Genomic DNA, 41146 nt, shown 5'->3' on the forward strand with positions numbered 1-41146 from the left:
ATAAACACGAATCTGTCGCGCTTGAGCCAGTCATCGACGATGTCGAACCATCCTCGCTCCTGGCGTACGCGCCCTACCGCGATGGTCATCTCAACTTCTCCCAAAAAAGATCTAAATGAATGAGAACGCTAATGAAACTACAAAGTTTGCTTCCTTGAAGCAAGAGAAGAGCCTAGGTATAAAGACTCAACTCGCGGGTCTTTTGCCTCACCTTCTTTTAACGGCTCTTTGGCCAGAGCTACTCAGGAGCTCTTACAAGTAGGACTCCCAGTGCTCCAAGACCCTGTCCAGAACCGTTTCCAGTACTCAACAACGGCCCAATGAGCCATCTGAGAGCTACCGGACAAGCTTTACGGCTGTAGGCATTACAATCTAGCCTATGCCGGTAAAGACTTGTAAATTGCTTTCATTATAGAGGCGGGTGACGCGCCTCCATCAAGTCCGAGGTGGCCGGGATCTTCACAGACTGTAATCTTTGCGGTTTTTCTCTCCTGAGATATTGAGCGTGAGGGGCCGCCTCACCTCAGGGAAGGCCGAAGGCCCAAGATCCGATATCCTTAAAGGGCGAGGCAATCCACCTGAGAGGAATCTATGGCTAGTGAGATCTTCACCATTGCTGGGCTCTCCATTGTCCTGACCCTAGTGGGCGTGGCGCTCGGATACGGGATCCTGCGCGTCACCCAGGGCGGGGCCGAGTAGGGATTTCCTCGCTTGGTGAAACATGAAAATCGGCATCGTTGGCGCCGGGGCAGTCGGGGGGCATTTGGCCGTCCGCCTGGCCCGAGCCGGTTTTCCAGTGAGTGTGGTGGCACGGGGATCCCACTTGCAGGCCATCCGCAGCCGAGGGTTGAAGCTGATCCGGCAGGGGGATCCTTCCCAGGCTTGGGTGGAGCGGCTGACAGCCAGCGACGACTTGGCTGAGCTGGGGCGGCAAGATGTGGTGATCGTTGCTGTCAAGGCCTACAGCTTGCCCCTGCTTGCCCCACAGTTGGGATCCCTGTGTGGCCCGGACACCCCCGTTGTGGTTGTTCAGAATGGCGTTCCCTGGTGGTACTTTTACCGGCATGGCGGCGAGTTTGAGGGGCGCTCCTTGACTTCGGTGGATCCGGGCGGGGTGATCGCCGCCCATCTGCCGATCGAACGGGTGATCGGCTGTGTCGTGTACATCGCTGTGCAGTTGGCAGAGCCGGGGGTAGTTTTGCACACCGGCGGCGGGCGCTATATTCTGGGGGAGCCAGATGGATCGTTGTCGGAGCGGCTGCGCTCTCTGGCGGCCATCTTTGAGCAGGCGCAGCTTGCTGTAACCCTCACCTCACAAATTCGGGTCGAGATCTGGCAAAAACTGTGGGGCAACGCCGCTTTCAACCCCATCAGCGCCCTCACCCGCGCGGCCCAAGACGAAATTGCCCAGTACCCGCCCACCCATGCGTTGGTTGAGTCGGTGATGCAGGAAACCGAGGCTGTGGCCCAAGCTCTGGGGATCCGGCTGCCGGTCTCTCTGGAAGAACGGCTCAAGGATGCAGCCCGCGTGGGATCCCATCGCACCTCGATGCTGCAGGATATTGAGCGGGGGCGACCGACGGAGATCGAGAGCATTGTCGGCGCCATCACGGAGCTGGGGCGTTGGGCAGGGATCCCGACTCCCCATTTGGATACACTCTATGCTTGCGTTAAGCTGCTGGAGCGCTCGCTTCAAGCAGGGAAAGCGGCCCGTTCCCAGCCGCAGATCCCCTAGTAGCCCCTCAACTCTTGCGGACTATGCTGGAAAACGCCATTGTGCTCATCACCGGTGCCAGCAGCGGCATCGGGGCAGCCTGTGCCACGCTTTTTGCCCGTTCTGGGGCCAAGCTGATCCTGGTGGCCCGCCGTCAGGAGCGTCTGCAGGAGCTGGCTATGGAGTTGCAGCAGGCTTACGGCGCTTCCTCATACTTGCTGACTTTGGATGTGCGGGACAGGGCAGCCGTACAACAGGCGCTCCAGTCTTTGCCGCCGGTCTGGGCTGAGATCGACATCTTGATCAACAACGCCGGCCTCAGTCGCGGCTTGGACAAGCTCCACACCGGTGCTCTGCAAGATTGGGAGGAGATGATCGATACCAACATCAAGGGCTTGCTGTATGTTACCCGCGCCGTCTTGCCCGGCATGGTGGAGCGGGGCCGCGGCCATGTGGTGAACATCGGCTCCATTGCCGGTCGGCAGACCTATCCCGGCGGCGCCGTCTATTGTGCTTCCAAAGCCGCCGTGCGGGCCATCTCCGAGGGCCTGAAGCTGGATCTGCTGGGCACCCCCATTCGCGTCACCGAGATCCAGCCCGGCTTGGTGGAAACCGAGTTCAGCCAGGTGCGCTTCCACGGCGATCGCGAGCGGGCGGCAGCGGTCTATCGGGGCCTCACCCCCCTGACGGCGATGGATGTGGCCGAGGTGGTGCTGTTTGCCGTCACCCGTCCCCCCCACGTCAACCTCAGTGAGGTCTTGCTGGTGCCCACCGACCAGGCCAGCACGACAATGGTGCATCGCCGCTAGGGATGTCCTGAGGGCGGGATTCGGTATTCACCCCCCCATCCCTGGGCGACAATGGCGGCAAAGGGGGTGGGCCCATGGGAGTGGAAAGCGGGATCCTCATTGGGTTGGGCATCGGCCTACTCGGCACGCTGATTTTGCTCTGGCAGAGTCGGCGCCGCTTCGTCCGCCAATTGCAACAGTTGGGATCCCTGCTGCACGTGCCCCTGCCTCTGAGTTCGCCAGAACAGATGCTCAGCCGGCTCAGCCGCCACCTGCGCCAACAAGAACTGGAGTGGGCCAGCCAAAAACGACACCTGCAAGACTGGCAGTATCTCAGCCACCACCTGCCCTGGGGATACCTGCGGGTGGACGAGAACAACGTGGTCCTGGAGTGTAACCCTGCCGCTCAACGCCTGCTGCACATTGGCCAGTGGCAGCCGGGCGTCAAGCTCCTGCTGGAGTGGGTGCGCTCCTATGAGTTGGATCAGCTCATCGAAGCCACCCGCCGCCAGGGGGCCAACACGCCCATCCAGAGCCGCGAATGGATCTTCTACCCTTCCGGCGGCGAGAATAAACCGGTTCCGCTGCGGGCTTGGGGGCTGCCACTGCCGCAGGGGCAGGTTGCCATCTTTTTGGAAGACCGGCTGGAAGCTACCCTGCTAGCCCAACAACGGGATCGCTGGGCCTCGGATGTGGCCCACGAGCTGAAAACCCCCCTCACCTCGATTCGTCTGCTGGCCGAAACTTTACAAAGCCGGGTCGACACCGCGCAAGCGGTTTGGGTGGAACGATTGCTGAACGAGACGCTGCGCCTCAGCCAGTTGGTACAAGACTTGTTGGAACTGAGCGCCCTTAACTTGGGGGCCGGATCCCGCTCCCAATGGCGCTGGGTGGATCTGGCAGCCTTGGTGCGCGAAGCCTGGCAGAGCTTAGAACCGCTGGCCAAGCCCCGTCACCAGGAACTGCACCTGAGCAGCCCCTCCCAGCTCTATCTCTGGGGAGATGAACAGCGCCTCTACCGCCTCATCCTCAACCTCTTGGACAACGCCGTCAAATATGGCGCGCCCGACTCCCCTGTCCACGTGCTGCTCTTGGAACAGGGATCCCAGGTGCGGCTGGAGGTGTACGACCACGGCCCTGGCCTGCCGGAGGATCAATTTGAGCTGGTCTTTCAACCCTTTTACCGCACCGATGCGGCGCGGGCCCGCAGCAAAGGCGGCACCGGCCTGGGGCTGGCGATCGTGCGGCAAATTGTGGAACTTCACGGCGGCACAATCCGCCTGCGCAATCACCCACAAGCAGGTGGGCTGTGGGTGCAGGTGGAACTGCCCCGGAAACGCGCCGATGCCCTGTGAAAGCTGCCCAGAAGCGCTCCCGTCAACATCGCCAAACCCTTCGGCCTGAGAATTGCCGCAGATTTTCCTGCGGCGGGACTATCCATCTTGGAGGGGATCCCCTACAATTGGGGTAGGTAATCTTTACAGTTCATCCTACAGGCATTCGGAATGGGCGCCGACTATCATTCCGCTGATTTGTTGTCGGAGCGGGAACTGCAGGTCATCGAGTTGATTGCTGCAGGGCTGACCAATCAGGACATTGCGGAGCGCTTAGAGATTAGCAAACGTACCGTTGACAATCACATCAGCAACATTTTGAGTAAAACCCGAACTGCAAATCGGGTGGCTTTGGTACGCTGGGCTCTGCAATGGGGAAAGATTTGCCTGGACCAGGTCAATTGCTGCACCCTAGTGGATGACAAAATTGCCTAGCCCCATCTTGCTTTACCAGTAGCCAGATGCCCAACGTAGAGTCTTAATCAGGGGATTTTTTTGCGTTTTGCACCGCGATTGCTTCTGGGAGCGGGGGTGAGGGGAAGAAAGAGGCTGCCGAGAGCCCTTGGGAAGTCTTCCAGTTGGCTAGAGGTAGCTACATTTTGAGTTGCGTAGGTTGAGTTGTCATCCGTGAGCATCCCTGAGCTGAAACGTTACGCTGTTCGCTACGATTCCATGCCCCTGATGGTTTATCGGGAAGTGGCTGCCCATTTGGCCTGTGTTTCAGGGGTAGAAACGGAGCTGGAGTGGAAAAAAGACTCCAGCTTTCGCTACCAAGACAGCCAAGTAGAGGCGTTGCATATTTGTCAAAAACCCGGTGCCGACCCAGAGCAAATTAAGCGCATTCTCGACCACTACGGAACGTGGCAGTATAGCCCCTTAGAAGAATAGCCCTTTCTGCAATTAAATAAAAAAGGGAGCCCCAGGGGTGGGGATCCCTTGACGATTCCTCTGCAAGTTCTGGGACAGAAGCCGTTCAGCCAGTAGCCTGGCTTTGGTCAGACAGATGCAATCTACGGGCCAAACCCAGTCTTGCCAGCACCCAAATGGCCCAGTAGGTCATGTCGATCTCCCACCAACGCAAGCCTGCTTTCACGCGCTTCGGGTCGGCGTGATGGTTGTTGTGCCAGCCTTCACCATAGGTTAAGATGGCCGCCCACCAAAGGTTACGGGCATTGTCGTCGCTCTCGAAAGTTCGGTAACCCCAGAGGTGGCTGGCAGAGTTGATCAACCAGGTGCAGTGCAGCAGCAACACCGTCCGCACAAAGATGCCATAGATGACGAACGACCAACCCCCCAGCAAGTAGAGCACGGCAGCCAGCGGCAATTGCAGCAGCAGCCCATACTTGTCCAGCCAACGATAAAAAGGATCCCGAGCCAAATCCGGCGCAAAAGCAGAATACTTCTCACGGTTAAAAAACTCTTCCCGTTGGTAAATGAGCCAGAGCATGTGGCTCCACCAAAAGCCTTTGCGAGCAGAGTAGGGATCCCGCTCTTCGTCTTCAGTAAAAGCGTGATGCTGACGATGGCCGCCCACCCAGAAAATCGGCCCCCCTTGGATGGCGAGAGCGCCGAAGGTAGCAAAGACATATTCCAGCCACTTGGGCACTTGGAAACTGCGATGGCTAAGAAGACGATGATACCCTAGGCAGATGCCCAAGCTGCCGAAGCACCAGTGAAGCAATAGAGCCACTCCCAGGGCCGGCCAGGAAAAGTAAAAAATGCCGCCCACCAAAGCGAGGGCGTGAAAAACAATGAAAAAGAGAACAAATTCCCAGGCAAACCGGAAAGACTTTTGGGGCTCAGGCTGAGTGAGCGAAGCAGAACGGTCAGGATTATCCAGCGATTGGGAAGGAAGGGAAACGGCCATGAACCAGCAAAACCTCAGAAAAAGAGAAAGGGCAGCGCAGAATCAAATACCTCCTCACAAAGTTGCTTCTCATGCAAAGGCCACCGAATCCCTGACTCAGCTCACAAGGAGCTCACAACCCTGAAAGGCAAACCGGGATCCCTGAAGGCCCGCCCAAGCAAGCCCCAGCAGTGAAAGCGGCTACAAGAGAGCAGAAAAGCAGCAGGTTTGATCTCGCCTGAGGCTAAGCTTAACGATATTTCACCTCGAATGCAAGCGCTACTTGCAGGCTGCTGCCGTTCTCTAGGGTTTTCTCCTAACTCCTTACCCCATCACCCACCATGGCACGTTCTTCCTCTCGGCAAAGGCTGCTAGACGCGGCTCGGGAGCTGTTTGTTCGTCAGGGCATTACCCAGACCACCACCCGTCAAATCGCAGACCTAGCCGGCGTTAATGAAGTCACCCTATTTCGGCACTTTGGCAGCAAGCAGGGGCTGCTCTTGGCCGTGTTTGGTGAGCTGGGGGTCTTTTCCGGCATTGCCGATCTTCCTCTCCAGGGGGATCCCGCCTCATTCCAAGGCTCTGGGCTGCAGGCCATTCTGCTGCGCTATGTCCACACCTGTTTTCGGGCGCTGGCCGATAATCCTGAGCTGGTGCGCTCTTTGGTTGGAGAAGCAGGCTTTTATTCCGAGGAGCATCGCCGCGCTCTGAGGCTCGGCTTTTCTCAGGCGCAGGAACAGCTAACACAATACTTGCAACAGTTCCCCGGCTCTGAGTTCCAATCGGTCGAGCCCGAGCGCCTTCACCGAGCCGCTGGGGTTTTACACCTGATGATTTTGGGGGCAGCCGTGTTGGCCGTCACCGCCGGCCTGCCCTCGAGCGGCGAGGAGAAGTTGTCCCATGGCCGCTCATCAAACGCTGAAAGCGAACCAATCCCAGACCTACTCCAAGCCTGCGTAGAGCTGTGGATGGCAGGCTTGACCGACGTGAAAAAGGCAGAGAGCTAGCCTCCTCTCATGCGGCTTTAGGACTCTGTCCCGCTATCGCGAGTGGCGGGACGAAAACAGGCGATGGGCACCCAAAAGAGGGGAAAAGAGAGGAGGTTGTAAGCCGGGTTCTGTAGTGGGGCGTTCTTTCAAAACTTTCAAGAACTAACCCGCACTGGCGATCATCCATCTGGGAGTGATGTTGCCATCACCCTCTAGCGGCTCACCACCATCGAGAGCACCCTTCCCCAGCGTCTACTGGGTACCGTGATCTCGATGCAGCCGACAGGGGCGAAGAACAGCCATGATCCTGCGGCTGCGGCCTTGCTTTCCACCGGGGTTTACCGAGCCAACGCCTCTCGACGTTGCTGGTGGGCTCTTACCCCACCTTTGCACCCTTACCTGTGCTGGGATCCCAGCCATCGGCGGTATGTTTCTGTGGCACTGTCCTCGCGGTTACCCGCACTGGGAGTTTCCCCAGCGGTGTGTTCTTCTGAAAGCCCGGACTTTCCTCATCCCGCTGTCTGGTGGCGACAGCAAAGACGCGATCGCCTGCCCCTCCTCTCTCTTCACCTCGATCCTACTGCATTTCCCAAACCCGGAGATCACCTCCATCACCACAGCCGCCGCGCTTTCGGTGCCATGCCAAACAAGCGGCAGAGCGAGCAAGCTCTGTAAAAGAACTCCCCTCTCCCTTGGGGAGAGGGGCTGGGGGTGAGGGGGGTGGAGAGCCTTAGTAGCGATGCACCAGCCTGTTGAGGGGCTTGAAGATATCCGCTTCAAACCCTTTGCCCTTGAGCATGCGGTTCCAGTACAGCCAGGGCAACAGGTGCACCTTGGCCAGGTACATGGAGTAGCGCTCCCGCGTTGGATCCAGGGGGAAAGAAGGGGCGAGCTTCCCATCGTAGGCAAACTCCGCCATGATCAGGGAGTTATAGCCGGTGATCAGGGGGCAGCAGGTGTAGCCGTCGTAGCGGGCTGGCAGCGGCTTGGACTGCATGGCCGCCAAGAGGTTTTCCGCCAGCACCGGCGCCTGCTTGCGGGCTGCGGCTGCCGTCTTGGAAGTCGGCAGGGAAGAGGCATCCCCCAAAGAGAATACGTTGGGGTAGCGGGGGTGTTGCAGCGTCCACTTGTCCACCTCCACCCAGCCGCCGGACCCTGCCAGAGGGCTGCGCTTGACAAAGTCCGGGGCGCTCATGGGCGGAGCCACGTGGATCATGTCGTAGTGCAGGCTTACCTCTTCCTTGCCCTTGTCGGTGGTTACCTCAAAGATGGCCTCTTGCGTCTCGGGCCGGATGGCCTTGAGGTTGTGCCTGAACTTTACCTGGATCCCGCGGCGCTCCACCACTTTCTCCAGGGCGGCGCTGTATTCCGGCACCGCGAAGAGGGTGGGAGTGGCAGTACAAAAGATAACTTTGGTGTTGACCCCAACGCCGCTTTTGCTCTTAAAGACGTCGTCGGCCATGTACATGATTTTTTGGGGCGCGCCGCCGCACTTGATGGGAGTGGCGGGGTAGGTGAAGATGGCCGTGCCCCCCTGGAAGTTGCGGATGGTCTCCCAGGTGTAGGGGGCGTAGTCTTTGGAGTAATTGCTGGTCACGCCGCCCTTGCCCAATGCTTCCGGCAGGCCTTCGATCAGGTGCCAGTCAATTTGGATCCCGGGGGCCATGATGAGGTAGTCGTATTCGATAACTTGGCCGGCCTCGGTGATGACGCGGTTGTGATCCGGATCCAGCTCGGCCACCCGCGCCTGGATCCACTTGGCTCCCCTGGGGATGACGGTTTTTTCATCGCGAACAAACTTGGCCAGCGGTGCAATGCCCCCGCCCACCAGCGTCCAGCCGGGCTGGTAGTAGTGCTTGTCGGAGGGCTCGATGATGGCAATGTCGAGGTTGCGCTGGCGCTCCAGCAACTGGGCGGCTGCACTGATGCCGGCTGCCCCTCCCCCGACGACAACAATCTGATGGTGAATAACTGCAGGAGAACTCCCAGAAGCAGCCCCCTGCACCTCGGAGCGCGCGCCGTTTTGCGGCACTGCTGCTGACTGCGCCTGTAATTCCCTTGGCTTTGTAGTCGGTACTACCATAACTCCCTCAAAACAGAAACAAAAAAAGAAACCGCTAGGCTCAATTGGCCATATTAAAAAACAGCAAAAGAACCAACTCACCTGTCCAGGAGCCCGGACAGGTCAGCCGAAGCCCTTTGGCTTCCTACAGGCTCTAGCTAATCATACTACCTAATAAGAATATGCTCATCCTTTCTATCTATCGAGAACTTTAAGCAAATCTTAGCCGGCTGCCTAAACGTTGTTGACGCTTGTCTTGGTAAAGAGCCCCCCGAAGGACACCTTGCCGGGAAGGGCCCATGGCATTGGTTAGGCTATCAGAGATAAGGAGGGCGGGCAGCCCATCCAACCCTCGCGGTGTTGTAACTCAAGATTCCGAACATGGCCGAATCTTCATCCCCTGAGCTGCTCCCGGCCCTTGCCTGGCATGCCCTGCCGGAGGAGCAAGCCATCCAGGAACTCCTCGGAGAGGAGATGTCTTTGGCGGGGCTGTTGGAAAAGGGCCTCTCTCAAGCTGAAGTGGAGAAGAGGCAGCGGCAATGCGGCCCCAATGAGCTGAAAGCCAAAGCTGCAACGCCGGCCTGGGTCAAGTTTCTGCAGCAGTTTAACCAGTCGCTGCTCTATATCCTGATGGTGGCTGGGGCGGTCAAGGCGTTCCTGGGATCCTGGCGCAACGCCATCGTGATCTGGGCGGTGGTGGTGATCAACGCCCTCATCAGCTACATCCAAGAGGCCAAGGCGGAGGAGGCAATCGCTGCCCTGGCCAAGTCGGTGGTGACTGAAGTCACGGTGCTGCGGGAGGGGAAGAAAGTGCGGCTGCCCTCGCGGGAGCTGGTGCCGGGGGATGTGGTGCTCTTGAGCTCGGGAGACAGGGTGCCCGCCGACCTGCGCCTGCTGAGTGCGCGCAACTTGCAGGTGGACGAATCGGCCCTCACGGGAGAATCGGTGCCGGTGGAAAAACGGCTGGGATCCCTCCCTGAAGACACGCCTTTGGCCGACCGCCAGAACATGGCCTACGCCGGCAGCTTCGTTACTTTTGGCCAAGGGGCGGGGGTGGTGGTGGCCATCGGCAACCAGACCCAAACAGGCCGCATTTCCAAGTTGATCGAAGAGGGGGGATCCCTGCAAACTCCCCTGACGCGCAAGTTTGAGGCGTTCAGCCTGACCTTGCTGAAAATTATCCTCACCTTGGCTGCGCTCACCTTTTTGGTGGGCCTGGTGCAGGGCCAAGCGGCAGTGAGTGTCTTTGAGGCGGCAGTGGCGCTGGCGGTGAGCGCCATCCCCGAAGGCTTGCCGGCGGTAGTTACCGTAACCTTGGCCATTGGGGTCTCCCGCATGGCCCGACGCCATGCCATCATCCGCAAGTTGCCGGCGGTAGAAACCCTGGGCAGCGCCACGGTGATTTGCTCGGACAAAACCGGCACTCTCACGGAAAACCAGATGACGGTGCAGGCCATCTACGCCGGATCCCAGCTCTACCGGGTCGCCGGCAGTGGCTACAGCCCCCAGGGCCAGATCCTATCCCAGGAAGCCAATTCCCCCGTCGAAGTGCGCCAATGGCCCTCGCTGGAGGCCTGTCTACTGGCCGGCTGCCTCTGCAACGACACCCGCCTCCAACCCAAGGACAACGGCCAGTGGGAAGTGGTAGGGGATCCCACCGAGGCGGCTCTGCTCGTAGCCGCCCAGAAAGGGGGTCTGGATCGAGAAGATCTGCAGTGCCGCCGCCCTCGCCTGGACAGCATCCCCTTTGAATCCGAGTTTCAGTACATGGCCACCCTGCACCGGTTGGGGCCGGAGGAGCACTGTATCTACGTCAAGGGATCCGTAGAAGCTCTCTTGCCCCGCTGCCGCAGCCAGATGGGATCCCAGGGGGAGATCCAGCCCTTGGAAGCAGAGCGGATTCGCCAGCAGGTGGAGGCCTTGGCGCGGCAGGGGCTGCGGGTTCTGGCCTTTGCCCAAAAAGCCGTACCCCCTAGCCAAACGCAGGTGGATCACTCAGATCTGCAGGAAGGGCTGATTTTCTTGGGCTTGCAGGGGATGATCGACCCGCCGCGGCCGGAGGCCATTGCCGCCGTACGCTCCTGCCAGACTGCCGGGATCCAAGTCAAGATGATCACCGGCGACCATGTGCTCACGGCCCAAGCCATTGCTGAGCAGATGGGCCTGGGCGGCGGCAAACCGGTAAAAGCCTACAGCGGTCGGGATCTGGAGCAGCTTGGCCCAGAGGAGTTTGTAACCGCCGCCAACCAGGGATCCGTCTTTGCGCGGGTGGTGCCGGAGCAAAAGCTGCGCCTGGTGGAAGCTCTGCAGTCGCGGGGTCAGATCGTAGCCATGACCGGCGATGGGGTCAACGACGCCCCGGCCTTGAAGCAGGCAGATGTGGGCATTGCCATGGGGAGGGGCGGCACGGAAGTGGCCAAAGCCGCCGCCGACATGATCTTGACCGACGACAATTTCGCCTCCATCGAGGCCGCCGTCGAAGAGGGGCGCACCGTTTACAACAACCTGCTCAAGGCCATTGCCTTCATCCTGCCGGTGAACGGGGGGGAGTCGATGACCATTCTCCTCAGCGTCCTCCTCAACCGGGAGCTGCCCATTTTGGCCGTTCAAGTGCTGTGGCTGAACATGATCAACTCCATCACCATGACGGTGCCCCTCTCCTTCGAGCCCAGCACGGGGCGGGAGATGACCCAGCCGCCGCGGGATCCCGATGCCAACTTGCTTTCTCCTCGGCTGCTGCAGCGCATCCTGCTGGTGTCGGTCTTCAACTGGATCTTGATCTTCGGGGTTTTTGAGTACATTGAACAAACCACCGGCAATATCGACCTGGCCCGCAGCATGGCCATTCAGGCGCTGGTGATCGGGCGTATTTTCTACTTGCTCAGCCTCAGCCAAGCCATTCCCACCCTGTTGGGCCGCGGACGGGCCAGCCAGTTGGACCACCACGAACGCCTGATGGATACGGCGGCTATTGCCATCGGCATTGGGGCGGCCATCCTGCTGCAGATCCTCTTCAGCCAGTGGGGCGTGATGAACATCATTTTCGACACGGCACCTTTGTCTTGGGATCAGTGGGGCTTCTGTCTGCTGGTCAGCCTGCCGATGATCGTGGTCTCAGCGGTAGCCAATCGAGTGGATCCCGAGTGAGCCGCATTGGCAACTCGCACCCCCATCTGAAAGGGCGCGTCGGCGGCGTGGAGCGCCTGAGGAGTATCTGAGTTGGGTTTGAAATAACCCTTTGCCTGGATGTTGCCGACCTTCCCCAGGAGCTGAAAAGGCCCACCAAGCTAGGTCTGATGGCATGCTGCTCTTGGCCATCTTTCCGACCCATTTTTGCAAGACAATAAGAGCCGCCGCGCCGATCTCTGCAGTGGGAAATCGTGCTCATTTTCTACCGGAAGTCACAGAAGCTGTGCTCAGAGATTGGGGCGCTCGACGAATGAGAAAGAAAAGCCTCAAACTTTTGGTTGCAGGAGTACATCATAAGGCTATGATCTTAGGGGAAGGATGTAGGACATTAAAAAATGTCAGATATACCACCACAACCTTTAACCGGGAAGGCTCTCCTTCAGAAGGTCGAAGCGCTGGGGCATCTTCCGCGCCGGGAAACGGCAAAGCGCTGCGGCTACGTGACCGTGACCAAGAACAACAAGCTCCGCGTCAACTTAAATGAGTTTTATGACGCGGTGCTGGAGGCAAAAGGTCTGAGCCTCAGCCCAGGTTCCAGCCGCGACAAGCGCGGTCGCGAGCCCACCTTTCGCGTCAGCGTTCACAAAAATGGGCAGCTCATCATCGGGTCCGCCTACACCGAAAAGATGAATCTCAAGCCCGGCGATGAGTTTGAGATTCAGTTGGGCTACAAGCACATTCACCTCAAGCAAGTGTTAAACGGCCAGGTGATGGAGGACTCAACCTCAAAAGAAGAAGCTGCCCCCAAAAAGACACGGGGCCGCAGGAAAAAAACGGCAGGAGCCTGAACTTCTTCTGGAGTTGGGCGGAGGGAGTCCAGTTGAGAAACTGTCACTGCGGGGCTTTCTTCCCTCTTCACCCTCCTTAAGATGGGATCCAAAGCCTGGGTTTACCGACGGCGACAACCCTAGATTTGAGGATCCCTATGCAGCAGACCGTTCAACCTCCTCTCAAATTTCTGCCGCCGCGATTGACACCGTGGGTGGTTCGTTTTGCCCAAACGGGTTTGCCCTTGTGGTTGCGATGGGCCAAAGGGATCCCGCGCATTGAGGTAGAAGGGGGCGAGCGTTTGGCTCAGCTTTATCAGCAATTTGAGGCAGGCAAGATTCGCCTGTTGGTTGCCTTTCGTCACCCCACCCTCGACGATCCTCCCTGCTTGATGTACCTGTTTTCCCACCTTTTGCCTCGGGTGGCCCGGCAAGAGGGGATCCGCCTGCGGCAGCGGCCCCACGTCTTGTTTGTCTACGACCGTGGCCTGCCGCTGTGGCTGGGCTCGATTGCCCGTTGGGGATTGCCCCGGCTGGGCGGGATCCCGATTTTACGGGGCCGTCTGGATCGGGCAGGACTGAAGAGCTCTCGCGAGCAGTTTGTGTCGGGCCAGTACCCCCTGGCAGTCGCTCCCGAAGGAACGATCAACGGCATGAGTGGGCTGCTCAACCCGCTGGAGCCGGGAGTGGCCCAGATGGGTTTTTGGGCGGTAGAGGATCTGCACAAGGCGGGACGGCCAGAGGAGGTGCTGATCTTGCCGGTGGGCCTTCGCTACTCCTACTTGAGGGATCCCAGCCCGGTGCTGGACAGGTTGCTCCACCGCATGGAGGCCGATTGCAAGCTCCCGGCCACCCGCTCGGCCCATGTCGGCAAGGGGTTTCTGATGGCCCGCCTGCTCCGCTTGGCCGAACATCTGATTCAGGTGATGGAGCGTTTTTACGAGCGCTTCTACGCCCCAGCTTTGCCCGACGCGGCGCGGGTTAACCTGAGAGGGGGAGGGGATCTGTTGGCACGTCTGCAAAGCCTATCGGATCTGGCCCTGCGCGTGGCCGAGCAGCACTTTGGCCTGCAGCCCCAGGGAGACTTGATCGAGCGGCGGCATCGCATCGAACAGGCAGGCTGGGCTTGGATCTACCGGGAAGATATTGCCGACATTGCTGCCCTTTCGGCTTTGGAGAAGGGGTTGGCCAATCGCGTCGCCTCGGAGGCCGGCTTCTACCTCTGGCACATGCGCCTGGTGGAGACCCTGATGGTGTTTGCTGTGCGTCCCCTGCCGGAGCAACCCAGTTTGGAGGAACTGGCCGAAACCGCCCTGCGGCTGTGGAACCTCTTGGCCTGGATCAAGGGGAAAAACCCCGTCGGTGCTGACCCCCCCAGGTTGGGGCCGCGGCTGGCCCGTTTCAGCATCGGGGATCCCCTCTCGGTTTCGGAGCGCTGGCCCGCCTACCAGGCCAACCGCCGGCAAGCCGTACAAGCCCTGACCCAGGATTTGCAAGCAGAGATGGAGCGGCTGCTGCACGGGATCCCGCGCTCCCCAGCGGCCATGGCTGCCCGCTGATCTCTCGGCTGGTTGACTTGAGGTGGGTTGAGCGGACTGGGAAGCCTTGGGCCAAAACGGATCCCAGCTCCCTCTTGAGAAGTGCACAGCTTCCTTCTCCAACAATTTCTCCGATGTTCTTTAAGAAGTTTTAGGGAAGCCAGACGAATTTTTGCGTTATCTGACAAGAAGGTGAGGAAGAAGGGGAAATTTTGGCTCCTGCGGTAGAAAGGTAGTGAGGCGAGTTGGCCTTGTCTATGTCCGATGAGCTGCTCCGCGCAATTCGTAGGCGCGACCTAGAGGCCGCCACCTCAGCCGTGCAGCACTTGCGCTCCCGACATCTCAGTGAGGCAGTGATTACCTCGATGGTGATGGTGGCCGTGGAGCGATTGGCCTGGGACGAGGGCGATCGGGCCGCCGCCAGTTGGCTGCTGCGCCGCTGCTCCAGAAGGCGCTGAAGGAATCCAGGCCGAGCGAACGCCTAGAGCACCTGCTGCTCGCGGAGAGCCTCGACCAGCAACGCCGCCAGGGAATCGAAGGAGGAGAAGCGCTCGTTGGGGGATCCCAGATTCGCAATGTGAAAACGGCGATCCCGACCATCGAACACCAGCTCCTCTGCCTTTTTGAAGAGGACGTTGTTGATCTGAAGGCCGTTGGTGAGCCGCAGCAGCGCAACGTATTCTTTGGGAACCAGTTGGCCAAGCTCCCGTTGCGCCTCTGTTTGCACTGCTCCCTGCGCGGATAAACCCAGTGAGCGGGCATTGGCTCAGCTCTGCTGGCGTGGCTAGGGTCTCGGCCAGTTCCACCAGATTTTTTTATTCTTGTTTATTCTTGATCGGCTCGTCAGGGTTCTTGTTCGGATCGTCAGGATGCTGACGATCTTCCTCAAAGAACATCAACCTCTGAAGACGAGCTGAGCGGTAGTCGGAGATGCGCTGCGAAGTGGGTGTAGTCTTGTCTCATGGTCGCTTCCCTCCTGGAGAAAATCTAACTCTGGCTCAGGTGCAACGACCCGTTTGTAAAGGCTTATTCGCAACTAGCACATAAACGTTAAAGTTCGTATTTAATCTCTTTGCATTTTCAAGCTAAACTTCTAGGCAATGGCCCCGTAACGACTTTGGAAAAACCAGGGAGTGGCTATGTCTTTTCGCGTAGGTTTACAACCTTTTGCCTTCGCTCTGCTAACAGCGCTGCTTGTCAATGCGGGGCCAGCCCGGGCCGATCTGCCAGGAACGGCGGATCCGCCGGGGCTCAAGCGCTTTGCCGGCTCCAGCATTGTGTTTCAATCGCGGGCCGACTACGACCGCCTCAAGTTTGCCCTTGAGAAAATCGTCTTCAGTGGCGCGATGGGAGCTGTGCAGCCGTATCGGTCTCAAACTGTTGAGGGGCGCCGCATCACAACCTATTACCGATTGCCGGAGCGGGTTGCCCCCCTAGAGGCGCTGCGCAACTACGAAACCGAACTGAAAGAGTCTGGTTTTGAGATCCTCTTCTCCGGCTTAGGGGAGGAGATCGAGACCCTCGGCTACAACAACCAGATTGCCCACGAGATCCTCGATATGAAGGGCACCTACAGCACGCCGGAAGAACGGGCGCAGTGGCCGTTCCAGAACGCGAGAGAAAACACTGCTGCCTATTTAGCCGCACGTGGCAAGTCGCCCGAAGGCGATGAGCGATTCGTAAGCGCCTACTTTGTGGTCAATACCGATGACTGGGAGGTCACGCGCGGCAGTGGACGGATCCCGACCGGGATTACCCTGGGGCGGGTGGATGTCATCGATGTCAAGACTCGCCAGCAGCGCCTGGAACTGGTGACCAGCAGCGAGCTGGATCAAGCCATCAGCCGCGATGGCCGGATCGCTCTCTACGGCATTCTCTTTGCCTATGACTCGGATCAAATCGAAGCGGCTGCCGAGCCCACCCTTGCCGAGATCGCCAAGCTGATGCGCGAGCGCGCCGACCTCAGCATCCTCGTGGTCGGCCATACCGATGCAACCGGCAGCTTCGACTACAATCTTGGCCTCTCGCGGCGTCGGGCCGAAGCTGTGGTCAACCGCTTGGTTCAGCTTGGCATTGAGCAGCGCCGACTCTATCCGGTTGGTGTGGGATTCTCCGCTCCTGTTGCCAGCAACGCCACTGACGAGGGCCGGGCAAAGAATCGTCGCGTGGAGTTGGTGGATCTGGCCGGCGGCAGGCTCCCCTAGGGGGGAGTTGCCGAGGGTTGGGGCAGGACAGGCATTGTTGAAAGTCTGGACACTGCGGCTGTGGCGAACTAGCTTAGAGGCAACTCTTTACTTCAAGCTAGTTCGTGGGGTGGGATCCATGCTGAGGCCCAGTCTTTTGTTCTCCGGATCGGCGCTTCTGGGTTTGCTGTCTTGGCTGTGTTTGGGCGGCGAATGTGGCTGGTTGGTCTCGTCTCGTCAAGAGTGGGGTTCTGCCACTGAAGTGTCTCTGGAAGCTGGGGAGCTCTCTCTGCCGTCATCTCTCTCTCTATTCTCTGCCCAGGTGGATGTTCGCCATGAGCTGGCGTGGCTAACCCAATCGATTGAACAGGAGCCGGGGAACGCGCAGCTCTATCTGCAGCGGGCTCGGTACTTCTGGGATCGGTTGCAGGGCGCTCCCTTGGCCTTGGCCGAGCCAGACCAGGCGACTGCTGTTGACCACCTGCTGAGCTTGGCGCTGCGGGATCTGGACATTGCCATTGCTTTGGATCCCTATTTGTCTGAAGCTTACTTGCTCAAGGCCAGGATTCAACACGAGTATTTTGGGGAGCTGGAGCAGGCTTTGGCAACGTTGTCCCCCCTGGATCGCATTGCCTATCGCAACCCCCAACTCCACTTGTTGCGCTCTCGCATCTGGGCGGAACAAGGACATCTGGAATCGGCGTTTGATGTGTCGCACCTGGCTATTGAACTGGCCGAGCAAAACCAAAGCCCTGCCGATCTTTTCGATGCCTATGTCCATCGCGGCCTGATGTGGGCCAGCATTTGCGACTTCAACTTGGCCGTTCAGGATTTCAGCCGAGCTATCGAGGTGCAGCCGCAGCAAGCCGAGGGCTACTACCACCGCGGTATGGCGCGCGCCTATCAGGGAGAGGATAGGGCCGGTGCCGCTGCCGATCTGGGCCGTGCTTTGACACTGTGGCAGGCTGCAGGCACGGGATCCCCAGAGTTGCTGGAATATGTAGAAGCAGTGCGGATGGAACTGTTGCGGTAGCTCCTGTAGCTGGCCGAAGTCCTCACTAGCAAGCCAAGCCTCTTGTTTGATTGCTCACTTTCAACGGCGACGAGCATCGAGGACAAACAGAGCACTGCCTACGACGAACAGGAGACTGGCGCCTATCCCAAGCAGGGCTTGGACAACCTTTGGGTTGAGAAGGGTTGGAGCTGCTGGATCCCACAGAGATGGGTCACTGCCCAGGTTTATCACCTCGCCCAGCGCAAACAGGCTGCTCCCCAGCAAAAACAACCAACTGGCCAGCTCGTAGGGGTGATTGCCTCTCATGTCTCCTCCGACTGCAAGCGCCCGTAGGCCTGGGCAGCGGCAGCCATTTCTGCAGCTTTTTTTGAGCGACCTTCACCGCGGCCCCAGCACCGTCCTTGCCCCCAGACTTCCATGGTGAACTGAGGCGGATGCTCCTGAGCGGCCACCAGGCGATACTCCGGCAGACTGCCCCAAAGGCGTTGGGTGAGTTCTTGTAAGGCTGCTTTGGGGTTGCGTCGAGTGGGGTCTTGAAACCATTGCTCCACTCGCCGGCGCAAATAGGGATCCAGCCAGGGATGCAGCCTGGGCAGTGTGTAAATACCCCAACTGAGATAAAAAGCCCCCAGCAAAGCCTCGAAGGCATCCGCCAGCCGCCGACCCCGTCCGACCAGGTCGTTTTGGGAGCTGGATCCCACCTCCAGGTAACGATCTAGGCCGTGCAGGTCTGCCAGTTCCGCCAGGTGAGCATCGCTGATCAAGTCGGAGCGAATTGCGGTTAGCTCTCCCACCGACAAGTGGGGATAGGACTGAAACAAGAACTCTGTGACCAGAATCCGCAGGACAGAATCCCCCAATAACTCCAGCCGATCGTTGTTCCGCCGGCTGTCCAGAGAAGGGTGGATCAGAGCCTGATCCAGCAGATCCCAGCGCAGTTGTGCCAACACAGCAGGATCCCCAAATCCAAGACGAGCCAGTAGGTGCTCCAAGGCACGGCGACGGGACGGGATCAACTCAACCATGGCCCACAACCCTTTTGACCGGGGTCATTCTGCTCAGGCAGAAAGCTGGCTATACTACAAAAGTAGTATAGACCTTGCGAGGGAGGATCCCTACATGCCCATCCGTGCCAATTCTCCCACTGCCACGACCCAGATGGAGGTAACCAGCATTCGGCTAGAGCGTGAGCTGAAGCAGCGACTGAAGGCGCTGGCCGGAAATCAGGGCTACCAGGCTCTAATACGGGAAATTCTTTGGAGTTATGTCCTGCGTCATTCTCAGGGAGCTGCCACCCTTAGCCCTGAGGATATTCGGGCCAGCTTCCCGGCCACAGCCCATCAAGCCCAATGCTGTGCTCTCACTGGCCAGGCTATTCAACCGCAGGAACCGATGCTGCTGGGGTGGACCAGCGATGGAAAGTTGGTTGCCCTCAGCTCTTCCTGCTTCTAACCTTCTTTGGGGAGTACCTCTCAAGCTGGCAGAGGGATCTGCCCCTTCAAGTGCCACGAATTTCTCGATATTTTCTGGCCCGTTCTTCGAAGGGATCAGGGGCTTTGGCTTTGGAGACTGCCTCCTCCAGTTGGGCCATCACCGTCTCTGCGGGCTCAGCAGAGCGGACGACATAAAACATGAGGTTGATGGCTTCGTTGGCCGTTAGTTTGAGGTTTTCTTTTCCCTTGGGCACCAGCGCGATCTTGCCATCTGTGGTCGGGATAGCGGTATGGGATCCCTTGGCCAGAATTTCCCCAGCTTTTTCCAGAGTAACCAGCATATCCGTAGCTCACCGCAGCGGGACACCTACCATCCTATCGAATGTCTTGGGGCAGGGGTTCCAGAAGGGTCTAAGCCATTTGGCGGATTAGGTGTGTTCCCATGAGTTGCCCCGCTCGGCCAACCAAGCGTACAAGTGAGGAAACAACTTTTGATTGGCCCCCGGGAAGGGAAATGCCGACAGATCCGCCGGGCTGACCCAGCGCACCTCGCTGCATTGCAGGGCTTGGGCTTCTCCGCCTAAGTAGCGACAGATAAAAGCGATCAAAGTAATGGTGAAATGGGTGTAGGCATGTTCGATGGTGGCTAAGGGCGCCACCACCTCGATATCGATACCGATTTCTTCTTTCACTTCTCGGACTACACACTCGGCAGCCGTTTCTCCCGGCTCAATTTTTCCTCCGGGAAACTCCCACAGCCCGCTGAGCATGGAGCTTTCCAGCCGTCGATCGATGAGGATTTCTGTTCCCCGCAGAACAATGGCAACGGCAATTTGCTTGTGAGGACGAGGGGTACGGGGTGCAGACATAGGCAATTGCTGGTGTTGACCTCGATTGTAGGCGGCGCAATCTCCTTGCCAAGGGCATTGGCCGCAGCGAGGCTTTCGGGGACGACAGACAGTCGCTCCCAAATCCATCAGGGCCTGGTTAAAAGTCCGCGGCTGCACGGGATCCAACAATTGCTCAGAAAGCTGCCACAACAGAGGCAGACACCGGGCCGGAGGCTGCTGCAAAGCCAGCAAGCGAGCCAACACCCGCTTGACGTTGCCATCCAAAATCGGCAAAGGCTGATCGAAGGCAGCGCTGAGAATGCCGCCAGCCGTGGTGCGCCCGATCCCCGGCAGCGCCAGCACCTGCTCCAGATCCCTGGGAAACTCGCCGTTGCCTTCCTGCACCAACATTTGGGCGGCTTTGTGCAAGTTCAGCGCCCGGCGGTAATAGCCCAGGCCCTCCCATAGCTTCAACACCTGCTGCTGGGGGGCTGCCGCCAAGTCCGGGATCTTGGGCAAGGCCTGCATCCAGCGCTGAAAGTAGGGGATGACCGTCGCCACCTGGGTCTGCTGCAACATCACCTCCGCAACCCAAATGGCATAGGGATCCCGACTGCGACGCCAAGGCAGATCCCGCCCGTGGTCGCGGTACCAGTGCTGCAGAGACTGCCGCAAGCGCTGCACGACAGCCTCATCCCAACCTTCTACCTCGTCTGGAAGGCTGACAGTGCAGGAAAGACTGCCCTTGGCTTGCGGAATAAGCTGAGATCTCAAGCCACGTAAGCAAAGTGCAGAGCCCACCAGATCAAGGCCGAGACCACCCCGGCCACAATTCCTGCCGAGATCAAAACAACAATTGGGCTGTCTGCCCCCTTGAACTTCATGATGCCGCGATTGTAGTCAGCCATCTGCGCCTCCCACCAGCTTTGGCGTTCGGGTTGTTATGGATGTCGATCGGGATCCGGGTCTGCCAGCTCTATCTCCAGAATAGCCAATCTGTCTGGGATCCGATCGGCTCGCAAAATCAGGGTTATTTCAAATCGGGAGCAAACTTCAAGAATCCCCCGCCTTTTTCCCCTTCCCGACCCACCTCACACAGCCTTGAGCGGGCGATCCCTGCCTCGGAAGAAAGCCTCAGTGGGGAAGCTGGCCTACGGTCGCTCCCCTCCCTGGTTGCGGATCAAGAAGCGGATTTCTTCAAGGAGAACCTCAAAACGTTGATCCGATTCAGCCTGACGCTGCCTCAGTTCTCTCAGCTCCTGCCTCAGTTCCAAGACAACTTCGGCAAGACGCCCTGAGAGGGTTTGCAAGGCAAGCTGGGCATCGGTAACCTTGGCAACTGTGTCGGCCACTCTGGTTACAGCTTCGGCCAACTGGACAAACCGCGTCTCGATCTCTTCATTCGTCATAGCCGGATCCGTCTAGCGGTGGCTAACCGATCGTAACTTTGGATCAGAGCGGGCTGTAATCCGCAAGAACTGGTCGGCCAACGTGAGTTGTCAACCTAGGGATCCAGCCTTGCAAGCTAGCCAGTCAGCGCCAGCAACGTGGTGTAGATCCCCTGCAGCGAGGCGAGGGCTTGATCCCAGAGGGTGTGGGTCGGCGCCCACCTGTCCAGACCCATAGCCCCACACAGCAGCAGCAAATAGAGGTTGGCGAAGGTGAAAAGGGAGGCCGCCCGCTCCCGATTGTGGGGATCCTGCAGCAACTGCACCGCCTTCCAAACCAAGAGGGATCCCAGCAGCGCCGCCACACTCAAGTAAAAGGATCCCAGCACCCGCAAGGGGTAAACCAGCAACAAGCTGACCGGAAGTATCAGCAGCGCGTAGAGGAGAATCTGGGCGGCAGTCAACCCTTCTCCGGCCACCACCGGCAGCATCGGCACGCCGGCGCGGGCGTAGTCTTCCCGCTTCAGAATGGCCAAAGCCCAAAAGTGGGGCGGGGTCCACAAAAAGATGATGGCAAACATCACCCAAGCAGCCCAGCTCAGCTCGCCCGTGGCCGCCGCCCAGCCCACCAAGGGCGGGATCGCTCCTGCCGCTCCCCCGATGACGATGTTCTGGGTGCTGGAACGCTTTAGCCAGTGGGTGTAGACTCCCACGTACACCAGGATCCCCAACATGGCCAAACCGGCGGCCAGCAGGTTGGTGAAATAGGCCAGCAAACCAAAGGAAGTCACGGCTAGGATCCCGGCAAACAGGAGAGCATGTCGCGCCTGAATGCGACCGGAAGGCAAAGGACGATGGCGAGTTCGCTCCATCATGCGATCGATATCGGCGTCATACACCATGTTGATGACGTTGGCCGCTGCCGCTGCCATCCCGCCCCCCACGAGGGTGACGCCAAACTTCAGGGGATCGCTGTTGCCCGCCATCCACATCGCGCCGGCCGTGGTCATCAGCAAGAGGGCGATGATCTTCGGCTTCACCAACTGGCTATAGCTGCGCAAAACCTGGGATACCGTTCGGTGATGGCAGACTTGGGAAGGGATCCGTGTCGGTGCGGCTCGGTAACGGTCTTGGAAAACATCCTGCATGGAAATCACTCACCGGTCATTTCTGCGGTCATGGCCATCCACCGGGCTTCTTCCCGCTGAGTTCGCATTTGCCAGGCCAGAACCGTAAAGCTCAGCAAACAGGCCAGCAAAGCTGCACCGATCATCTGATGGGCCACCGTCAGCGGCTCCACCTGCAGCCGGTAGCGATAGGTCAAGATGCCGATCCCCACCTGGGCCAACAGCAGGCCGACAGACCCGTGACCCAAGAACTTGAGGAGCCGCGGGATCCGCTTGCGCCTTAGCCCGGTGGCCACCGCCACTGCCAACACCCCAAGGGTAGCCGGAGCCACGCCCAGCAAGTGGCTGTTCATCACCCCGCACAGCTCGCCAGCAGCAAAGCACTGGTGCAAAGCCCATTGAGAAGCCACCAGGGCGCCAAGAAGGCTCTGAACATAGATCAGAAGCACCGCCCCCAAGCCCAGCCAAGGCAGGTAGCCGATAGAAAATGGCCCTTCACCTGGCTGCCCCCGCAGGACAGAGCCCTCAGAACCGGATCTTGTCAAGGCCAGCAATCCCAGGGTGAGCAGCGTGGCAAAGAACAGCAGGCCCGTGCCCAAGTGGGCCGTTACAATGTCAAAGCGCAGCAGCTCCGTCACCGTCAGCCCACCCAGGATCCCTTGCACCAAGACCAGAACAAAAGCCCAGCTCAAGCCCCAGGGCAGCCAAGTAGGCAATGCCCGGCGCTTCAGCCAGGCAAACCCCATCAGAACCAGGGTAGCCAAGCCTATCGCAGAAGCCACCATGCGGTGAAACCATTCCAAAAAGACTTGTAGGTTCATCTGCTGAACAGGCACAAGCTCCCCATAGCAAAGGGGCCAATCCGGACAAGACAGCCCAGCGTTCATGACTCGGGTGGCACTGCCCAGCCCCATCAACAGCCAAGTGGCCACTGCCAGCCCCAGCAGAGCTTGCCCCATGCGCAGGGAAAGCCTGTCAGAAGGCACGGGATCCCGCCGGGAAGAAGGCTGGAATTGAGAGATCGAAGAATCCATCGCAGTTGAGGGCAGAAGATCAAGCCAACAGTTCAAGCAGGCTGTACGGCAGGGATGGGTCGAGCCGACAAAGCCTGGCCGGTTCGGTCTCAACAAGAATGCAAGTTACCCGGCATCCAACCCTAGTCACGAATCTTAAATGCGGTTTTGCGGCTGGCGAAGGCTTTTTAAGAATTTCTTTCTGGGCGCGCACGTATTTCAGGCCAACCCAGTCTTTTGCCCCTGCCGTCAAATCTCTGTGCCGGAACGGTTTTCCAGAGGGTTTGTCAAACGTGCCCATAGGTCGCCTGGTCGGCCAAGACCTCTGCTAAGGTGCAGAAAGGTTGGGTTCCTCCGCACCGGCATTCGTGAGGTTAAGCTCATGTCCTCTGTGCTGTGGCAAGCCATTGGGTACGCCGGCGGGATCTCCTTGGGGATCCTGACGCTGGTTGCCCTCATTAACTTTCTTTGGCAGCGCCTGGAGCAGCAGGCGGAGAAGGCTGCCGCCCAGCCAGCCGAGCCGACCTCGGCCCCAGAACCTGGCAGTACCTCAGAGGGATCGGCATCAACATGAGCGACAGGGTTCGCGTTCACGTTTGGGTACGCGGGCGAGTGCAAGGGGTGGGGTTTCGCGCCTACACCGAAGCGATGGCCCGCAACGCCGGTGTTGGCGGCTGGGTGCGCAACTTGCAGGATGGGCGCGTGGAGGCCGTTTTTGAGGGATCCCCGGCGGCGGTGGAGGCAATGCTGCGCTGGTGCCAGCAAGGCAGCCCCGGCTCGCAGGTGGAGGCCGTTGAACAGCGTTGCGAGCTGCCCGAGGGCCTCTCCACCTTCGAGATCCGTCCCACCGTTTGAGAGGGAAACCGGCGACATCCCACTAGAATGGGGAAACAGCATTCTCTTTCCGAAGCTATGACGGTTGCTGCCCCTGCCAAAGTGGAATACGAAGCTGTGATTGGGTTGGAGGTGCACTGCCAGCTCAGCACCCGCTCCAAGATCTTCTCCAGCAGCGCGACGGCCTTTGGCGCTCCCCCCAACACCCAAATTGATCCCATCTGCATGGGCCTGCCCGGCACGCTGCCGGTACTCAACGAGAAGGTGCTGGAATACGCGGTCAAGGCCGGCTTGGCCCTCAATTGCACCATCGCCCCCTACAGCAAGTTCGACCGCAAGCAGTACTTCTACCCCGACCTGCCCAAAAACTACCAAATTTCCCAGTACGACCTGCCCATTGCCACCCAGGGCTGGGTCGAGATCCAGCTCAGCGATGGCCGCAGCAAGCGCATCGGCATCACCCGTCTGCACATGGAAGAAGACGCGGGCAAATTGGTGCACGCTGGCAGCGATCGGCTCTCAGGATCCAGCTATTCCCTGGTGGATTTCAACCGGGCGGGAGTTCCCCTCATCGAGATCGTCAGCGAGCCGGATATCCGCACCGGGGAAGAAGCAGCCGAGTATGTGCAGGAGCTGCGCCGCATCCTGCGCTACGCCGGGCTGTGCGACGGCAACCTGCAGGAGGGATCCCTGCGCTGCGACGTCAACATCTCGGTGCGCCCGCTGGGGAGCCAGACCTTCGGCACGAAGGTGGAAATCAAAAACATGAACTCCTTCAACGCCATCCAGCGGGCCATCGAGTACGAGTTCAACCGCCAAGTCAAAGCCGTGGAAGCAGGCGAGCCCATCGTGCAGGAAACCCGCCTCTGGGAAGAAAACAGCCAGCGCACCATCAGCATGCGCAAGAAAGAAGGATCCAGCGACTACCGCTATTTCCCCGAGCCGGATCTGCCGCCCATCCGCGTCACCGAAGCGCAAAAAGCCCGCTGGCAGGCGGAGCTGCCGGAATTGCCCGGCGTGAAGCGGCGGCGCTACCAAGAGGTGTACGGACTTTCGGTGTACGACTCCCGCTACCTCAGCGACGAACGCAACACCGCCGAGTACTTTGAGGCCGTGGTTGCCGCTGGCGCCGACCCGAAGGCAGCCGCCAACTGGATGATGAGCGACATCGCCAGCTACCTCAACACCCACAAGCTGGACTACCCGGACATCGCCCTGAAGCCGGAAACCCTGGCCGAGCTAATCGGCCTCATCGAGCAGGGCGTCATTTCCAGCAAAATTGCCAAGGAGATCCTGCCGGAGCTGCTGGAAAAAGGCGGTTCGGCCCGCGCCCTGGTGGAGGCCAAGGGCCTGACCCAAATCTCCGATGGCAGCCTCTTGGAGCAGATGATCGCCGAGGTGCTGGCGGAAAACCCCGAGCAACTTGAGCAGTATCGGGGGGGCAAAACCAAGCTCTTCGGCTACTTTGTCGGGCAATTGATGAAAAAAACCGAGGGGCGGGCGGATCCCAAGTTGGCCAACGAGCTGCTCCGGCAGCACCTGGACGGCTAACTCCAGGCCTCGGTGAGGGAATAGCCCAGCTCCTGGATCATGCGCCGCAGCAGGGGCAAACTCAGCCCAATGACGTTGCCAGGACACCCCTCGATCCGCTCCACGAACAGGCTGCCCCGACCGTCGATGGCAAAGCAGCCAGCACAATTGAGCGGCTCGCCGGTGGCCACGTAGGCGCGGATCTCCTCGTCGCTGGGCTTGGCAAAAAACACCCGTGTGACCGCATAGTGGACGAGGCGGCGGCTCTGCCTCGTATCAATCAAGGCATGGCCCGTGTAGAGCTCTCCCACTTCGCCCCGCATTTGCCGCAGGCGCCGTTCCGCTTCCAGAGCATTGGCCGGCTTGCCCAGGATCTCGCCACCTAGGTAGAGCACCGAGTCGGCCCCGATAACCAAGACGGGCTGCCGTTGTTGGGCCGCCACCACTTCGGCTTTGGCCGAGGCCAGCTTCTGCACCAGCTCCACCGGATCCGAGCTTTGGATTTGGCTTTCGTCAAAATAGCTGGGTTGAACGCGAAAAGGGATCCGGGCAGCTTCTAACAATTGGCGGCGGGCAGGAGATTGCGAAGCCAGGACAATGGGAGGCAACATCGATTCAATACTCAACTCAAGCCTAGACGTTTGCAGGAGCGAAGTTCGCTCCACTTACCAGTTTCCATTACCCTAGTCAAGGTACGCCCAATAGGCGCTCAAAGGAAACTCTCTCGATCTCTCCCAACTGGATCCCGTTTGTGACCACCCTACCCTCCCAGGCCCCCCCTCAAGCCGAGCTTGTCCCTGCTGGCCTCCTCCAGCGGTATTGGGGGGATCAAGACACTCCTGAAAGCCGCTGGGTGAACTGGCTGGTGGCGGGGTTGGTTCTTTGTTCGTCTGCCTTTTTTGTGGTACAGACCTACCCCATTTCTCCCCAGGTGCGCCTTGGGCTGGAGCGGTTGGATCGCCTCATCCTCGGCCTGTTTGTGGTGGAGTATCTGCTGCGCTGGGCAGCGGCTCCGCAAAAGCTGCGCTACCTCTTTAGTCTCTATTCGCTGATTGACTTGCTGGCGATTTTGCCTTTTTTTGCCGGGCTGACGGATATTCGCTTTATCCGCCTCTTGCGCTGGTTCCGCATCTTGCGGCTGCTGCGCCTGGTGGAGGGCAAGACCCTATTTGGTCAGGTAATCTCCGCTGACACCCGCATCTTGTTGCGCATCCTTTTTACTCTCTTTGCGATTGTCTTTGTCTACTCTGGCCTCATCTACCAGGTGGAACATCCGGTCAATCCCGGCGCTTTTGCCACCTTTTTGGATGCTTTCTACTTTTCTGTTGTCACCATGACCACGGTGGGGTTTGGGGATCTCACCCCCACCTCTGAGCTGGGCCGGCTGTTGACGGTGCTGATGATCTTGACCGGTGTTGCCCTGATCCCTTGGCAGGTGGGAGAGCTGATCAAGCAACTGGTGAAAAGCAGCACCTCGGTGCAGTGGGCCTGCCCAGGCTGTGGCCTCTCCCAGCACGATGAGGATGCCCAGTTTTGTAAGCGCTGTGGCACGCCGCTCTATCCCACGGATTGAGGCCGTTGGCCAATGGGGGGCAAAGACAGGATAGGCTAGGACAGATTGGGCGGAGGATCGGCGATGTGGGCCCACCCTGAGCTAACCATCCCCGGCAAGTTAAATGTGAAGGCGGGAGTGGCGATGCTGGTCGCCGCCATCGCTCTCGGCTGGATCCTCGGCCAGGTTCAGCCGCTGCTGCCCGCTCCGCAAGATTTGCCAGGGATCCCTGCCGAGCCCCTTTCCTGGCAAGAGGTGCCCAAACAAAAGTACGCCTGGCACATCTGCTACGCCTTTTTGGGCAATATGGGGCTGATCAACATCGGCGGCGGGCTGGCCCTGGTGACGCTGGGATCCCGCTTCACAGCCGGGCACCTGTTTTCCCAGATTCTTCTTTTGGGGGGAATGCTGCACCCTGCCTCTTGGGCCTTGGTGGCCCTGACGGGGCTAGAGGAGTGGGGCTGGCTGGGCAACGTTGGGGCGGCGGCAGTGGCGATGGTGGTGCTGGCCCTGTTCGTTCACCTGATCTGGGCCACCTATCGCGCGGCGAAAGCCATCCGAAGGCTGACTCGATCCCGCACCCGCCGTTAGTCCAATTGGGGAAGGCTGCCGATAGGATCCAGGTGCTCAGAGGCATTGGGCAAGAGTTAAGAGGATTCTTGCGGCACTTCTGCGCTTTGATCCGAGCCAACAACCCCAGGCCGGCCCTTTCGGATCCCTTGCACCACGGTCACTGTGAGCAGATGGGAGAGCAAACCCACCGGCCCAGCAAACAAGCACAAAAGCAGAGAGTGAGTTGTCCAAACTCGCTTTTCCCAGCCTTCCAAGAAGATCCAGCGGCCCACAAATAGATCCATCACAATGTAGTGAACCCATCCCGTCGCCATGACCGAGGGCTGGCTGAATAGAGAAGTCAGGCTGTTCAGAGATAGCTGAGGATTGGAAAACTCCTGGAGAGCATTGGCGTTAAATCCGGTAACCAGAAGATAGAGATAAACTGTTGCCAAAAGGGCAATGGGCAAAAGCGACTCCATCACCCTACGGGTCACTTTCCAGCCCGGCAGCAGGATCATCAAAGCCCAAAAAGGCAAAGCAAACCAATTGGCCGCGTTGAAGAGGGTCTCCAGCATATCCAGCAACTCCTGACGCTTGGAAAATGTCTTCACATGTTTGCAACGATGGTGTTGTTGAGCTCCATTTTGAAAACCCAGGCTCTGGAGCGGACAAAAAGGCGGGGCACTCTTGAACCTTGCCTTGAGCCCAGACGGGTCACAGCCGGGCAGACACTGCTTTCCCCAAAGCCAGAGGGATCCCAGCTTCTATTCCGGCTGGCGCAGTCTGGCAGTTGCAATGGCACTGATCGCACGGCCACTGTCGGTGGCGGAAGCAATGCGGGAAATCCGGGATCCCGTATCGGCCATGGCCCAGAAGCTGCCGATGCTTTTGGCCGTAGAGGTGCCCAGGGGAAATTCCACTGCATTAGAGTCCGGGGATTGCTCCTGAGAAGAGATCAACACTGCTGCTTCCCCACCTTGCCCAGCTACTGCTGGAGTGGAAGGTTCCGGCGTGGGCTGAGAGGCTTCTGCTGGGCGGGGAGAAGGTGGCTGCAGCGGCATCTCGCCAGGGGGGGTTTGGGGGGCCTTGCCAGGGGGTACGGGGGGAGCTTGGCCAGCGATCTTTCCCCAGAAAGCTTGGAGGAGTTGCCACATGGCTAAGTTGGCTCCTGAGCGAAAGGGCAGTGAGGAATGGTGCTATCCTGCCATGCTCTGACCTGAGAATCCACTCCCTCTGCAAGCCTTGCTAGAGCAAAGTCATAATGAGTATGATTAAGGAGCTTACCTAGGGAGAAAATTCACCATGGCGCACATTCGCGAGATTCCCCTGGCCCAAATTCGTCGCCCCTTGCCGCGGCAGACGGATCCGGAGAAAGTGCGGGCGCTGATGGCTTCCATCGAAGCAATCGGGCTGCAGGAGCCGATCGAAGTTTTGGAAGTGGAGGGAGAATACTATGGGTTCTCCGGCTGCCACCGCTACGAGGCATTTGTCCGCTTGGGCAAGGAGCGGATCCCCTGTCGGGTGCGCAAGGCGCCGCGTTCTGTTTTGCAGCTACACCTGGCCTGAAAGAGAGTCCGGCTCCTCTTGGGCGCTGTAGCCTCGCTCATAGGCAAAGCGCACCAGTTGCGAGCGATTTTCCAGAGAAAGCTTGCTGAGGATGTTGGTCAGGTGAGTTTGCACAGTGCGCGGGCTGATGAACAGCTTCTCGCCGATTTGCTTGTTGGTGAGGCCGCGGATCACTTCCCGGAACACCCGCTCCTCAGCAGGGGTAAGGGGAAGATCTGCCAAGGTGGGACGGGGGGCAGTTTCGGCTTTGGCCTGGGTTTGCTGCTGGATCAGGCGCAGAATCTCCAACTGGGTGCGGCGGGATCGTTCGATTTGCGCCTCGATCTTGGCCACCAGCTCCAGCGGCTCGAAGGGCTTGATGATGTAGTCGTCGGCTCCCCACTCGTAGCCCTGAACGCGGTCGTCCAACTCGCTGCGAGAGGAGAGAAAGATAAAGGGGACGAGTTCGCCGCCCCGCTGTTGCCGCAGTTGCCGGCAAAACTCGAAGCCATCCATTTCCGGCATCACCACATCCGACACCACCACATCCGGCTGCTCTTGGGCAAACAGGCGCAGCCCTTCTACACCCGAAGTGCCCGTACAAACCCGATAGCCGTGCTGAGTCAAGTGGCGGCTCAGCACCTTTAAAGAGAGGGGATCGTCATCTACGACCAATACGCGCTTCATGATGACTAGCGGGAGAGGCTGTTGAGGAATGACTAAAGAGATGATCTGAGGGCGCTATTCACCTCTTGCCGCAAGTTTAAGTCCAGATAGGATGCTGGCGATCAACTAACCCCTGCCCCATAATAGTCGTTCCAGAAGCAGTCTTGCTGCCGGCTCAGGCGGACTGGGAAATAGGTTTGTTTAGGCTCCCATCCCGGAGTAGCGTTGCAAACCCTTGCGCCACAGCCAGCGGTTGACCAGCCAAAACAGCCCCAGCCAGGCCAGGCCCATGGCAAAACCGCGCGGGATATCTTGTGGGATCCCCACCCAGAGGCCGGCGGGAAAATGCACCAAGTAGGGAAAGGGCGTCCAGGCCAAGACCTGGCGCACCGCCGGTGGAAACACCTCCAGAGGGGCGATCACCCCCGACAAAAACAGGTACACCAAGAAATGAAGCTGCTCCAGAGCCGATATTCGCTCCACCCAAAAGGCCAGCAGCGCCAGGGTGTACTGCATAAGAAAGCGCAGGGCAAAAGCCAACAGAATGGCCAGGGATCCCAGTGCCACCTGTTGCCAAGACGGGATCCAAAAAGCACGGGGGTAGAGCAGAAAAAAGAAGGCAATCAAAGCTATGGTAAAGGGGAGACGGGCCAGGCGCTCCATCAGGTGGCTGGCGACGTGGTGCCAAGCGGGATCCAGAGGCTGCAACAGACGCGGCGATAACTTGCCTTCGACGACCTCCCGCTCAAAGTCCCAGATCACCCAGGTGATGCTGAACTGGCGCACCAGGAACACGGCCAGAAAATAGCGGCTGAACTCCAGGGAAGAGAGCGAGAAATCTCCTGAACGGGCGGCTTCGCTCCAGAGCCCCATCATGATCAAGGGCAGGGATCCGGCCAACACCCACAGGATCAGCTCCGCCCGGTACTCCAGCATGTAGGCGTAGTAGGCGGCAAAGAGGGCGCTCAGCTTGCGAAAAAAGGCGTTCATTGAGGCTCTGAAGGGGCAAGCGGACATAGAGTGGGCAACAGGCCGGCCAGATTGACCACCGCTCCCACCACGACAATGGCGGGCGGTGCTACAGGCGAGGGCTGACCGGCTAGAGTCTCCAAACGGAGCAGATGAATCTCTTGCTCCGGCGTGGTGCCCCAGCGGATCAGGGCAACGGGGGTGTCGGGAGCTTTGCCGCCGGCCAACAATTCGGCGGCGATGTGGCCGAGGTTGTGCATACCCATGTAGATCACCAAGGTTTCTACGGCCTCCGCTAGGGCACGCCAATTGACCTGGGGGCGGTATTTCCCTACCGCCTCATGGCCGGTTACGAAGGCAACCGAGGAGCTGAGGTCGCGATGGGTGAGTGGGATCCCAGCATAGGCGCTGGCGGCCATGCCCGCCGTAATTCCCGGCACCACTTCCACCGGGATCCCGGCCTGGACCAGGGCCAGCATCTCCTCGCCCCCCCGCCCGAAGATGAAGGGATCCCCGCCCTTGAGGCGCACCACCACGGCTGCCGTCTGGGCTTTCTCGATCAGCAAGGCGGTGATTTGCTCCTGCGGGAGGGTATGGGCGCCGCAGTGTTTGCCGGCGTAGATTCGTTCTGCTGTGGGTGGGATCAGATCCAAAATGGGGGATCCCACCAGGGCATCGTAGATGACCACGTCCGCATGGGCGAGCAGCGCTTTGCCCTTGACCGTCAGCAGTCCCGGATCCCCAGGCCCTGCCCCCACCAGATACACTTTGCCCATCTCAAATCCCAATAGCTTGTCGGAAATATCTATTCTGCTGGAACAAGACAGTTTTGACCAACCAACCCTACTTCCCGGTCAGACAGGCCGTCTGCAGGGTCTCCTGGATGGCCTGTACCACCTGGGGATCCCGCCAGAGGGGCGGCTCCACCGTAATCTGCAGCAAGGGCCATTCTCGCTGTAGCCGCTGAGCTTGTTCTTGTAAAGCGCGCAGCAGACCGCCCGGAAAAAGAAAAAACGGCAGCACCCGCAGGCGATACTGGCTCAGACGCAGGCAATGGATTACAGCCGCTTCCAGTGTCGGGGGCTGGGCGGCAAAAGCCAGGTGGATGGGAATTCCGGGCAGGCGCTGTTCCAGAGCTTGGATCCCGGCCTGGAGCTGGGCGGCAAATCCCGGCAGGCGGCTGCCATGGCCAAATAGGATCCAGCCGTGGGTCAGTTCCCCCAACCGCTGCGCCGCAACCACGCGAGCCGCCACCAAATCGAGCAGGGCCGGGTGCTGGCCGATGGGGGGCGTCAACAGCAGCTTCAGCCGCGGCCAGCGAGCTTGAACCTGCTCCACCGCAGCCGGCAAATCCTCCTCCACATGGGATCCCCCGCCCATAAACAGCGACAGCAGCACCACCGGCCCATCGACTCTATCCAGACAGGAGGCCAATTGTCTGTGAATCTGCTCTGCCAAGGTCAGGGGCTGACCTTCCAACTGGGCCAGCTCCACCGGCTGAGGAGCCAGCCGCTGCCGCACCCGGGCCAGCAAATCCGCCGCCGCCTGTTGGTATTCCGGATCCCGGCTGCCGTGACAAACCAAAAACACCAGTGGAGCTAAGGACATGGCAGAAGTCAGGGATCCAGAGGCAACTGTTCTATTTTGCTACTTAGAAAGGTTCCGACAACGTCTCGCGCCGGATCTGCGCGTATGATTTGATTAAAGTACACATCCTTTTTTCAGACTCGTCGGCCCTTTCCCAGGATTTCATGTCATTTGAGAATCGTTCCACCACCCCCGAACTGTTGATCCATGTTTTGCGGGAAGGGTTGACCGAATCTATCCATCATTGCCAAGCGGTCGTGGCCGATAGCCGCGGGCGCTCCCTGGCCATGGCCGGCAACAGCACCACCCCTGTTTTTGCCCGTTCTGCGCTCAAACCCTTCCAAGCGCTGGCCATGCTCTCCACCGGCATCCGCGAGCGCTACCGCCTCAGCGAGAAGGATATCGCCATTATGTGCGGATCCCATCAGGGCACCACGGCCCATGCGCGGCAGGTGTTCAGCATGCTCTGGCGCGCCGACCTGTCTCCCGAGCTGCTGGTCTGCCCCACCCCACCCGGCAAGCCCAGCCCCCTGTGCCACAACTGCTCCGGCAAGCATGCTGGCATGCTGCTAGCAAGCCGCGCCCAGAACTGGACCCTGCCGGACTACGCCCAGCGGCAACACCCCGTTCAGGCCCTGGTGCGGGCTAAGTTGGCGGATCTATTGCAGATGCCCTCGGAAGAGTTTTTGTTTGCCCGCGATGACTGCGGCGTGCCCACCTACCAACTGCAACTGAACCATTTGGCCTCTCTATTTGCCCAACTGACTGCCGGCGAGCGGCCCGACTTGGAGGCCATCGCCCGCGCCATGACCCACCACCCGGAAATGGTGGCCGGACAGGGATGTTTCGACACAGAATTGATGCGGGCCACCCAAGGCGAGCTGGTCAGCAAGTCCGGCGCCGAAGGGATCCAGTGCATTGGGCGCGTCGGAGAGGGGATGGGCCTGGCCATCAAGGTACAGGATGGGGCCGCGCGGGCCAAATATGCCTTGGCTTTGCATCTGCTGCAGCGCATGGGCTGGATCCAACCTGCCGCTGCCGAAATGCTAGGGGAGCGCTTCCTCGCCATCGGCCCTTACACCCGCCTGGAGGTGGAAGGGGAGCTGCGCATGCCCTGAGCCCTCAGCGCTGGAAGGGATTTTGGTAGGGGTTGGGGCCTTGGCCCTTGTTGCGGTACTTGGGATTGATGGTCAAGGTGCCGGAGCCCAGGCCCCGCTGCGCCAAAAACTCCAGGTTGCGGCGGCGCATGATGGTGTCGTAGTCATCCTTAACGCGATCTTCCAGGATAGCCACCTGCTGCAGCGCGCTCAGCAAAATGGCAGCCGCCTGTTCGGGGCTGTAGCCATTTTGGGAGGCATAGCGCACGGCAAACTCGTCGGCTGCCACCTGGGCCTTCTGGCCTTTCTCTGCTTTACGCAGCAGAAACACCGCCGATGCCGCCAAGCCGGCTGCCAGGCCCACGCCGAGGTTATCCCCCATTTGTAGCTCCACCAAAATGCCCATGCTGCCGGCCCCGATCAAGGCGGGATACAGCAACAGGGCCGACCAGTTATCCCCCAAGGCCAGCTCGGTGGCCATCACCGCTTCCCGTAGAAAATAAATCTTTTGTTGGTCAGGGTTCAGCTTTTGCCAGCGGCTGAGGTCGATGGCGAAGCGGGTGTACTTTTGCCAGGGAAAGCGCCAGAGCGGCTGCACAACCCGAGATTGGTCAGGGGTGCCGATCTCGATCTGCACCTCGGGTCGGATCTCCACCGGGAGAAACTGGATCAGGCGGTCAAAGTCGGAAATGGTGTACATGCTGGCAGGGTGCGGTTATGAGGAGCGGTTGGAGATCATTACTCATACATAGTAAGGGATCCTAGCCTTCCTTGCAGGCTAGCTCCAAGGGAAGCCTTTTGGCGGGAGGGCCGGGGCAGCTGTCGTCCTAGTTTGAGGAGGGATCCCGGCTGGGGTGTTTGAGATCCGTCAAATCGTTGAGGCGGCGCAGGATCCCCCATCCTTGCAGGGCTTCCAGCAGGGCTTCCCGCACAACGGCTACCGTCTCTTGGTCGAGGGCCAGCCGCAGATAATCCACTGCCAGACGGGTTTGCTCGGGCTCCAGGTGACCCATTAAACTCTGCAAGCGGCGAACCCCTGCCAGCCGTTTGAAGGCGTCGGGAGAGGCAATGTCGCTGAGATGGCGCTCCAGTTGAGAACGCTGCCGCTCTTGTCGGCGGCTGAGCCACTCCCCAAACAGCAACGATAACAACGCCAGCGTGGCCAATCCCTGCAAAATAGCGCCGGTGGCCAGCCAACGCTGGTTGGATTCCGCCCAGATGGAAACGAGGGTGTAGGTGCCGAAGGTGGCGGCTGCCCCCGCGCCAACCGCCAGCAAAAGCGAGCGATCCGCCTGTCGCAACCAGGCTTGCCACTCCTGCCAGCGGCGGCTGAACTCGGGGCTGCGCACCCCGTAGAGCCCCAACATGACCGAGGTGCCCACTCCCAGAGAGAGGGCCAGCCGCCCATTCCAAAAGGCCAGCCCCGCCAAGGCCAAGCCCGACAGGGCCAAAACCCGCCATTGCGGCCCCGCTAGGATCCACAGCGCCACTTGGGATCCCGTCTCCATTGCCCCACGCCCCACCCGCTGCAGATACTCTGGCCAGGATCCCTGGCCGGTAGAGGGGCGACCCGATTGATGTTTCACCGCTGGCTACTCCCAAAACTTTGTCCCATCCGGCCTTCTGTAAGGTGGCAAGATGTAGACGCTTTTTTCTAACTACTAATAAATTATGCTGGTTGCGTTTCGCCGAGACGACCGAGATAGATTTTCCACCCTTGGGTTTGCAACTGGGCATTTTTCTGCTGTACCGTCTGTTTGAGGCTTTCCCGGTAAGCGATCACCCGCCGCAGCAGGTCGGCATCCCCACTGGCCAAGATCTGCACCGCCAACAGACCCGCATTGTGGCCGTTGCCAATGGCCACCGTGGCCACCGGGATCCCTTTGGGCATTTGCACAATTGAGTACAGCGAGTCTATCCCCTGCAGAGGTTGGCTGAGCACCGGCACCCCGATCACCGGCAGGGGGGTGAGGGAGGCCACCATTCCCGGCAGATGGGCTGCCCCGCCTGCCCCGGCGATGATGACGCGGATCCCTTGGGTATGGGCGCGGCGGGCAAACTCCACCATCGCCTCCGGGGTACGGTGGGCACTGAGGATCTGCATCTGGTAAGGGATCCCAAACTCCTCGCACACCTGGGCGGCGGGTGCAAGGGTGGGCAGATCGGAGTCGCTGCCCATTAGGATGGCCACGAGAGGGGAGGGTTCCATAGGCTGCTGGCCCGGCGTAGCCGATCCATCATCGCATAGCCCAACCCCGTCGAGAGGGGTGGGGGTTCTGCCAACAGGAGCGTGGCATCCCCTTCATCCAGACGGCGCAAACTGGCAAAGAGGGCGCGGGCGGCTGTGTTGGGATCCGAGCCCAAGCATTCCACACTGAAAAGAACTCCTGGCCAGTGGCGGGAGAGGTGGTTTAGCAAAGCCTGGGGATCCGCGGCAAAACTGAGGATGCCCAGGTGGGAATGACCGGTCGCCAGGTGCTGTATCTGTTGCCAATCGCCGGGCTGAAGCTGGGCAAAGGCGGTGGGCAAAAGCCAGAGGGGCTTGCCAGGGGCATAGTGGCTGCTCAGCCGTCCCGGCGCCTCCGGCACTCCAGGGGCCTGTTCCGGGGCCAAGTGGATGGGTAGGCCCAGGTGGGCCTCCAGGGCTTCCAGCGGGATCCCCCCTGGGCGCAGCAGCGTCGGGATCCCTTCCGGGCTGAGCTTAAGCACGGTGGATTCCAGGCCCACGGCACACGCTCCCCCATCCAAGATGTAGGGGATCCGCCCGCCCAGCTCTGCAGCAACCGCTTGGGCTGAGGTGGGGCTGATGCGACCAAAGCGGTTGGCACTGGGAGCGGCCAGAGGGGTTTGTACTGCCTGCAGCAAGGCTTGAGCCACCGGGTGAGCGGGCACCCGCAGGGCAACGGTGGGCAACCCACTGCTCACCAGATCCGGCACAGTGGGGCACTTGGGCAGCACCAGGGTCAGAGGCCCCGGCCAAAAGGTGTCGATCAGGGATCCCAGCCAGGCGCGGGCGGTGGGAGTAAAAGCCGATACATCCACCAGCCATCCCTGCAATTCTTCTAGGGTCACCCCAGCCGGTAGATGTAGGATCAGGGGATCGAAGCGGGGACGCTCCTTGGCGGCAAAAATACTCGCCACCGCCTGCTCATCCAAGCCATTGCCTGCCAAGCCATAGACCGTCTCCGTGGGCATGGCCACCAACTGGCCCTGTCGCAAGGCGGCAGCCGCTACGGCAATGTGTTCAGAGGTGGGAGAGAGAATTTCCGTTTCCATCCATGAGTTGGATTGGGGGCAAGGGCTAGGACAGATCCATTTTGTTGCTACTTTCAACGCTCACACGAGCCCGATCCAAAGCTGCCATCACTGCCCCCATGGCTCCAGAGCCCAAGAAGCCGGCAGTAGCCGCAGGGTTAGCCAGACCAGCTCTTGCCGAGAGCTCCGGCGGGGGGAACGGGATCCTCAGCGCCTGCAGCCGCTCAACCAGTCGCTCCAACAGCTTTATGGTTCAGCTCCTCAGCCCACTGCGGCAGGTACCCGGAAAAATCCTGTTTTTTGACAAACCGAAAAGGCCCCGACAGGGATCCCCAGATCACTTGATCGGTCTGGGGATCCCGCCCTTGGTCTAAGCTGTGAAAGTAGTCGGCCCCGATCTCAAATTCGCTGTACAGGTAGGTGGTTCTGCCTTTGCGTTCGACAATACAGCCTTTGCCGGGCACGCTGCGGCCCCGATAGCAGGATCCCGTCCATTCCACCTGAGTAATGCAGCCGGGCAAGAGTTCCAACTCGGCTGCTGTCAGGCTGGCCAATTTCTGCAACTCTCGACCGGCACACTTGTAGGAGTCAGGAGCCGTCAGCGCATAATTTTGAATCCGGATCCCTTCTGAGGTCTCGAAGAGGTGGATCACCCGCTGCCGGTAGGGCTGTTCAGGGTAAATATCGTACAGTTGCTCCACATAAAACCCCACCCCCTGCAACACCGACCAAGGCAAGGGGCATTGGTACACATGAATATTGGCGAACCAGACGGGCTCGGCGATCGCCTGTTGTAGGTTATTGAAGTGGCCTGCCATCCAGGTGGCCAGTCGAGCCAGTTGCGGGGAGACAGACATAGGTTTAGATGGGTTTAATGGGTTCAAAAGATGCAGATCGAGGGCTCTCTTTCGCGTCAGCGGGACGTAGTCCTTACTGTTTCGGATCCTCTACAACACCCTCTACAGAAATCCACTCTAGTACTTTTGGGCAAGAGGGAACCACCTCATCGACGCGCTGGTGGGAAGGGGGTTGGGTCACGGGAACAGGCTAGAGTGGAGGAGCCAGACCACCTTTTGAGAGCTCGTTTGAGATGGACTGATGTCGGCCCTACCCACTCCTCTGCTGGGGCAATCCTTATCTGCCCTGAAAGACTGGGCAGTTGCCCAAGGACAGCCGGCCTATCGCGGGCAACAACTGCACACTTGGATCTACCAAAAAGGGATCCGCTCCCTGGAACAGGTGACGGTGTTTCCCAAAGCTTGGCGGGAGGCGGTGCAAAACTACCCGGTGGGGCGCTCGCGCATCGTGCAACGGACAGAGGCCCGCGATGGCACTGTGAAGTTTCTGCTGGGGCTGGCGGATGGGCAGTTGATCGAAACGGTCGGGATCCCAACGGCCAAGCGTCTGACGGTCTGTGTCTCTTCTCAGGTGGGCTGCCCCATGGCTTGCGATTTCTGTGCCACCGGCAAGATGGGCTACCGGCGCAACCTGGAGCTGCACGAGATTTTGGATCAGGTGCTGACGGTGCAGGAAGATTTTGGCCGTCGTGTCAGCCACGTGGTTTTTATGGGCATGGGGGAACCGCTGCTCAACCGCGATACGGTGGTGCAAGCCATCCGCAGCCTAAACCAAGATATCGGCATCGGCCAACGGCACATCACCCTCTCGACGGTGGGTGTACCTCGGCAAATTGCCTGGCTGGCGCAGCAGGATCTGCAAATTACTCTGGCGGTCAGCCTGCATGCCCCCAATCAAGAGCTGCGGCAGCGGTTGATCCCTGCGGCAACCCACTACCCTTTGGAGGCTCTGATCCAGGATTGCCGCGACTACATGCGGCGCACCGGGCGGCGAGTCAGCTTTGAATATACCCTGCTGTCTGGGGTGAACGATCTGCCCATTCATGCCCGCCAACTGGCGCACTTGTTGCAGCAGGCCAGCCGGTCAGGGGTGCAACTGCACGTGAACTTGATCCCCTACAACCCCATCTCGGAAGCCGACTATCAACGCCCCCATCCCGCACGAGTCGAGGCGTTTGTCCGCCAGCTTGAAGAGCACCAGGTGCAGGCCAGTGTGCGCCAAACCCGTGGCTTGGATGGCAATGCCGCCTGCGGCCAACTGCGGGGATCCTTTCTGCGCTCTTTGCCACGGGATTTGCCGGGCAACGCTTGCGCGAGTACATCAACTGAGTCCACAGGCGCGCTTTAACCAGGCGGCATCCTGTTCTGACAAGGTGGCGTGGTGGATGGCATAGACCTGCCGGTGATACTCATCAAGCCAAGCCCGTTGCGCCTCGTCTAAGAGATCCCAGTCGATCAGGCGCCCATCAAAAGGGATCCAAGTCAGGGAACGAAAGCCCATCCAGCCCTCCGGCTCCGGGATGGGGATCACCTCGTAGAGATTCTCCAGGCGGATCCCACCCCAGCCCGGCTGGTAGTAGCCCGGCTCAATGCTAGTGATCATACCTACCTTGAAGGGGGTGGTGGCGCGGCGGTGGATCCCGTTGGGCCCCTCGTGGACGTTCAAGAAGGCGCCAACGCCGTGGCCGGTGCCGTGGCCGTAGTCCAGCCCTGCCTGCCAGAGGCTGGAGCGGGCAATGCCATCCAAGGAGACCCCGTAGGTATCCGGGGGGAAGATCTGGCGGGCGCACTGGATGTGGGCTTTCAGCACCTCGGTGTAGCGCCGCTGGCACAAGGGATCCGCCGGTTCCGAGCCAATCCAGAGGGTGCGGGTAGCGTCGGTAGTGCCCCCCAGGTAGTGGGATCCCGAATCCAACAAAAACAACTCGCCTGGCTGCAGGAACTTCTGGGGATCCGGGGTGCCGTAGTGGACAATGGAGCTGTTGGCGCCGGCCCCGGCGATGGTGTTAAAGCTCAGGCCCACCCAATCCCCTTCCTCGCGGTAGTGGGCCTCCATAACAGCAGCCACATCGGCTTCGCTGATGGGGATCCCCGCTTGAATTTGCCGGTCAATCCAGGCCAGGGTGCGGATCTTGGCCCGGCTGGCCTTGCGGTTGGCCAGCCGCATCTGCTCCAGCTCGGTGGGGTTTTTCACCGCCTTGAGGGCCTCCACGGGGTGATCCAGCTCGCGACAGGGGATCCCTTGCAGCAGCTCTTGCGTGCCCTGAGTGGTTTGCTTGGGATCCAATCCCACCGGCCCGTAGCCCTTGGCCCACTGGGGCAGCTGTTCCGGGTAAGCCTCGTAAGGCCAGAGCTCGACCTCGGCTTCCACCAGCATTTGCCGAGCCGAGGGCGTGAGGCGCTCCAGGTCAGTAAGCAGGGCAGCCCTCTCCAGGCCGACCAGCGCGTAGGCGCAGAATACCGGGTTGTAGGGGATGTCAGAGCCGCGCAGGTTAAACAGCCAGGCCACCTGATCCAGTTTGGTTAGGGGCAACAATCCCACCCGCTTGCGGCGCATCTCCTGGCGCACCTGGGCCAGCTTTTCTGCCGCGCTGGCCCCGCAGAGGTGGACAGGGACAGGATAGATGGGCTGATCGGAAAGGGCCTGACGGGATCCCAGCTTGTCCACGGGGTTTTCCGCCACTGGAATCAGCAGCACCCCCCCGGCTTGGGCGTGGGTCTGCAACTGCCGGTAGCTGGCCACTGACACCGTGAAGGGATCCACTCCTAGGCGAAAGCCGGATCCCAGCTCTTCTACGATCTCCATCAGGCTGGGCTGATCCGGCAGGCCGCCTTTGATGACGGTAAACAGGTTGGGATCCACTTCCCGCTCCGCCTGCTCGTGGTAGCGGGGATCCACCCACAGCCAGGCCCTGTCTTGGCTGATCAGAGCATCCCCCACCGAGCCGGTAAAGCCTGTAATCCACTGCCGCCGCTTGCGATGTTCCAGCAAATACTCATTGAGGTGCTCATCAGCCGAGGGCACCCAAAAACCATCTAGATTTTGTTCCTGCAAAAGCTGGCGCAACTGCTGCAAACGGGCGGCAATCTCTGAACGGGGCAGGGTTTGGAGCATGGCAAGGACAAGAGGGAGATCTGGGCCGATGGCCCTAGAGACCAATATAGTTCTCTTTACCCTGGGAAAGCAGACGGAACATAGAGGAAGCGGCTACTGGGGCCGCTGCTCAACTCCAAAGTAGGAGCCAAGGGCTTCCGCGCCGCGTTTTTCAGCGATCGGGTGCAACCCTTGCCGCACTGCTTCTCCCAACCAGCACCGAAACGGCTGGCTACCTCGTTATTGAACGCCGTCGCGAACGCACCGCTCTAACTCCCCTCTCCCTCCGGGAGAGGGGTTGGGGGTGAGGGTCGTCCCTGAGGGAGAGGGGTTGGGGGTGAGGGTCGTCCCTCCGGGAGAGGGGTCGGTGTGTCTTATACACATCTACG

The 41146-nt window shown here is 59.7% G+C and carries 46 protein-coding genes and 1 other RNA gene; 22 read left to right on the forward strand and 25 right to left on the reverse strand.

The annotated features are described in order from the left end of the window. Window positions 1–591 precede the first annotated feature (591 nt). The 6 genes from NW858_RS07850 to NW858_RS07875 all read left to right on the forward strand — a co-directional run bounded on the left by NW858_RS07850 (window position 592) and on the right by NW858_RS07875 (window position 4724). Window positions 592–699 carry a PetM family cytochrome b6-f complex subunit 7 gene (locus NW858_RS07850; protein ID WP_414334413.1) on the forward strand — a complete coding sequence of 36 codons (108 nt, stop codon included), beginning with the start codon at window positions 592–594 and terminating at the stop codon, window positions 697–699. Between the two features lie 22 nt (window positions 700–721). Then, the gene (locus NW858_RS07855; protein WP_414520243.1) at window positions 722–1735 is read left to right on the forward strand and encodes a ketopantoate reductase family protein; all 1014 of its coding nucleotides are present in this window, start codon (window positions 722–724) and stop codon (window positions 1733–1735) included. Window positions 1736–1758: 23 nt separating this feature from the next. Then, entirely contained in the window at window positions 1759–2523 is a 765-nt protein-coding gene (locus tag NW858_RS07860) for an SDR family oxidoreductase (RefSeq protein ID WP_414334417.1), read from the forward strand. A 74-nt stretch (window positions 2524–2597) separates the two neighbouring features. Continuing rightward, on the forward strand, window positions 2598–3857 hold the full coding sequence (locus NW858_RS07865; RefSeq protein WP_414337043.1) for a sensor histidine kinase: 1260 nt from the start codon (window positions 2598–2600) through the stop codon (window positions 3855–3857). A gap of 150 nt (window positions 3858–4007) precedes the next feature. After that, a complete protein-coding gene (locus NW858_RS07870; RefSeq protein ID WP_414334421.1) occupies window positions 4008–4271 on the forward strand; it encodes a helix-turn-helix domain-containing protein in 264 nt (87 codons plus the stop codon). A 192-nt stretch (window positions 4272–4463) separates the two neighbouring features. Continuing rightward, window positions 4464–4724 (forward strand): hypothetical protein, encoded by a 261-nt coding sequence (locus NW858_RS07875; RefSeq protein ID WP_414334448.1) that lies wholly within the window; start codon window positions 4464–4466, stop codon window positions 4722–4724. 85 nt (window positions 4725–4809) lie between these two features. Here the strand turns inward: NW858_RS07875 and NW858_RS07880 are convergent, their stop codons facing one another. Further along, on the reverse strand, window positions 4810–5703 hold the full coding sequence (locus NW858_RS07880) for an acyl-CoA desaturase (RefSeq protein ID WP_414334423.1): 894 nt from the start codon (window positions 5701–5703) through the stop codon (window positions 4810–4812). A 320-nt stretch (window positions 5704–6023) separates the two neighbouring features. Here NW858_RS07880 and NW858_RS07885 point away from each other — a divergent pair, with 320 nt between their 5' ends. After that, on the forward strand, window positions 6024–6689 hold the full coding sequence (locus tag NW858_RS07885; RefSeq protein WP_414334425.1) for a TetR/AcrR family transcriptional regulator: 666 nt from the start codon (window positions 6024–6026) through the stop codon (window positions 6687–6689). An 83-nt stretch (window positions 6690–6772) separates the two neighbouring features. Here the strand turns inward: NW858_RS07885 and rnpB are convergent. Further along, window positions 6773–7234: RNase P RNA component class A (gene rnpB, locus NW858_RS07890), an RNA gene on the reverse strand. 167 nt (window positions 7235–7401) lie between these two features. Further along, window positions 7402–8703, reverse strand: a complete 1302-nt coding sequence (locus NW858_RS07895; protein ID WP_414520244.1) for an FAD/NAD(P)-binding oxidoreductase — start codon at window positions 8701–8703, stop codon at window positions 7402–7404. A gap of 411 nt (window positions 8704–9114) precedes the next feature. On the opposite strand from NW858_RS07895, the gene NW858_RS07900 reads away from it, so the two are divergent. From NW858_RS07900 to NW858_RS07915, 4 genes are all read left to right on the forward strand, one after another. Next, a complete protein-coding gene (locus tag NW858_RS07900; RefSeq protein WP_414520245.1) occupies window positions 9115–11880 on the forward strand; it encodes an HAD-IC family P-type ATPase in 2766 nt (921 codons plus the stop codon). A 377-nt stretch (window positions 11881–12257) separates the two neighbouring features. Continuing rightward, window positions 12258–12710, forward strand: a complete 453-nt coding sequence (locus NW858_RS07905) for an AbrB family transcriptional regulator (RefSeq protein WP_414510268.1) — start codon at window positions 12258–12260, stop codon at window positions 12708–12710. A gap of 137 nt (window positions 12711–12847) precedes the next feature. Then, window positions 12848–14248 carry a 1-acyl-sn-glycerol-3-phosphate acyltransferase gene (locus NW858_RS07910; protein WP_414520246.1) on the forward strand — a complete coding sequence of 467 codons (1401 nt, stop codon included), beginning with the start codon at window positions 12848–12850 and terminating at the stop codon, window positions 14246–14248. A gap of 230 nt (window positions 14249–14478) precedes the next feature. Beyond that, window positions 14479–14685, forward strand: a complete 207-nt coding sequence (locus tag NW858_RS07915; RefSeq protein WP_414334434.1) for a hypothetical protein — start codon at window positions 14479–14481, stop codon at window positions 14683–14685. A 23-nt stretch (window positions 14686–14708) separates the two neighbouring features. Here NW858_RS07915 and NW858_RS07920 read toward each other — a convergent pair whose 3' ends face one another. Continuing rightward, window positions 14709–14954 carry a hypothetical protein gene (locus tag NW858_RS07920; RefSeq protein ID WP_414334435.1) on the reverse strand — a complete coding sequence of 82 codons (246 nt, stop codon included), beginning with the start codon at window positions 14952–14954 and terminating at the stop codon, window positions 14709–14711. Window positions 14955–15366: 412 nt separating this feature from the next. Between NW858_RS07920 and NW858_RS07925 the strand changes: the two genes are divergently transcribed. Both NW858_RS07925 and NW858_RS07930 read left to right on the forward strand, forming a co-directional pair. Next, window positions 15367–16431 carry an OmpA family protein gene (locus tag NW858_RS07925; protein ID WP_414334436.1) on the forward strand — a complete coding sequence of 355 codons (1065 nt, stop codon included), beginning with the start codon at window positions 15367–15369 and terminating at the stop codon, window positions 16429–16431. 34 nt (window positions 16432–16465) lie between these two features. Beyond that, window positions 16466–17443, forward strand: a complete 978-nt coding sequence (locus tag NW858_RS07930) for a hypothetical protein (RefSeq protein WP_414334437.1) — start codon at window positions 16466–16468, stop codon at window positions 17441–17443. Window positions 17444–17503: 60 nt separating this feature from the next. On the opposite strand, the gene NW858_RS07935 is transcribed toward NW858_RS07930, so the two are convergent. Beyond that, complete coding sequence (locus tag NW858_RS07935) at window positions 17504–17731, reverse strand: hypothetical protein (protein WP_414334439.1); 228 nt, start codon at window positions 17729–17731, stop codon at window positions 17504–17506. Beyond that, a complete protein-coding gene (gene rnc / locus NW858_RS07940; protein ID WP_414520247.1) occupies window positions 17728–18450 on the reverse strand; it encodes a ribonuclease III in 723 nt (240 codons plus the stop codon). Before rnc ends, NW858_RS07935 begins: the two co-directional genes overlap by 4 nt. 94 nt (window positions 18451–18544) lie before the next feature. On the opposite strand from rnc, the gene NW858_RS07945 reads away from it, so the two are divergent. Further along, window positions 18545–18877, forward strand: a complete 333-nt coding sequence (locus NW858_RS07945) for a hypothetical protein (protein WP_414334441.1) — start codon at window positions 18545–18547, stop codon at window positions 18875–18877. Between the two features lie 46 nt (window positions 18878–18923). On the opposite strand, the gene NW858_RS07950 is transcribed toward NW858_RS07945, so the two are convergent. From NW858_RS07950 to NW858_RS07975, 6 genes are all read right to left on the reverse strand, one after another. Beyond that, window positions 18924–19199: a hypothetical protein gene (locus tag NW858_RS07950; protein ID WP_414334442.1), complete on the reverse strand. Its 276-nt coding sequence runs from the start codon at window positions 19197–19199 to the stop codon at window positions 18924–18926. Between the two features lie 87 nt (window positions 19200–19286). Further along, window positions 19287–20372 carry an A/G-specific adenine glycosylase gene (mutY, locus tag NW858_RS07955; RefSeq protein WP_414334444.1) on the reverse strand — a complete coding sequence of 362 codons (1086 nt, stop codon included), beginning with the start codon at window positions 20370–20372 and terminating at the stop codon, window positions 19287–19289. 86 nt (window positions 20373–20458) lie between these two features. Continuing rightward, a complete protein-coding gene (locus NW858_RS07960) occupies window positions 20459–20596 on the reverse strand; it encodes a hypothetical protein (protein ID WP_414334446.1) in 138 nt (45 codons plus the stop codon). Between the two features lie 243 nt (window positions 20597–20839). Continuing rightward, complete coding sequence (locus NW858_RS07965; protein WP_414348278.1) at window positions 20840–21097, reverse strand: hypothetical protein; 258 nt, start codon at window positions 21095–21097, stop codon at window positions 20840–20842. A 116-nt stretch (window positions 21098–21213) separates the two neighbouring features. Then, complete coding sequence (locus NW858_RS07970) at window positions 21214–22224, reverse strand: heme o synthase (protein WP_414520248.1); 1011 nt, start codon at window positions 22222–22224, stop codon at window positions 21214–21216. A gap of 5 nt (window positions 22225–22229) precedes the next feature. Next, window positions 22230–23237: a COX15/CtaA family protein gene (locus NW858_RS07975; RefSeq protein ID WP_414336147.1), complete on the reverse strand. Its 1008-nt coding sequence runs from the start codon at window positions 23235–23237 to the stop codon at window positions 22230–22232. Window positions 23238–23598: 361 nt separating this feature from the next. On the opposite strand from NW858_RS07975, the gene NW858_RS07980 reads away from it, so the two are divergent. From NW858_RS07980 to gatB, 3 genes are read left to right on the forward strand one after another with little or no spacing between them, the layout of a single operon-like run. Next, window positions 23599–23790 (forward strand): hypothetical protein, encoded by a 192-nt coding sequence (locus NW858_RS07980; protein ID WP_414336008.1) that lies wholly within the window; start codon window positions 23599–23601, stop codon window positions 23788–23790. Next, window positions 23787–24071: an acylphosphatase gene (locus NW858_RS07985; protein ID WP_414520249.1), complete on the forward strand. Its 285-nt coding sequence runs from the start codon at window positions 23787–23789 to the stop codon at window positions 24069–24071. The genes NW858_RS07980 and NW858_RS07985 overlap by 4 nt, the downstream gene beginning before the upstream one ends. Window positions 24072–24128: 57 nt before the next feature. After that, window positions 24129–25601, forward strand: a complete 1473-nt coding sequence (gatB, locus tag NW858_RS07990) for an Asp-tRNA(Asn)/Glu-tRNA(Gln) amidotransferase subunit GatB (RefSeq protein ID WP_414336005.1) — start codon at window positions 24129–24131, stop codon at window positions 25599–25601. Here gatB and NW858_RS07995 read toward each other — a convergent pair. After that, a complete protein-coding gene (locus tag NW858_RS07995) occupies window positions 25598–26191 on the reverse strand; it encodes a Maf family protein (RefSeq protein WP_414336004.1) in 594 nt (197 codons plus the stop codon). The genes gatB and NW858_RS07995 overlap by 4 nt on opposite strands. Window positions 26192–26331: 140 nt before the next feature. Here NW858_RS07995 and NW858_RS08000 point away from each other — a divergent pair, with 140 nt between their 5' ends. Both NW858_RS08000 and NW858_RS08005 read left to right on the forward strand, forming a co-directional pair. Further along, the gene (locus NW858_RS08000; RefSeq protein ID WP_414336003.1) at window positions 26332–27153 is read left to right on the forward strand and encodes an ion transporter; all 822 of its coding nucleotides are present in this window, start codon (window positions 26332–26334) and stop codon (window positions 27151–27153) included. A 63-nt stretch (window positions 27154–27216) separates the two neighbouring features. Beyond that, window positions 27217–27723 (forward strand): hypothetical protein, encoded by a 507-nt coding sequence (locus NW858_RS08005; RefSeq protein ID WP_414336002.1) that lies wholly within the window; start codon window positions 27217–27219, stop codon window positions 27721–27723. Between the two features lie 56 nt (window positions 27724–27779). Here NW858_RS08005 and NW858_RS08010 read toward each other — a convergent pair whose 3' ends face one another. Then, on the reverse strand, window positions 27780–28262 hold the full coding sequence (locus tag NW858_RS08010) for an ABA4-like family protein (protein ID WP_414332457.1): 483 nt from the start codon (window positions 28260–28262) through the stop codon (window positions 27780–27782). Between the two features lie 189 nt (window positions 28263–28451). Then, entirely contained in the window at window positions 28452–28841 is a 390-nt protein-coding gene (locus tag NW858_RS08015; RefSeq protein ID WP_414369070.1) for a hypothetical protein, read from the reverse strand. A 148-nt stretch (window positions 28842–28989) separates the two neighbouring features. On the opposite strand from NW858_RS08015, the gene NW858_RS08020 reads away from it, so the two are divergent. Next, the gene (locus NW858_RS08020; protein ID WP_414332461.1) at window positions 28990–29253 is read left to right on the forward strand and encodes a ParB N-terminal domain-containing protein; all 264 of its coding nucleotides are present in this window, start codon (window positions 28990–28992) and stop codon (window positions 29251–29253) included. On the opposite strand, the gene NW858_RS08025 is transcribed toward NW858_RS08020, so the two are convergent. From NW858_RS08025 to NW858_RS08040, 4 genes are all read right to left on the reverse strand, one after another. Further along, complete coding sequence (locus NW858_RS08025) at window positions 29239–29919, reverse strand: response regulator transcription factor (RefSeq protein ID WP_414332463.1); 681 nt, start codon at window positions 29917–29919, stop codon at window positions 29239–29241. The genes NW858_RS08020 and NW858_RS08025 overlap by 15 nt on opposite strands. A gap of 180 nt (window positions 29920–30099) precedes the next feature. Next, on the reverse strand, window positions 30100–30888 hold the full coding sequence (locus tag NW858_RS08030; RefSeq protein WP_414520250.1) for an ABC transporter permease: 789 nt from the start codon (window positions 30886–30888) through the stop codon (window positions 30100–30102). Continuing rightward, window positions 30885–31643 (reverse strand): uroporphyrinogen-III C-methyltransferase, encoded by a 759-nt coding sequence (gene cobA, locus NW858_RS08035; RefSeq protein WP_414332467.1) that lies wholly within the window; start codon window positions 31641–31643, stop codon window positions 30885–30887. Before cobA ends, NW858_RS08030 begins: the two co-directional genes overlap by 4 nt. Before the next feature lie 67 nt (window positions 31644–31710). Then, window positions 31711–32475, reverse strand: a complete 765-nt coding sequence (locus NW858_RS08040; protein WP_414520251.1) for a sirohydrochlorin chelatase — start codon at window positions 32473–32475, stop codon at window positions 31711–31713. Between the two features lie 143 nt (window positions 32476–32618). On the opposite strand from NW858_RS08040, the gene NW858_RS08045 reads away from it, so the two are divergent. Continuing rightward, on the forward strand, window positions 32619–33572 hold the full coding sequence (locus NW858_RS08045) for an asparaginase (protein WP_414427078.1): 954 nt from the start codon (window positions 32619–32621) through the stop codon (window positions 33570–33572). Window positions 33573–33576: 4 nt separating this feature from the next. Here NW858_RS08045 and NW858_RS08050 read toward each other — a convergent pair whose 3' ends face one another. From NW858_RS08050 to NW858_RS08070, 5 genes are all read right to left on the reverse strand, one after another. Next, window positions 33577–34251: a DUF3318 domain-containing protein gene (locus NW858_RS08050; RefSeq protein WP_414337071.1), complete on the reverse strand. Its 675-nt coding sequence runs from the start codon at window positions 34249–34251 to the stop codon at window positions 33577–33579. Between the two features lie 127 nt (window positions 34252–34378). Then, window positions 34379–35137 carry a hypothetical protein gene (locus NW858_RS08055; RefSeq protein WP_414337072.1) on the reverse strand — a complete coding sequence of 253 codons (759 nt, stop codon included), beginning with the start codon at window positions 35135–35137 and terminating at the stop codon, window positions 34379–34381. Between the two features lie 83 nt (window positions 35138–35220). After that, window positions 35221–35760, reverse strand: a complete 540-nt coding sequence (gene purE, locus NW858_RS08060) for a 5-(carboxyamino)imidazole ribonucleotide mutase (RefSeq protein WP_414332477.1) — start codon at window positions 35758–35760, stop codon at window positions 35221–35223. Next, window positions 35730–36827, reverse strand: coding sequence for an L-threonylcarbamoyladenylate synthase (locus NW858_RS08065; protein ID WP_414520252.1), 1098 nt, complete (start codon window positions 36825–36827; stop codon window positions 35730–35732). The genes purE and NW858_RS08065 overlap by 31 nt, the downstream gene beginning before the upstream one ends. 203 nt (window positions 36828–37030) lie before the next feature. Next, window positions 37031–37663 carry a chromophore lyase CpcT/CpeT gene (locus NW858_RS08070; RefSeq protein WP_414332481.1) on the reverse strand — a complete coding sequence of 211 codons (633 nt, stop codon included), beginning with the start codon at window positions 37661–37663 and terminating at the stop codon, window positions 37031–37033. A gap of 241 nt (window positions 37664–37904) precedes the next feature. On the opposite strand from NW858_RS08070, the gene rlmN reads away from it, so the two are divergent. After that, on the forward strand, window positions 37905–39011 hold the full coding sequence (gene rlmN / locus NW858_RS08075) for a 23S rRNA (adenine(2503)-C(2))-methyltransferase RlmN (RefSeq protein WP_414332483.1): 1107 nt from the start codon (window positions 37905–37907) through the stop codon (window positions 39009–39011). On the opposite strand, the gene NW858_RS08080 is transcribed toward rlmN, so the two are convergent. Then, window positions 38985–40823, reverse strand: a complete 1839-nt coding sequence (locus tag NW858_RS08080; protein WP_414520253.1) for an aminopeptidase P family protein — start codon at window positions 40821–40823, stop codon at window positions 38985–38987. The two genes, rlmN and NW858_RS08080, sit on opposite strands and share 27 nt — an antisense overlap. Window positions 40824–41146: the final 323 nt, after the last annotated feature.

The sequence above is a fragment of the Synechococcus sp. H55.10 genome, assembly GCF_047502715.1.
Lineage (GTDB): Bacteria > Cyanobacteriota > Cyanobacteriia > Thermostichales > Thermostichaceae > Thermostichus.

Coding starts and splice junctions, on each gene's coding strand:
- NW858_RS07850 (WP_414334413.1), top strand. CDS start 592: ATGGCTAGTGAGATCTTCACCATTGCTGGGCTCTCCATTGTCCTGACC.
- NW858_RS07855 (WP_414520243.1), top strand. CDS start 722: ATGAAAATCGGCATCGTTGGCGCCGGGGCAGTCGGGGGGCATTTGGCC.
- NW858_RS07860 (WP_414334417.1), top strand. CDS start 1,759: ATGCTGGAAAACGCCATTGTGCTCATCACCGGTGCCAGCAGCGGCATC.
- NW858_RS07865 (WP_414337043.1), top strand. CDS start 2,598: ATGGGAGTGGAAAGCGGGATCCTCATTGGGTTGGGCATCGGCCTACTC.
- NW858_RS07870 (WP_414334421.1), top strand. CDS start 4,008: ATGGGCGCCGACTATCATTCCGCTGATTTGTTGTCGGAGCGGGAACTG.
- NW858_RS07880 (WP_414334423.1), bottom strand. CDS start 5,703: ATGGCCGTTTCCCTTCCTTCCCAATCGCTGGATAATCCTGACCGTTCT.
- NW858_RS07885 (WP_414334425.1), top strand. CDS start 6,024: ATGGCACGTTCTTCCTCTCGGCAAAGGCTGCTAGACGCGGCTCGGGAG.
- NW858_RS07900 (WP_414520245.1), top strand. CDS start 9,115: ATGGCCGAATCTTCATCCCCTGAGCTGCTCCCGGCCCTTGCCTGGCAT.
- NW858_RS07905 (WP_414510268.1), top strand. CDS start 12,258: ATGTCAGATATACCACCACAACCTTTAACCGGGAAGGCTCTCCTTCAG.
- NW858_RS07910 (WP_414520246.1), top strand. CDS start 12,848: ATGCAGCAGACCGTTCAACCTCCTCTCAAATTTCTGCCGCCGCGATTG.
- NW858_RS07925 (WP_414334436.1), top strand. CDS start 15,367: ATGTCTTTTCGCGTAGGTTTACAACCTTTTGCCTTCGCTCTGCTAACA.
- NW858_RS07935 (WP_414334439.1), bottom strand. CDS start 17,731: ATGAGAGGCAATCACCCCTACGAGCTGGCCAGTTGGTTGTTTTTGCTG.
- rnc (WP_414520247.1), bottom strand. CDS start 18,450: ATGGTTGAGTTGATCCCGTCCCGTCGCCGTGCCTTGGAGCACCTACTG.
- NW858_RS07945 (WP_414334441.1), top strand. CDS start 18,545: ATGCCCATCCGTGCCAATTCTCCCACTGCCACGACCCAGATGGAGGTA.
- NW858_RS07950 (WP_414334442.1), bottom strand. CDS start 19,199: ATGCTGGTTACTCTGGAAAAAGCTGGGGAAATTCTGGCCAAGGGATCC.
- NW858_RS07960 (WP_414334446.1), bottom strand. CDS start 20,596: ATGGCTGACTACAATCGCGGCATCATGAAGTTCAAGGGGGCAGACAGC.
- NW858_RS07965 (WP_414348278.1), bottom strand. CDS start 21,097: ATGACGAATGAAGAGATCGAGACGCGGTTTGTCCAGTTGGCCGAAGCT.
- NW858_RS07970 (WP_414520248.1), bottom strand. CDS start 22,224: ATGCAGGATGTTTTCCAAGACCGTTACCGAGCCGCACCGACACGGATC.
- NW858_RS07975 (WP_414336147.1), bottom strand. CDS start 23,237: ATGGATTCTTCGATCTCTCAATTCCAGCCTTCTTCCCGGCGGGATCCC.
- NW858_RS07980 (WP_414336008.1), top strand. CDS start 23,599: ATGTCCTCTGTGCTGTGGCAAGCCATTGGGTACGCCGGCGGGATCTCC.
- NW858_RS07985 (WP_414520249.1), top strand. CDS start 23,787: ATGAGCGACAGGGTTCGCGTTCACGTTTGGGTACGCGGGCGAGTGCAA.
- gatB (WP_414336005.1), top strand. CDS start 24,129: ATGACGGTTGCTGCCCCTGCCAAAGTGGAATACGAAGCTGTGATTGGG.
- NW858_RS07995 (WP_414336004.1), bottom strand. CDS start 26,191: ATGTTGCCTCCCATTGTCCTGGCTTCGCAATCTCCTGCCCGCCGCCAA.
- NW858_RS08005 (WP_414336002.1), top strand. CDS start 27,217: ATGTGGGCCCACCCTGAGCTAACCATCCCCGGCAAGTTAAATGTGAAG.
- NW858_RS08010 (WP_414332457.1), bottom strand. CDS start 28,262: ATGCTGGAGACCCTCTTCAACGCGGCCAATTGGTTTGCTTTGCCTTTT.
- NW858_RS08015 (WP_414369070.1), bottom strand. CDS start 28,841: ATGTGGCAACTCCTCCAAGCTTTCTGGGGAAAGATCGCTGGCCAAGCT.
- NW858_RS08020 (WP_414332461.1), top strand. CDS start 28,990: ATGGCGCACATTCGCGAGATTCCCCTGGCCCAAATTCGTCGCCCCTTG.
- NW858_RS08025 (WP_414332463.1), bottom strand. CDS start 29,919: ATGAAGCGCGTATTGGTCGTAGATGACGATCCCCTCTCTTTAAAGGTG.
- NW858_RS08030 (WP_414520250.1), bottom strand. CDS start 30,888: ATGAACGCCTTTTTTCGCAAGCTGAGCGCCCTCTTTGCCGCCTACTAC.
- cobA (WP_414332467.1), bottom strand. CDS start 31,643: ATGGGCAAAGTGTATCTGGTGGGGGCAGGGCCTGGGGATCCGGGACTG.
- NW858_RS08040 (WP_414520251.1), bottom strand. CDS start 32,475: ATGTCCTTAGCTCCACTGGTGTTTTTGGTTTGTCACGGCAGCCGGGAT.
- NW858_RS08045 (WP_414427078.1), top strand. CDS start 32,619: ATGTCATTTGAGAATCGTTCCACCACCCCCGAACTGTTGATCCATGTT.
- NW858_RS08050 (WP_414337071.1), bottom strand. CDS start 34,251: ATGTACACCATTTCCGACTTTGACCGCCTGATCCAGTTTCTCCCGGTG.
- purE (WP_414332477.1), bottom strand. CDS start 35,760: ATGGAACCCTCCCCTCTCGTGGCCATCCTAATGGGCAGCGACTCCGAT.
- NW858_RS08065 (WP_414520252.1), bottom strand. CDS start 36,827: ATGGAAACGGAAATTCTCTCTCCCACCTCTGAACACATTGCCGTAGCG.
- NW858_RS08070 (WP_414332481.1), bottom strand. CDS start 37,663: ATGTCTGTCTCCCCGCAACTGGCTCGACTGGCCACCTGGATGGCAGGC.
- rlmN (WP_414332483.1), top strand. CDS start 37,905: ATGTCGGCCCTACCCACTCCTCTGCTGGGGCAATCCTTATCTGCCCTG.